Raw genomic sequence first — 54,722 nt, forward strand, 5'->3', positions numbered from 1 at the left:
CGAAACACCATCGCCGCAGCAGTTGCCGCCGCCATCGCGGTGTCCGGCGTAGGCGTCGCACACGCCGCCGACGAGATCGAGCTGGCACCGGTGCTGACCAACACCGCAACCCTCGTTGACTCCGACGGCGACGGCCTGCCCGACATCTGGGAAGAAGAAGGCGTCGTACTCGCTGACGGCACCGAAATCCCCCTGCCGGACTGGGGCGCTGACCCGAACCGTCCGGATGTCTTCCTCCAGCTGAACTGGATGGCCTCCGAATACGACACGCTCGGCTGCGACGCATCTGCTGCCCGCGAGTGCGCCAAGGCCAACCGCACCTCCTACGCCCCGTCGAAGCAGGGCCTGGATGATTTAGTGGACCTGTTTGCCGACCACGGCATTAGCTTGCACATCGACGCCGGCGAGTACTACACCAACATCGCCAACTACACCGAGCGCTTCGGCGGCGAGACCATCGAATACCGCGACGTGTACTTCGACCCGAGCCGCCACGAAGCATTCCAGCTCATCGACACCATCAACGAGCTTGGTGATCGCGCGAACATCTTCCGCCCCGGCGTGCTCGGCGACCGGATGCGTGCCGGTTCCAACGCCACGGGCCTGTCGCTGGTGGGCGATAACTCCTTCTACGTTGCCAACCCCGGCGGGCTCGCCACCGCCGAGCAGGTGCGCAACACCATCCTCCACGAGTTCGGCCACACCCTGGGGCTGCGCCACTGGGGTGGCGCAAAGTATGTCGAGGACATTGCAGAGGGCTCGCCGATGCAGGCCGGTTACCGCTCGGTGATGAACTACAACCACCAGTTCGACTACTTCAACTACTCCGAAAATGGCTACTTCGCCGACACCCCGGCAGGCAAGGTGTTCATCCCCGCCGACTGGGACGTCCTCGAGCTTGCCAACCCGCGTATCGGCGCCTACGCCGAATCCATCGGCGCCCGCGCCGACATCGCCGAGGTTGAGGTTGAAGAGGTCGAGCAGCCCGAAGAGATCATCGAGATTGAACAGCCCGAAGCTGTTGAGGTTGCCGAAGAGCACCCCATGGTCGCACTCGAGCCGGCCGAAGAGGTAGAAGCCCAGCCGGGTGAAGTCCCCGCCGAGCAGCCCAAGGCAGAGCCGAAGGCAGAGCCGAAGGCAGAAGCCAAAGTCCAGGCCGAGGTCGAAGACGCCAAGGAAGAGGTCAAGCCCGCCAAGGCAGAAGCCCCCAAGCAAGCAGAGGCACAAATCAACATCGCAGCCATCATCGGCGCTGTCGTCGCAGCCCTGGCAGCCCTGGGCATCGGCGCAGCACTCCTCGCAATGCGCTAAGTCGGAGGTTGGCTGGTAGGCAGAAACCAACAAGCGGGCCCTTCCTGAAATGGGAAGGGCCCGCTTGCTACTTCGTTTACCGCGCTTTAAGAGTTGGGGCGCTTACCGCGGTTAGCGCTCTTCTTGCGACGGTCCTTGCGCTTGCGACCACGCTTGCTCATGGGGGCCTCCTTCAATATGGGTACCGGTTACAGATGTTCTACTGTATCGCCCTGCACTACTGGCAAGGTAATCCGGCGGAGCTTTATGGTTTTATGCCGACAGGCGTGCGCGGTTGCGGGCGCGGGCCTTGTTGCGGCGCTTGAGTGCGCGACGCTCCTCCTCGGACAGGCCGCCCCACACGCCGGCATCCTGGCCGGTCTCCAGAGCCCACTTCAGGCACTGGGAGGTGACGGGGCAGCGGTGGCAAACCAGCTTGGCCTGTGCGATCTGGCTCAGGGCCGGGCCGGAGTTACCGACGGGGAAGAACAGTTCCGGGTCCTCGTCGCGGCAAATTGCTTCGTGGCGCCAATCCATGATGATGACTCTCCTTAGTAAGTCGGGTGTGTTGAATCCATGTGCAATTACGTGCGCACCACAAACACCCGCATTTGGCGGATGCGTTGCAAACGAAGTTTGATTCCTGGCACCGGGCGGAGCTTCCCGTTGGATGCGGGACCCGTCTTCCGGTTTACCGGGCGTTAACCCTGTGGTGGCTGAGGGTTAAGGGCTGTTTAACCAGCCCGTTGTTTTTGCTACCCGGAAATAATGGCATGTTCACTTACACCGCGCTAGGGGTGTAAGCCGAATTGTGATACGAATCATAGAATCTAACCCTGTTTTGGCTGGCAGGGGTTGGGTGCGCGGTGTGTCCTGAGGGCGTCGATAGGCAATGTGACCTGCTGAAAGGTTGTTCTTCTGCGAGATAGGTCACCGTCAAATCGCGCAACACGAATGGGAGCGTGGGGCGGCGGGGCCTAGACTGCTTCGATGTGGAAACCAACAACAACCCCGCTCAGCCCATGCCCGAAGTTGCGCCTGGAACCGTACCCGCAGTAATGCGGTTCAGCGCAGTGGTGGTACTGGTGCAGTGCGCCGCGATGTTCGTCTACGCGGCCTCCCTGATCGTCTCCCAGTTCACCGAGCACACCTCGACGTTGGAGTCGCAGTCTCCGGCCGCGAACTACATCAACATCGGTACCGCGACGTTCCTAGTGATCATCTTCGGTTACATCGCGTATGCCGCGGTGAGCACGTTGAAGGGGAACCCGCGCGCAACTGGCGCGATTGTGCTGGTGGAAGCGATCTTGGCCGGTGTTGCGGTGTACATGTTCCGTGGCGGCGTGCCGCTTCTCGGCGCTGCGACGCTGGCCTCTGCGGTGCTCGCACTCGTCGGTATCTTCCACCCGGCGACGCGCGAGTACAACGAAGCGCGCTACGCGCAACGCAAAGCGCGGCGCTCACAGTAAAAGCGCCGCGCTAGGGGGGGTAAAGCCGATTGCTTAGGTGTTGGCCTTCATCACCACAACTTCGTCCCCGCGCTTTTCCACGACAGTGGCGCCGGCGGACGAGATGTACACCGGACCGCTGTAGCCGCCGCGGTCGACCGGGATGATCTTGTCCACGGCATTTTTATCCCAATCCACCACGGCAATACCGCTGTCGGAGGCGTAGAGCAACTTCTCACCGGCGGAGAAACCAGTACCCAGCGCGCCCTGGAACACGCCCGTAACAGCAAGCGCGGAAGGCTCCATTAACAACAGGGAGTTGTTCTCCCAGTAGGTCATGTGGTGCGGCAGGTCGGCAACCGGCAGGTTCTTCACAATGCCGTCCGGGCCAAGTTCCGGGCTATCCATCTGCGGCACCGACGAGGAGCTGATGTTGGTGCCCTCCGTGTTGTAGCCGCGCACCTCGGAAGTAGTCGGATCGTAGACCGCGGCCGCATCCTGGGAGATGGACACCAGGTACGCGTCGGGGCTGATTTCCACGTTGGCGAGAACCTCGGGCTTGCGCGAATCCTCCGGCGTGGCCTCCTGCAGGCGCAAAAAGGCGCCGTCGTCGCAGATTTCAGTGACAGCCACGAGCTCCGTGCGGGTCAGGGCGGAAGTGATAGTGCACTCGTTGGGCTGCATGTCCGGCTCCTGCTTCGCCTCCACATGCCCGTACTCCACGGTGCGCACTAGATCGGAACGCCACACCTCGGCGCGCTCGGAGCTGGCGTAGCCCACCCGGTCGTTCGATGCCAGGCGCACCACGTTCTCCGGCGCGATAGCTGAGCGAGTGCCGGCGTACTTGCCGGTCTTCGCGTCAATGGCGACGACGTCGCCGCAACCGGCGTTGTCGCGGTAGGTCGCCACAACCTTGCCCCAGGCCTGGTCCACCAGGCACAGCTCGTTGGGGCGCTCGTACGTCCACACGGTTTCACCCTCCGGGGTAGTGGCGGTGAGCGTGTTGTCGTTGTACGTGATCACCATGCCGCTGGCCACCAATGGCTGGTCGCGTCCGGACGTGTCGGTCAGGGAAAACCCTTCGCTGAAGGACTTCGGCACCACGGCAAGCTGGCCGTAGTCCTGTTGCTCTTCTTCAGCGGCACTCAAGTGCGCGTCGCGCGCGGGAGCGGTGAAAAAGGCGGTGCCCAGCAGCAGCGCTGAGACGCCTGCGATCACTCCGGTAGCGATCAGGTCGCCGCGGGTGCGACGCAGGGGAGCATTCATCGCCGTTTCCTTCCTGGGGTTCGTGCTGGACGTGCCCCGAGCACTTTACGCGGGCGGCCCACTCGTGCTGTAGCCGAGCCCGGGATATCCAGCGCCTCGTGCAGCTCCGGCGAGGTGGAAAACCACTCGGGCAGCTCGCGGGCACCGAGCGACAGCTCGTCGTTAATCGCCTCCCACTTGCGCACCTCGTCGTAACCCACCAGCGTGACGGCAGTGCCCTTTTTCCCGGCGCGGCCAGTGCGGCCGATGCGGTGCACGTACGTCATCGGGTCGTCCGGTGTTTGGAAGTTGATCACGTGGGTGACGTCTTCGACGTCGATGCCCCGGGCGGCGACGTCGGTTGCGACGAGGATGTCGGCCGAGCTGCGTCGAAAAGCATCGAGCGCCGCCTCACGCGCACGCTGGCCAAGATCGCCGTGGACCGCGGCGACGGTAAAGCCGCGCTGCGCGAGATCCTCCGCCAGCTCTGCGGCGGAACGTTTCGTGCGGGCGAAAATGATGGTGCGCCCGCGGCCGCGGGCCTGGAGGATGCGCGCGACCACCTCGGGCTTGTCCATGCGGTGGGACTTCAGCGCAACCTGGCGGGTGGTGTCGTGGGTGCGCGGCGCATCGGCGGACTCGGCGCGGATGTGCACTGGTGTGTTCATCTTCGCGCGCGCAAGCGTAAGAATCGGGCCCGGCATGGTGGCGGAAAACAGCATCGTCTGCGCGTCCCCGCGCACCGCAGCCCACAACTTTTCAATGTCGGGCAAAAAGCCCATGTCCAGCATCTCGTCCGCTTCATCGAGTACCAGAATGGCGACGTGGGAAAGGGTGAGGTCCCCGCGCTCGTGCAGGTCGATCAGGCGCCCGGGCGTGCCGACGACAACGTCCACGCCCGCCTTCAGCGCGGCGATCTGGTCCTCGTACGGACGGCCGCCGTAGATCGTGGTCACGCGCACCGGTGTCTGGGAAGCGGCGAAGGCTAGATCGTCGCCCACCTGCACCGCCAACTCGCGGGTGGGCACCACCACGAGTGCGCGCGGCGTGCCGTCGAGCTCGTCGATGTCCGCGTCGTCAAAAACACGGTCGAGCAGCGGCACACCGAAGCCGAACGTCTTGCCCATGCCGGTGCGGGCCTGGCCGATGATGTCCCGGCCCACCAGTGCGCGGGGCAGAGTCAGTTCTTGGATGGAAAAGGGGCGAACAATGCCGCGCTGCGCCAGCGCATCGGCAATTTCGGCGGCAACGCCCAGCTGAGCAAACGTCGGCGGCAGCGACTTCTCGCCGGCCGGGGCGCCAGTTGAGGCGCGGTTGTGTTCACTCTCAGCTGAATAGGGCACGCGTTCATCTTAACTGCAGGCCGTTACAATGGGCACTCCGTGCGCGCGGGCTCAATGAGGTCCGCCGTCGCCTACAAACTAACCCAATAGATAATATCAAGCGTGAAGGACAGTGAGCGACACTATGGATATCAAGATTGGTCTTGCAGACAGCCCCCGCGAACTGACGATCAAGCTGCCGGAGGGGCAAGACGACATCATCGCCACCGTCGAACAGGCGATTGACGGCGGCCAGCCCACCTTGAAGGTGGAGGACGACAAGGGCCGCGTCTACCTCATCCGTACCGACCGCATCGTGTACGTGGAGCAGGGTACTGCCGCAGCCCGGTCCGTCGGGTTCATGCGCTAAATTACGCATTTATGGCACAACGGCACGGCGCACATGAACGGGACGCCCGCGGCGGTGGCCCCATCGGCGGCGACCCCGAGGCGCACCGCCGTTTAAGCGACGGCGAAATCGGCGCTAACGACGCCGCTGACGATGACTTCGGCGACTGGTTTGATAGCTGGGACCTTGAGGCCGAGGACACTGAGCCCGCGCGCCCGCGCCGGCGCCGTGCCGCAAAGCGCTCTCAAAAGAGCAGCAAGCTTGACGACGTCGCCCGGAGGCCCAAGTCCCGCGCCGCACACGCCGAAACTGGTGGGGGAGTATTCGGCGCATCCTCTGGCGGGGACAGTAGAATTGCCGTGTTCGCGCAGGATTACGGATGGCGCGCCTATGCCATCCCCGTGCTAGCCGTGATCACCGTTTTCGTGTTGATCAACATGTTCCAGAACCCGGAGGACCTCGCCGTAGGGGCCACTGGCCCCTCTGCTGAGGAGGACGCCTCGGCAGCGTCCTCGCCCGCGCAGCGCGGGGAGGACCCGGATGGCGGCGTGAAGCCGCTGGAGCCGGCGAAAATTGCGGAAGGGCAGTTCGATCCGCACGATCTGCCGCCAGGCGGTCCATACACCACCACCGGCGCCGGCACCTTCTACGAGGTGGGTGCGCCGGGCATGACCGCAGGCGAAGGCACCGAGCTTGTGGTGCGATTTGCTGTGGAGGTTGAGCACGGCATCGATACCTCTGGATACGGCGGCGACGAGGCGTTTGCGCACATGGTTGACGCGACGCTGAGCGACCCGCGTGGTTGGATTAATGATCCGCGTTTCCGCTTCGAGCATGTCAGCGCCGACGACAACCCGTCGCTGAAAATCCGTCTGACCTCCCTGGACACCACCGCGGAGCTGTGTGGGGTCCAGATTGGCACCGAAACCAGCTGCCGCACCCGCATCACGGGCGAGGACACGGTGCTGCTCAACGAGTCGCGCTGGGTGCGCGGCGCCGTCCCGTTCCAGGGTGATCTGGGCAGCTACCGCCAATACCTGATCAACCACGAGGTGGGCCATGCAGTGGGCTTTGCGGAGCACGTGCCGTGCCCGGAGCCGAACGCTCTGGCGCCGATCATGATGCAGCAGACCTTAAGCCTGAACAATGCGCAGCTGCGGGAAATGAGTCCGGAGGACAATTACCCGGACAACCCGGACACCTGCCGGCCGAACCCGTGGCCCTACCCGCGCCCAGCGGTGCTGTAGGAGGCTGAAAGTGGCAGAGCGCACAGCACGGCAGATCCCCGGGCACGTGTTATCCGCGTTTCAGCTCGACGGGCGCTCTGGCCTGCCCGTAGGGCCGGAGTGGGACAACGGTGTCCGCTTCGGCAGGGTGGTGGTCTCCGAGGCCAGCGATACGGCGGCGTGGTCCGGCAAGGCCCGCGATCATGCCGGGGAGTTCGGCACCGGCATTGCCGTCTCCCGTCCGGTGCGCGCTACCGACGGTCGCCTGGTGGTCGGCGGTTTCAAGGCCAGCGAGTTCGTTGAGGGGCGGGTGCTTGCGCGTATCGACGAAGCCGTGTCCGCCGCCCTGCACTATGACGAGGCGATGGCCGGGGTCGAGGCGCCGGCGGCGGACCGCGGCGACGCGTTCGCCACGGCAGAGCGCGCGGTGTGGCGCGACTACACGCCGCAGCCAGACGACGTTGTGGCGCACATGGACTTTGCGTCCTGCCTGCTCTTTTCCGGGGATATGGTGCCGACGTTGACGGACCTTGTGCCGTCTTCAAGCAAACGTCCCCGCGGTTTTACCGCGGCGCTGGTGATTGTGGACGGGCTGCTCGCTGAGGCCTGTGATGCGGCCGTGCTTGATCGGTGGGCGCACGTGCCGGGGCTGCGAGAGCTCGCGCGGCGGGCGCTGGAATACCGCGTGGCCTGCGCGAGAACGACCGGTTCGGACATACGTTCGATAGCTGAGGGGGTTGATCGGGCGCTCGTGTCGGAGTGAGTGACACAATCAACGGCATGACTTCCACCAGACCCTCACCCGTGCCCCCGACGGTACTCGAGCCGAAGGCTTACCTCGTGCCGCGCACGCGTCCGAACACACAGCGTGAATGGCCGGTAGAGCTGCCTCAAGAAGGCCTGTACAAAGTCACAGGCGAGCCAGGCTCCGGGGTGTCGAGCTTTCTGCTTGACACCGCCGCAGCCGCGATGCGCAGGCGCGCAGACAGCGAAGCTGAACACGGCCCGGGCGGGGTGTTGGTGCTCACAGATTCCAAGGAGACCGGCGCGCGGCTGCGCGCGGAGCTGGCGGACACACTGGCAGCCTCCGGCTTTGTCTCGGACGAGCCGGTGGTGCGCTCGGTGCACTCGCTCGCGTTCGCGCTGGTACGCCAGCAGACGGACGAAGAACTGCGGTTGATCTCCGGCGCGGAGCAGGACGCGGTGATCCGCCAACTGCTGCAGGGCCACGCCGAAGACGGCGGCGGCACCTGGCCCGCGGAGCTGCGCCCGGCGCTGCCCATGGTTGGTTTCGCGCGGCAGCTGAGGGACTTTTTGCTGCGCGCCATTGAGCGTGGTCTGGGCCCGGAGGACCTGGTGGAGCTGGGGCAGCGCCACGACATTGGCATCTGGTCCGCCTCGGGCGATTTCTTGCTCGAATACCAGCAGGTGATGGCGCTGTCCGGTGCGCACCGCCTGTCGGCCTCCGAGCTGATTGCCGCCGCCCTCGAGGTGGAGCTGCCGCGCACGTGGCACACCGTGATCGTGGACGACGCGCAGCACCTGGCGCCGGCATCCGCGGCGCTGGTGCAACGGCTGCTGGAGCAGGCGGACCTCGGGGTCGTCGGCGGGGATCTGGAGCAATCCGTATTCCACTTCCGCGGTGCCTCCCCGGCATTCTTTAAGGACTTGGGCGGGTTGGACCACGAGGTGATTGACCTCGGCGCCACCCGCAGGACACCTGCGAGGTCCGCGGCGATTGCAGATTCCAGCGCGGCGGAGCTGTCCCTGGTGGCGGACACGCTGCGCCGCGCACACCTGGAAGAGGGCGTGGCGTACCGCGACATGGCGGTGGTGGTGCGCTCCACGCCGCTTCTGGAGCCGATGCGGCGCGCGCTACTGCGCGCCGGGGTCCCAGTTTCGCTCAACCCCACTGACCTGGTGCTGGGGGAGCAGCGCATCGTCTCCGCGCTGCTGCTCGGCGTGCGCGCGCTGTACGAGGAACTTTCGGCCACCGAGTGGCGCGACCTGCTGCTGAGTCCCGTTGGCGGTGCGGACCCGGTCACACTGCGCAGGCTGTTGCGCGGCCTGCGCCGTTGGTCGCCAGAGACCCGCGCGGAGGAAAGCCTGCGCGAGCTTTTAGCCACCCCGGTTGGGCTGCCGGACTTCGGCACCGTGCTCACGGACCGCGAGCTGGACATCTTGCACCGCGTGCGCGACGTGCTCGACGCCGGGCGCAGTGTGCTTGCGGACGGCGGCACGGTGGAGGAAGTGCTGTGGGCGCTCTGGCACGCCACGGGCTTGTCCAACCGGCTGCTGGCGTCTGCGCTGCGAGGCGGGGCGACTGGTTCGCAGGCGGACAGGGACCTCGATGCCGTGATGGCGCTGTTCGACGCCGCCGGCGACCACACGGAACGCAGGCCCAGCGCGGGCATAGAATCCTTCGTCGCCTCGATCACCGAGCAGGAGCTGCCCACTGGCGTACGCGACCGCCGCAACGCCACCCCGGACGCGGCTGCCCTGCTTACCGCCCACGGCGCAGTAGGACGCGAATTCCGCCGCGTGGTCGTGGCGGGCGTGCAAGAGCTGACATGGCCGAGCCTGGGGGAGACCGGGTCGCTGTTCCGTCAGGAGGACCTGGTGGATCTCATCGACAAAGACGTCGACCCCGGCGTGCCTGTCTCCCACATCAACGAACGGCTGGTGGAGGAGCGCCGCCTGTTCACGGTGGCGACCAGCCGCGCTACGGAGCAGCTGTTGGTTACCGCCGTGGAAAGCGACGACGGCGAGGAAGTGGAGCAGCGTTCCAGGTTCGTGGAGGAGTTCTGCCGGGACTTCGACGTGCAGCCGCGCCCGGTGCGCATTGCGGGCTCGTCCGTGGACGCCACGCGGATCGCCGCACAGCCTGCTGTTGGGGCCGAGGTCGACAGCGCGGTGGTGCGCGTGCTCGCGCACGACGACCTGATCGCCGAGTTCCGCCGCGTGTTGGTGGACCCGGAATCCACCGAGGCTCAGCGCAGCCAGGCGTCCCGTCAACTCGCGCGTTTGGCGGCCGCAGGGGTGCTGGGCGCGGACCCAGAGCAGTGGTGGACGACCACGGAGCCGTCCACAAGCGAGGCGCTCGAGGTTTCGCCGGCGCTGTCCCCGTCACGGGTGGAAAAGTTGCTGGCATGCCCCATGCAGGCCGTGCTGGAGCGGATGTCCGGCCTGGACGAAACGCTGGACATGATTTACGGCTCCATGGCGCACGCCTACTTCGAAGCGCTTGGTAACGGCATGGACGACACCGAGGCGCTGGATGCGACCGTGGCGGCGCGCCGCGCGGCGGATAATGCCCCGGAGTGGAAGGTCGAGCGCGACATCGCGGGCTTTCAGGCCATGCTGGAGCGCGCCCACGGCTGGCTGCAGGCCAGCCGCGGGGCATTCGAGCAGGTTGCCGTGGAAGCGGATGTGAACGTCCAGGTCAGCGACAATGTGCGCATCCGCGGCAGGTTGGACCGCCTCGAGCGCGACAGCAGCGGTGCGGTGCACATCGTGGACCTGAAAACGGGCGCGTACCCGCCGACCGTCGACGCCACTGCGGACAACCCCCAGCTAGCCACCTACCAGTTGGCGCTGGCGCACGGCGAGCTCGCCGGCGGCAAGGTCGTCACCGCCCGCGACGGCGCTCATGCGCTTTCGGTGGGCGGGGCGGTGCTGGTGTACCCGAACGCCAACAAGACCACGCTGAGCACCCGCGAGCAGGCGGCGAAAACCGCGGAAGAGCTGGACGCGCTCGCCGCCGCGCTCGACGGGCTGCCCGAGGAAACCGCAGGACCGACGCTGCTCGCCGTGGTCGGCCCGCAGTGCGACCGTTGCGCTGTGCGAGCGCTGTGCCCAGTCCAGCCGGAAGGAGCGACGATCCACCATGTCTAACCCCACCCCGATGTCTCCCGTGCTGCTGTCGCGCTACCTGGGCCAGCAGTACCCGCCGACAGACCAGCAAGCCGCCGTGATCGGCGCCGAACCCGGCCCGCTGCTGGTGGTCGCCGGCGCCGGTGCAGGCAAAACCGAAACCATGGCCGCGCGCGTGGTGTGGCTGGTGGCCAACGGCTACGCCCGGCCGGACGAAGTTTTGGGCCTGACGTTTACCCGCAAGGCCGCCCAGGAGATGGGCAAACGCATTCGGGACCGTCTGGGCTCACTCGCGGCCAACACCGACCTGGTGCGGCGCCTGGACCCGTCCGGTGAGCTGGCGAAAAACCTGGAGGTGATTGCGCCTTCGGTGTCCACCTACGACTCGTACGCCGGCGAGCTGATCCGCGAATACGGCCTGCTGGTGCCGGTGGAGCCGGACGCCCGGTTGATCACCGACGCGGAGCTGCACGCCATCGCCACTGACGTGGTGGTCAACTACTCCGGCGGGCTAATCACAGAGCTGGGCTCCAACCCGTCGCTGTCAACCGTGGTGGAGGACCTGCTCGCGCTGACCACGGCGATGGGCAACGAGCTGGCCTCGCCCGAGTGGGTGCGCGGGCACGCGCACGACTTCCTCGCAGAAACCGAGTCCTATCCCATGGCCCCGCGCGCCCGCGTGGAGTTCACCAAGGTGCTCACGAATTGGCGCTCCAAGCAGGAAATGCGCGTGAACATGCTGCCGCTGGTGGAGGAGCTAGCGGCGGAGCTGCGACGCCGCGGCGTGGTCACGTTCAACGAGCAGATGTCCGTGGCAGCGAAGCTGGCGCGCGACCACCAGACAGTGGGGGAGTCGCAGCGTTCCCGCTACCGCGTGGTCATGCTGGACGAGTACCAGGACACCTCGCACGCGCAGCGCGTGCTTTTGCGCAGCCTGTTCGGCGAGGGTGCGGACCCGTCGCTGACGGTGACCGCAGTGGGCGATCCGATGCAGGCGATCTACGGCTGGCGCGGCGCGACCGCCGCCAACCTGGCGGCGTTCGTGGAGGACTTCCCGTCGCCCGAAGGCCCGGCGCCGAAGAAGCAGCTGACCACCTCCTGGCGCAATCCGCCCGAGGTGCTGGACCTGGCCAACGGCGTTTCCGACGCGGTGCTGGGCACCGCCGAGAACAGGGCGGTGGCTGCGCTGCAGGCGCGGCCGGCCGCGCCTGCCGGCGATGTGACCCTGGGCTTCTTCCCGGACCAGGACGCGGAGATCGCCTACGTGGTAGACGCGCTCGCGCAGGAATACCAGGCAGCAGCGCAGGAAGGACGCGCGCTTTCCGCGGCCGCGCTGGTGCGCAAGAACCGCCACTCGCCGCTTTTGGCTGCGGCGCTGGAGGAGCGCGGCGTGCCCTACGAGATTGTGGGCCTTGCAGGGCTTTTAGACGTCCCGGAGGTCGCCGACACCGTCGCCATCGCCACGATGCTGGTGCGCCCGGACGACACCGCCGCTGCGCTGCGCGTCCTCGGCGGACCTGCCGTGGGCCTGGGCCTGGCTGACCTGCAGGCGCTGGCGTCGCGCGCAAACAACCTGCACGGCTCGGGCGTTGACACCAAGCCGGAGGCCACCCCGGCGGACGCGGCGGAGCACCTGCACGCCCAGCTGGAGGAGCTGGTGGCCCGCGCCGAGGAGATCTCCGCCAGCTCGGACAAACCCGAAGGGCTCACGGACGCTTTGGCGGACCTGGGTGAGACGGAGCGCTACAGCGAGGAGGGCCTTGCGCGCATGCGGGATACTGCGGCGAAGCTGCGCTGGCTGCGCACCCACAGCCTGGGCAAGCGCTTAAGCGACCTGTTCGCCGACATCATCCACGTCTTCGGCATCCGCACCGAGGTGCTCGCCCGCGGATCCGCCACGGGTGCCGTGCACCTGGACCGGCTGCTCGAGGAAGTCGCCGCATATCCGGGCGCGGGCTTGGACGGGCTGCTGCACTTTTTCGAGCTCGCCCGCAGCTTCGAGGACGGCTTGGCTCCAGGCGCGGTGGCGGTAAAGGAGGACCGGGTGCAGATCCTCACCGCGCATAAGGCCAAGGGCCTGGAGTGGGACACCGTGGCGGTGCTGCACGCGGACGCGGCGACGTACAAGTCCAAAACGGAAACCTTCCTCACCTTCCCGCGCTTCCTGCCTCCGGAAACGTTCGGCGACCCGGACGTCTACCCGGTATTCGCGGACGTGGAGAACCGCTCGGACTTCGAAAAAGCGGGCAAGGCCTGGCTCAAGGAGGTCGCCGGGGATTTGGCCGAGGAGGCCGCCCGGTTGTTCTACGTGGCGGTGACCCGTTCCGGGAAGAAACTCATCGTCACCGGCTCGCGCCGCCGCGAGGGTGTTGCGCGGGAGGCGGAGCCTTACGAGCACTTCGCCGCCATGCGCGAGCGGGTGCCCGAGGAGTGCGTGGTGGTCTGGGACGACGGCGCCGCACCCGAGGCAGACACAGAAGAGACCACGCAGGAGGCAGCCGCGCCGGAGTCCGGCCGCTGGCCCCACTACGCGCCCGCGCCGCACGACATCGCGGCTGCCGAGGCGGTCCGCGCCGCCATGGACACGCTGCCGGATTACGCCGACGGCGAGCTGTTCTCGCTCTGGGAGCGCGACGCCACAGCCTTGATAGAGGAGCACGATGCCGCCCAGGCCGCGGACGTGCCGGTGGTCATGCCGGGCGAGCTCACCGCCTCCGACGTGGTGGCGCTGAAGGCGGACCCGGAGCAGTTCGCCCGCCGTGCCCGCCGCCCCGTGCCGTTCAAGCCGAACACCTACGCCAAGCGCGGCACCGCGTTCCACGAGTGGCTGGAGCAGTTCTACGGCGCCCGCCCGCTGCTGACAGAGGACGAGCTGCCGGGCAACGACGAGGCGGAGGTGGACCGTGCCGTCCTGGATCGGCTGAAGCGCAACTTCGAGGCCAGCGAGTGGGCCGGGCGCACGCCCGAGTACGTCGAGCACCCCTTCGAGCTGGCACTGGGCGATTCGGTCGTGCGCGGGCGCATGGACGCCGTCTTCGCCGACGATGACGGCTGGGTCGTGGTTGACTGGAAGACTGGCGAAAAGCCAGGCCGCGACGCGATGGAATCTGCCCAGCTGCAGCTTGCGGTCTACCGCGAGGCGTGGCGCCGGATCGCAGGTGACGGTAAACCGGTGCGGGCGGTATTTTTCTACGTGCGCACCGGTGAAACGTTCGCGCCGCGCGCCTTGCCGGATCTCGACCAGCTCGAGACAATGCTCGGAGGCGCGGGCACCGGCACGCCCGGCGAAAACATTGCACTAGAAAGCGAGGAGCGGCAGGGATGAAGCTTCGGAGCCTGTTGTCGCTGCGCGCAGACGCGACCGACCTCACCGAGATCCCGGTGCACAGCCTGCTCGATGTGGTGAACATCCCCACGGCGGAGCGCGCGACTCCGTGGTCGCTGATAGCGCGCCGCTTCGGCTACGCGCTGCTGCTCATCATTGTTGTCGCGTTCGTGGCGTATTTGGACAGGGACGGCTACTCCGAGCCGCTGACGTTCATCGACGCGCTGTATTACTCCGCGGTGACGCTGTCCACCACGGGCTACGGCGACATCACCCCGGTGACGCAGTCCGCCCGCCTGATTAACATCTTTCTGATCACCCCGGCCCGTGTGGCCTTCCTGATGGTCCTCGTCGGCACCACCTTGTCGGTGCTCACGGAGGATTCCCGTAAGACGCTCCAGATCCAACAGTGGAGGAATAGCGTGCGTAACCACACTATTGTCATCGGCTACGGCACCAAGGGCCGCTCGGCCATCGACGCGTTGATCGCGGGTGGCACCGCGCCGTCGTCGGTCGTGGTCATCGACCCGGACCCGGCCGCCCTCTCCGTCGCAGAAAAGCGCGGGTTGATCACCGTGCACGGCAACGGCACCAAGTCGGACGTGCTGCGCGTGGCCGCGGTCAGCCGCGCGCGCTCCGTGATCGTGGCGCCGTCGTCGGACGACACCGCCGTGCTGATCACCCTGTCGGTACGCGAGATGGCGCCGAGCGCGATGATCGTGGCCAGCGTGCGCGAGAGCGAAAACCAGCACCTGCTCATGCAGTCCGGTGCGGATTCGGTGATCGTCTCCTCCGAAACCGCGGGCCGCCTGCTCGGCATCGCCACCGTCACCCCGCCGGTGGTGGAGATGATGGAGGACCTGCTCAGCCCGGACGAAGGCTTCGCGGTGGCGGAGCGCCAGATTGCGGACGACGAGGTCGGCGCGAACCCCCGCCACCTCGCGGACATCGTGCTGGGTGTGGTGCGCTCCGGCGAGCTCTACCGCATCGATTCCCCCGAGGCGGAAACGGTCGAGCCGGGCGATCGCCTGCTGTACGTGCGCATGAACGGCGCGATCACCAACCGGGATTAGCCGGATGTTCTTGCTCATCGATGCTGCCGGGCGCTTCCCACTCGGTGCCGACGGGGAGCCAAAGCTTATTGACGCACCTCCGGCCGCCGCCGAAATCACCTCCCACGTGCACGTGACCCGGGAGGTCACCGCGGCCCGGGTGCACGGTGTCGATGCGGCAGATCTCGCCGGACCGGACGCGGCGACCGGGGACGCGCGCACCCACGCCAGCCACCCGCTGGCGGCGCGGGCAGTCGGTCTGGTCAACGCCCGCGAGCGCACCCGCTTCGACCCTGCGGACGGCTCCGAGGTGCGCTGGGGCGACGGCGGCATCGTCGCCCGCGGCGCCACCGGCCGGCCGATCTTCCCGCGGCTGGATCCGTGCGTGATTGGCCTGGTGGAGGACCCGGCGGGGGAGCGGATCCTGCTGGTGGAAAACGCCCGCCGCCCCGGCTACCTCACCCTTGTGGCGGGGTATGTGGACGTCGGCGAGACCCTCGAGGCCGCGTTTGCCCGCGAGGTGTGGGAGGAAACCGGCCGCCGCGTGCGCGATGTGCGCTACGTGCGCTCCCAGCCGTGGCCTCTCTCAGGCGCGCTCATGCTCGGCATGGCGGCGCGCACGGCGGACGTCGATGCGCAAGCGCCCACGGACGGGGAGCTGACACGCACCGTCTGGGCCAGCCGTGAGGAGCTAGGCGAACTTACGCTTGCCGCGGAGGGCACGATCGCCCGCGCACTCATCGACGACTGGGCGGGCTCCCCGCACACTCCACAAACGCACAACCCGGAAGGAGCACACCCATGGCGATAGACCTCAGCGTGCTGGACGACGACCAGCGTGTGGCGGCGGAAGCACCCCGCGGGCCGGTGTGCATCCTCGCCGGTGCAGGCACGGGCAAGACTCGCACGATCACCTACCGCATCGCCAACCTCATCGACCGCGGCCAGGTCGCCCCCAACCGCGTGCTGGCGGTGACGTTTACCAAGCGCGCCGCCGGCGAGATGCGCGACCGGCTTACCGCCATGGGCATCGGCGGGGTGCAGGCGCGCACGTTCCACTCCGCGGCGATGCGCCAGCTGCAGTACTTCTGGCCCCAGATCGCAGGCGATCTGCCGTGGCGGGTGCTGGACAACAAGTTCCCCATCGTCGCCCGCGCCACCCGCGCCGCAGGCCTGGACACGGGCAAGGAAATGGTGCGCGACTTGCTCAGCGAGATCGAGTGGGCGAAGTCCTCCGTCATCGGTCCGGAGGACTACGTGCAGCGCATCGCCGATTCCCCGCGAACACCGCCGGCAGACGCGCAGAAGGTCGCCCAGGTCTACCGCTTCTACGAGGAGGCGAAGACCAGCCCGGAAGGCATGCTGATCGACTATGACGACCTGCTCATCCACGTCGCTGGCGCCCTGGAGAACGCGCCGGCGGTGGCGGAGGAATTCCGCGCGCAGTACCAGTCGTTCGTGGTGGACGAGTACCAGGACGTCACCCCCTTGCAGCAGCGTGTGCTGGAGGCCTGGCTAGGCACCCGCGACGACCTGACGGTGGTCGGCGACGCCAACCAGACCATTTACTCCTTTACCGGCGCGACCCCGGATTACCTGTTGAACTTCTCGCGCACGTACGAGCACGCGACCGTGGTAAAGCTGCAGCGCGACTATCGCTCGACCGTGGAGATCACGGACCTGGCCAACACCGTCATCGGCAAGGCCACCGGCCGCATCGCCGGCACCCGCCTGGAGCTGCAAGGCATGCGCGGTCACGGCCCGGAGCCACAGTTCAACGGCTACGACGACGAGCCCGCAGAGGCGCGCGCGGTGGCGCAGAAGGTGCGCAAGTTGCTCAACGACGGCGTGCCCGCCCGCGAGATCGCCATCTTGTACCGCATCAACGCGCAGTCCGCCGCCTTTGAAGCGGCACTTGCGGACGAGGGGATTGTCTACCAAGTCCGCGGCGGCGAGGGCTTTTTCCAGCGCGCGGAGATCCGCGAGGCGTTCGCGCAGCTTCTGCGCGCCTCCAAGCGCACGGACCTGCCGGACGATCCGGTGCGCATCGCGCGTGCCGCGCTCGCCCCGCTGGGCCTGACCCCGGAAGAGCCGGAGGGCGCGAAGGCCCGCGAGCGCTGGCAGTCCTTGAACGCGCTTGTGGATCTGATCGAGGAGATCGTGCGCACCCGCGAGGCGTCCACCATGACGGAGGTGCTGGGCTCGCTGCGCCGCCGCGCGGAGGCGAAGCAGCCCCCGGCCGTGGACGGGGTGACCCTGGCCAGCCTGCACGCCGCGAAGGGCCTGGAGTGGGACGCGGTGTTCTTGGTCGGCCTGGTGGAAAAGACGCTGCCGATCTCGCACGCGCTGAAAGCCGGCGACGAGCAGATCGAGGAGGAGCGCCGCCTGTTCTACGTCGGCGTCACCCGTGCGCGCGAGCACCTGCACATGTCGTGGTCGCTGGCGCGCCAGGAGGGCGGGCACAAAAGCCGCACCCGCTCGCGCTTCTTGGACGGGCTGGTGCCGGATCTGGAGGTGGAAAAATCCCCGCAGCGGCTCAAGCGCGCGAAGCGCTGCCGGGTGTGCGGCAACCAGCTGGGCACGCCCGCGGAGAAGTCCTTGGGCAGGCACGAGGAATGCGAGCCGAGCTTTGACGAGGCCGTCTACGCCGCGCTGAAGCGCTGGCGCCTGGACGTCTCGCGCGCCGCTGGCCAGCCGGCGTTCGTGGTGTTCACCGACGCGACGCTGATGTCGATCGCGGAGGCCATGCCTGCAGACGAGCGCGAGCTGCTCGGCGTCTCCGGCGTGGGTCCGGTGAAGGTGGACAACTATGGCGCCGGGGTGCTCGAAGTGCTGGGGCAGTTCCGCTAGAAGCATCCCTAGAAACACATGGCGCAGTCCGGGTGCGGCGGCAGCGACGCCGTGGATACCGGCGTCGGCGCGAACGGGTCCACCACCGTGAGCAGCCCAGCCTCCGGCTTCGGCGCGGAGACCCCGGGCGGGTCCGGTAAGCCCGCCAAACGTCGCAGCGACACCGCGGCAAACGCAGCGCCAGCCGCCGCAGCTACAGGGTCTCCCTGCACGCTCAGCGGCGCGCGCTGCTCCACCACGGGCCAGTTCGGGTCCCGGTCCAAAAGATAGAGGCGCACGCACAACGGGCAGGGGCCGGGGCGGGCGCACACCGGGCCCACCACCACGCGCGCGTCCACCTGCGTCACCGGCAGCACCGCGCCCTGGCGCTGACGGGTCAGTGCGGCGAGCTCGCCGAGTAGGGCAGTGGTGTTCACCGCAGTCACCGGCACCCACGTGTCGCCGCGCAGGAGGAACTTCGACAGCGCCTCGTTGCGCGCTTGCGTGCGCACATCCAACCCGCACTCGCGCAGTCTTGCGGTCACCGCTGCGGCCAAACACCCGTGGCCGACGAGCAGCACCTCGGGTTCTACAGCCGGGACGAGCACCCGGTAGCTGAGTAGGTCGTCCACCAGGCTGCGGGCAGCCTCGGCGCCGATGAGCTCGGCGAGCTGCTCCAGCACCCAGCCCAGCCGCCGCGGCCGCATCAGCACGCCCAACAGTGCGGCGACGTCCTTGGCGTGCTCGGTGGTCACCAAACCTGTACGCGTGGCGTCGGTGCCGAACTGCATGACGTTGTCTGCGCGCAGAAACGGGTGCGCGCCCTGGGCGAGTTTCACCCGTGCGTTGTTGTTGATCATCCCTGCATCCACCCCCGATGCGGGATCCTACAATGCATTGCCATGGCTGGCAGGCAAACGCAGAACAATTCGACGCCGTACCGCGTGATCCGCTCGGCGCGCAGGACGCGCTCGGTGCAGGCGCGGCTTGTCGGCGGGGTGGCGGAGATCCGCATCCCCGCGCACTTCACTGACGCGCAGGAGCGCGAGGCGGTCACCGAGATGCTGGCCAAACTCGACCGCAAGACAAAGGCACGCCCGCGTGACGACGATTCCCTGCGCACGCGCGCCGACTCCCTGAACACGCACGTCCTGGACGGCCAAGCGCGCATCGGTTCAATCCGGTGGGTGTCTAACCAGCGCTCCAGGTGGGGCTCCTGCACGGTTGCCACCGGCGACATCCGCATCAGCGACCGGCTCAAGCAGGTGCCGGACTACGTGCTGGACGCGGTGATCGTGCACGAGCTGACGCACACGTTCATCCCGAACCACAGCGCCGAGTTCTACCAGTGGGCGGACAAGGTACCGTACGCGGAGCGCGCCCGCGGCTACCTGGAGGCCTACCAGCGCTTCGGCGGCTAGAGCTCAGGGGCCTAGAGCTCGGTGCCGTCCTCGCGGCCGTCGTCCTTGCCGTCGCCGTCCTCGCGCTTGAGCTCCGGGTTGTCGCGCAGCTCCTGCTCGAGCTTGGCAAATTCGTCGTCGAAGTCGGTGTCGGGCTGATCGTCGAGAAGCGTGTCGATGAACGCCGCCGGGTTGTCCAAGTGCTCCGCGGTCGGCAGGAAATCCGGGTGGTTCCACACTTGGTCGCGGCGCTCGGTGCCCACGGCGGTGTCGATGCGGCGCCACAGCTCCGCGGCGTCGCGGGTGCGCGGCGCACCCAGCTCGATGCCCACGATGTTGGCGAAGGCCTGCTCGGCGGAGCCGCCGGTGGCGCGTCGGCGCGCCCATGCCTCGGCCAGCTGCGGGGTGGACGGGATACGGTCGCCGAGTGCCTCAGCCACCACCACGTCGACCCAACCTTCCACGAGGGCGATGAGCGTCTCCAAGCGGGAGGTGGCGCCGGCGTTGCGGGTGCCCACGCGCGGGGAGAGGTCCTCGCCCTGCAGGTTCTGCAGCGCCTCCTGGATCTGCTGCGGGTCGCCGCCTTCCAGGTTGAGGTTGCGGGCGACTTCCTCGATGTGGGAGGTGTCGATCTCAAGACCTGCGGCGTATTCCTCCACGGAGGAGACGACGCGCTCCACCAGCCACGGCACGTGGCGGAACAGACGCTGGCGTGCGGCCTCACGGGCGGCGATGTAGACCATCACTTCCTGGCCGGCCAGCTCCAGGCCCTTGGAAATCTCGGCGATGTTTCGCGGCAGCACCGCGGCGGTGCCAGCGGGGGCCACGGGCAGGCCGAAGTCGGTGCCGGTCAGCGCCTGCTGCGCCAAATCGCCCAGCGCGTGGCCGAGCTTCATGCCGAACTGCATGGCGTTCATCTGGTTCATCATCCCGGCCATCGGGCCCATCATCTCCCGGGCCTGCTCCGGCATGGAGTCCAGCTGGGCGCGGTTCATGTGCTCCGCCACCGGGTTGACCAGGCGCTTCCACATGGGCATGGTCTGGTTCAGCCACTGCTCGGCGTTCCACGCCTGCGCCTGTGCGCCGCTTGCGGGCAGGTCCGTGGCCTCGTCCAGCCACAGCTCCACTAAGCGCAGGGATTCCTCCGCCGCGCGGGTGTCCGCATCGGAGACCGGGTTTGCACCCGAGATGCGCTGGCGTGCCATGCGCGCGGCCAGCTCGAAGTTCACCGCGTCGCCCGTCGCCTGGGCGTTCATGGACGAGCCCATGCCGGAGAGCATCTGGCCCAGCTGGTTAAACACGTCGCCTAAGCCGCCTCCGCCGGGCTGGCCCCCGCCGAAGCCGAATGCGGCAAACGGGTTGTTCGCGTCGCCGCGGCCGTTTCCGTCGCCGCCCCGATTGTTGCCGTCGTTTTCGCCGTCATCGTTCGAGTCGTTAGGAAAGGAAAAGCCGAATCCGTTAGTCATGCCAGCCAGAATACAGTCAGCCCGCGAGTGCATGGGTTCGCTGATAGCCAGCAACGGTCCAGCAACAGTACTTTGCTCCTCCTGCGCTAGAATCTGCGCCCATGTCCAAAGCACGCGAAGCACGAAACCGGCGGTGGTCGACCCTGGTCTGGGGGTCCATTCCCGTCGTGCTGCTTGCAGGTGCACTGACCGCGGACCACATCCCGGGCACCGACATCCGCCTGACGGTGCCGTACGCGGCGGAAGGGCCGGGGCCCACCTTTGACACGCTCGGCGAGGTCGGCGGCGAGCCCGTCGTGGACATCGAGGGTGCGGAGACGCTGGATACCGGCGGCAAGCTGAACATGACCACCGTGTCCGTGCGCACGAACATGACGCTCGGCCAGGCGCTGGGCCGCTGGATTGCCACGGACGACACCATCGTGCCGGTGGAGCAGATCATGCCGCCGGACTTGGACGAGGACCAGGTGCGCGAATTTAACCAGCAGGCGTTTGTCGCCTCCGAGGCCTCCGCGACGGTGGCGGCCATGCACTACTTAGAGCGCCCCACCACGGTGGTGGTGCACGACGTGATGGAAGGCAGCGCCTCCGAGGGGCTGCTGCAGCCCGAGGACCTAATCACCGCGGTTGCCGGCGAAAAGGTGGAAACACCAAAGCAAGTCCAGGATGCCGTGCGCGCCAAGGCACCCGGCGAGACGATCGAGGTCACCGTCGAGCGCGACGGCGAGGAACGCACCGAGACCGTGGAGCTGGGGGAGAACCCGCACGAGAAGGGCCAGCCCATGCTGGGCATCCTCATGACCTCCGAGCCGGCCGGCGGCATCAGTGTGAACTACAACCTCAACGACATCGGCGGGCCGAGCGCCGGCATGATGTTCTCCCTGGCCGTCATCGACAAACTCACCCCGGGCGCGCTCAACGGCGGCAAGTTTGTTGCGGGCACCGGCACGATCAACGAGGACGGCGAGGTCGGCCCCATCGGCGGCATCACCCACAAGATCCGCGCAGCCGAAGACGACGGCGCCGAGCTGTTTTTGGCGCCCGGCGGCAATTGCGACGCAGTGAAGCGCGTGGACACCGAACACATGACGGTGGCGAAGGTGGACAACCTCGCCGAGGCCGTCCAGGCGATGGAGGATTTCGCCGCGGGCCGCGATGTGCCCGCCTGCGACTAGCTACTGCTTGGCCAGCCCCAGGTCGTAGATGCGCTGGCGCGGATCGTCCTGGTCGGTGGAGATCAGCTGCTGCATCACCTGACCGGCTTCGTTGTCCACCACGGTGATGATCGCGGAGGTGCCGAGTGTGGACCAGCCCACCACGCGGTCGCCGTCGTCCTCCACCACGCGCGAGGAGCGCAGCTCCGTCAAAAGCTGCGTCGTCGAGGCGGCCTTGGAGTCGGAGTCGAAGAACTGGAACTGGCCGACGCCCTCGCCGGAGCAGTCGAAGGAGCCGCTCAAGCCGCCCGCCGCGCAGTCGTCGAACTGGTCGAAGAACTCTTCAGGGGCCAAGGTGGCAAAGCGCTCGCGCACTTCCTTCAGCGCGTCAGCCTCCTGCTTCTTTCCGCTTGTCGACGTCGCATCCGCCGTGCCCGCAGCAGTCTTCTTCGACGACGATTTCGTGGGCGTGCCAGAGGTGGCCGACGTGGAAGCGGTCTCGCTTCGCGTCGACGTCACCGTCGCGGTGTCAGTCTCGGTGCTCGCGTCTGTCTGCTCCGGCTCGCTCGGCGGTGTTTCCGTGGAGGTGATCTCCGGCGCGCGGGTATCGGGATCATCGGAGCCGGAATCGTTGGAGCACGCCGTAAGCGTCAGCGCTGCGGCGGTGGCGGCGGCGATGACGGAGACGGAAGGGGACCAGGCGCGGGAAGTAGGCACAACCGACATTCTAAACCAGCTCGTCCGGGTCCTGCTCGAGGCCGTAGCGCAGCGCCGCCACAACGCCCGGGGCCACGCCGGGTCCGCCGCGCAGCTCGATGTCGTCCTGGGCGAACGCGCCGCGCTCCTCAAGCTCCTCCTCGGTCAAGCGCAACTGCAAAAGCGTCTGCTCGATGTCCTCTTCGCGCAGCACGCCGGAGAACAGGCGCGCCGGGCGTGGCTCGGCGTCCTCGCCGGCGGAGGCGTCCTTGAACATGATCTCCTGGGCCAGGATTACGCCTTCGACTTCTCGCGGCCAGGCGATGCGGGAGACGTACTCGCCCAGTTCCTCGGAGCCGGGCAGGATGTGCTCTGGGAGGTCTTGGACCACCAGTGTTAACGGGGAAGAGTCGTCGAGGTGGCCCAGCTCGTCGACAAGCAACTGCGTCGGCACCAGGCCGAACAAGGTTGGGGGAGCGTCCCACCCCTCCGCGTGGACGAACTCGACGGCCTCCATCATGGCCTTATTTAATGCTTGCTGTTCGCGCACGGGAACCCTCCGGGCAAGTTTGACGTTGAATTATTTAAGCTTGAAGCTTAACTGCGTTGCACACACTAATTCCTAAGGAGCAGGCTTGGCTACCCGCCTCAATCGGCCACAACCACGCGCCAAGAAACCGAACAAGGGGTTGTTAACCACCATCGGTGTCTTGGGCATCATTCTTGTCCTCTTGCCAATGGCAGTCGGGCTGTACACCGACTTCCTGTGGTTCGGGGAGGTGGACTTTAGGGGCGTGTTCAACCGCGTGATCCTGGTCCGCGTGGTGCTGTTTATCATCTTCGCGCTGATCGGCGGCGCGATCACCTGGATTGCCGCCCGGCTTGCGTGGCGCGGCAGGCCCCAGGAGCAAGCCACGCCGTTCGACCAGGCCGCGCAGTACCGCCAACAGGTGCAGCAGAGCGTGCGCGGCATGCTGGTGTGGGTGCCGGTTGTCGTCGCCATCCTGTCCGGCCTGGCCGGCCAGCGCATGTGGCGCGTGTTCATGCTCTGGTTCAACGGCGGCGAGTTCGGCTCCACCGACGCCGAGTTTGGCAAGGACTTAGGCTTCTACGCGTTTACCCTGCCCGGCATCTCCGCGGTGGTGGACACGCTGTCCATGCTGCTGCTGGTGGCGTTTTTGGTCGCCGCAGTGGGCCACTACCTGCTGGGCGGCATCCGCATCGGCAACAAGGTCTCCGGCATCTCGGGTCACATCAGCAAGGACGCGCGCATTCAGCTCGCCGTCACCGCTGGCCTGTGGATGCTCCTGAAGGCCGTGAGCTACTGGCTGGAGCGCTACTACCTGCTCTACGGCCGCAACGACATCTTCACCGGTGCGTCCTACACCACTGTCAACGCGATGTTGCCGGCGAAGATCATCCTCACCGTCATCGCAGTATTGGTCGCGGCGGCGTTCTTCGCCTCCATCGTCTACCGCGACTTCCGCGTGCCGGTGTTGGCAACGGTGCTGATGCTGTTGTCCTCCCTGGTGGTGGGCAACGTCTGGCCGGCGCTGATGGAGCAGTTCTCCGTCAAGCCGAACCGCCAGGCCAAGGAGTACGAGTACATCGGCCGCAACATCGAGGCCACCCGCGAGGCGTACGGGCTTACCGACGACAACGTGACCTACCTGGAGGACTGGGGCGCAGGCAACACCTCCAACTCCGATGTCGCCTCCGACGCCGCCACGATTTCGAACCTGCGACTTCTGGACCCGGAGATCATCTCCCCGACGTTTACTCAGAACCAGCAGCTGCGTAACTTCTACGGCTTCCCGGACCAGCTGGCCATGGACCGCTACGAAGTGGACGGCGAGCTGCGCGACTTTGTGGTCGCCGCCCGCGAGATGGACCCGAACTCGCTGAGTGAGAACCAGCGTGACTGGATTAACCGCCACACCGTGTACACCCACGGCAACGGCTTCATCGCAGCCCAGGCCAACACTGTGGACGAGGCTGCGCAGGACGCCGGCTCCACCCGCGGCGGCCTGCCCATCTTCACGGTGTCCGACCTGCAGTCCAACGCCGCTGCCAAGGCTTCCGAGGATGCAGAAGAGCTGGGCATCAAGGTCGACGAGCCGCGCATCTACTATGGCCCGGTGATTGCCTCTGCCGAGGACGGCCTGGACTACGCGATTGTGGGCGAGACCGGCCAGGGCCCGGTGGAGTACGACACGGACAACTCCACCTACACCTACGACGGCAAGGGCGGCGTGGACATCGGCAACATGTTCAACCGCCTCGCCTACACGGTGAAGTACCAGGAACTGAACTTCCTGCTGTCCGACCGCGTCGGCGGCGACTCCAAGGTGCTCTACGACCGTGACCCGCGCACCCGCGTGGAGAAGGTCGCCCCGTGGCTGACCACGGACTCCAAGACCTACCCGGCCGTGGTGGATGGCCGCGTGAAGTGGATCGTGGACGGCTACACCACGCTGTCGCAGATGCCGTACTCCACGCGCACCTCCCTGCAGGACACCACCCAGGACGCGCTGAACCCGGACGGCACCACCCAGCGTCTGATCAGCGACAACGTCGGCTACATCCGCAACTCCGTCAAGGCCACCGTGGACGCCTACGACGGTTCCGTGGAGCTGTACGCGTTCGACGAATCCGACCCGGTGCTCAAGGCCTGGCAGGGTGTGTTCCCGGACACGGTGCGTCCGGCGTCCGACATCTCGGATTCGCTGCGCGAGCACCTGCGCTACCCGGAGGACCTGTTCAAGGTCCAGCGCGACCTGCTGGCGCGCTACCACGTGGATGACCCGGGCGTGTTCTTCAACAACGACGCCTTCTGGTCCGTGCCGAACGACCCGACCGCACCTGAGGGCCGCGGCCAGCTGAACCAGCCGCCGTACTACGTGGTGGCGGCCGACCCGGAGACCGACAAGGCCTCCTTCCAGCTGATCACCCCGTTCCGTGGCCTGAACCGCGAGTTCCTCTCCGCGCACATGGCGGTGGCCTCCGACCCGGAGAACTACGGCCAGATCACCGTGCGCGTACTGCCGACGAACACGCAGACCCAGGGCCCGAAGCAGGCGCAGGACGCCCTGATGTCCTCCGACCAGGTTGCCCGCGACCGCACGCTGTGGGAGGGCACCAACGACCTGAAGAACGGCAACCTGCTCACCTTGCCGGTGGGCGGCGGCGAGATTCTCTACGTGGAGCCGATCTACTCGCAGCGCAAGGACCAGGCCTCGGCCTTCCCGAAGCTGCTTCGCGTGCTGGTGTTCTACCGCGGCCAGGTGGGCTACGCGCCGACGATCTCCCAGGCACTTGACCAGGTTGGCATCCACTCGGAGGCTGCCCAGGACATCGACGTTGTGGACGAAAACCAGGACGCCAAGCCGGAGGGCGAGGGTCAGGAAGCGAAGCCGGAAGGCGAGGCTAAGCCGGAGGAGAACGGCGACGCTCCGCAGGTGAACAAGGACGAGGCGATGAACAACATCAACGACGCCCTGCGCAACCTGGAGAGCGCCCGCGACGGCTCCTTCGAGGAGTACGGCCGCGCCCTGGACCGCCTAGACCGCGCGGTGGAGGAGTACCAGCGGGCCCAGTAGTTCGCCAGTAAGCACGGCTCGCGCCAGCGCGCCACTCGAGCACTAAAACGATAGCGCCAAACCGTCTTTGAACAGGAGGTTTGGCGCTATTAGTTGGTGTATGTATAGTAATTCCACGTTGCCGGTTACGGCGACAGGCGATAATCACATAAACGCCCGACGCGGGGTGGAGCAGCTCGGTAGCTCGCTGGGCTCATAACCCAGAGGTCGTTGGTTCGAATCCAGCCCCCGCTACTAAGATAAGGCCCCTACCAGTGGAAACGCTGGTAGGGGCCTTCTTCATTTTGTGATCGGATCGCCATTTGGTGCACTAGCTGGTGCACTAGGGTCAAAATCCTGCACCAAACGGAACTGCGACGCTCCAACGACGCGGCGCAGGTTTTCGGTGCATTGCTTAGTGATTGCTAGGACGGCAGCAACGAAGGAACGCCACGGGAGTCGGCAGTTCGAGGAAAGCAACTGCGAACTGCTGTGCAAGTCTCACAACCGCGCCAAAGGTAACGCTTAACCAGCGGCGACGCGGGGATCTAACAATGCTGCGTCGCTAGCGCTCGCACCCAGCGAGCGAGCATCAGGCTGCGCTAGCGACGCCGAGCGCACAAAGGCACTGCACTGCGGGGATACGCCTGCGACCGGCAGAGCCGGACTGAATACGGGATTGACCACGTTCACCCCGTATTCGTGCAAAGGAGCACTGCCATGTCCACTCATTCCCACACGCTTGCATCTCACGGCGAGATCCTCGCGAACCTCCCCGGCATCCTCGGCTTCTACCCGAACAACTCGCTGATCCTCGCGTTCTTCGTCGACGACGAGGGCGTCGACACCGTCCGCCTCGGCCCGGTCGCGCGGTTCGATCTGGACGAGGCCGTGGAGAAGCTCACCGAGAGTCGCGAGCGGTTCGCAGCGTGGGTCCACCACCTCGAACTCGACGCTGTTATCGCGTACATGATCAGCGATGACATTGCGCAGCCGGTCTTTGACGAGACGGCCACGTGTCTCACTAGTGGGGCAGTGCACCTACCGCCGCTGCTCGGGGTGGTGCAAGTGCCCGAGATCGTCACCGGGGCTGCGTGGTGGTCTGTGTACCAGCATCCGCTCATCGACGAGCCGCGCCACGGCGTTGTCGGCGAGGTCGCCGCATCGGCGGCGCTGCGGCAGATGCTAGAGCACACCGGCGAGCTGCCGGAGCCGAGCAAAGACGACATCGAGGCACGCCTGAACAGCACCGATCACGGCATCGACGCTGCCGAGCACGCCGACATCATCGAAGACGCGCTGGCGTATATCCCGCCCATGTTCTCCGACGTGCTGCAGCGTGAATACGAGCAGGCGGCGGCAGGAATAACCCAGCCGAGCACGCGCGCTGTTCGATCGGCGCTGAAATGCTTCACCACGCCGCGCTTGCGAGACGCGCTGCTCGCGGCGCTGCTCGATGACCCGCAGGCGGGCCTACGGTTCGCGGAGCAGGTTATGCGTGCTGTCCCGACCAGCTGGCCAGGGATGCGCGCGCAGCTCACCACCACGGTTGCCGTGCTTGCGCACGCCACAGGCCAGCCGGGACTAGCTGGCGTGGCCGCGCACCGAGCCACCGAGATCGGGCCAGACGAGAACTTCCCGTCGTTGGTGGCGAAGCTGACCGACATCGGCCAAGGCGAGCGGATGGTCGAACTCGTCCGCGAGGGCGCCGAGAAGACCCGCACGATCTTGTTCACCGAGTAGCACCACACACCCCGTTGCAGCGATGCAACGGGGTTTCTTTTTTTCTCGTCGGCCGTGGCTTGCGACAGCAGACACTTCAACGAGGCAGGGGAGCGACCCCTAGACAGCAGAGCTGTCTCCAACAGACGGATTGACCACCAATCCGAACAAGGAGGCACGTGATGCGCGACATCACCCACACCGACCTGGAACTGCTCTACCAGCTCGCCGACGGCATCGACGGCGAGGACGCCGATCCGGGTGCAGCACAAGAACTGCGCGACCTAGAGGCGGCAGGCACGCCGCTGCCCTGGGCAGTGCTGTAACGACAGCGCAACCCCCCGCAGCAGCAAAGCAGCTGCTTCAACACCCACATTGCACGGCAATTCACACCCACCCACATAAGGAGAACCATCATGTCCAACCCCTTCAACAACGGCACCATCGTCGGCAACGCAGCTCGCGCACCGAAGCTGTTCGAGCACGCAAACGGCGGTGCGACGGTGAAGCTCAGCGTCTATGCGCGCAACACCTTCAAGAACAAGGCCACCGGCAAGGTGGAAAGCGAGATCGTGGAGCTGACCGGCTACGTCCAGGACGCGAAGAACCCCGGCGTGTTCGGCTGCATCGGGTCCGGCGACCGTGTCGCAGTGAGCTACTCGCTGAAGACCGACGTCTACACCGACAAGGACGGTGTGAAGCACTACCCGCTGGTCGCCCGTATCGACACCGTGCAGCTGATCGACTCCAAGAAAGAGTCCGCTGCGCGCGCAGCCCGTCGCGGAGGCGAGGCGGCGAACGCCGCCCTGGCTGGCGCTGACGCCGACAACGACGAAGCACCGTTCTAACAACGACACCCCGCAGGGAAACCTGCGGGGTTATTTTTTTCAACTATTTCACGGTGTTGATCCAGCTCTTTCACGGCCTTACCCAACTGAACAAAACCCAACAGCCCTAGCATCAGCTTGGCGATCGGGGTGGAGTCTTTTGAGTAGGTCTGTCCCTCCTTGAGGAACTTCACCGACACTCCTTTGCTGACTAGCTCGTCAACAATGGCGTACAGATCCGTCAGTGAACGCGCGCACCGATCCATCGACGTGACGACAAGCTGATCTCCTGCACGGACATATCGCATTGCTTCATCAAGTCCAGGGCGCTCACGCGATCCACCACTGGCCTTATCCGTGTAATAGGTGAAGACCTTCTCTGCCTTGAGTTGTTCAATCTGACGATCAAGGTTCTGATCTTTCGAACTCACCCGGGCATAGCCCACCTTTTGTCCTGAGATCGCCCCCAACTGTTCAGTGATCTCCAGAGGCAGTGACGGTTCTGTTCCGTTAGTCTTGGAACTAACCCTAGCGAACAGGAAGTTTTTTCATTCACAAATTGTTCGCTTGGGGTGTACCCCAGGTGCCCCTACCAGCGCCCGCAGTTGAAGGCTTCACCTACCAAATGGTAAAGTTAGCTATATGCGAACCAGTCAGCGCTCCGAGATCCTGGAAGCTGCCCTCCGCGTCATGAACGCAGCGGAGGGTGGCGACATTACCCTTGACGCAGTGGCCCACGAGGCCGGGCTCACCAAACCGGGATTGCTATATCACTTCCGCAACCGCGACGTACTGCTCGCCGCGATCGTCGACCACGCTGCGGCCAACGTCGAGAACGACATGACTGCCACCCTTGGCAAGCCCCTCGAGAACGCCAACGCCACCGAGCGGCTCCTGAGCTACGTTCACGTCGCCGCCCACGGGGCCGCCAAGCGCGCCGAGTTCATCATCTGGGGCCAAGCGACGTACCGGCCCGAACTCACCGAACCGTGGACTACGCGGATGGGCCGCTGGCTCGAACTCCCGGACGATCTCGACGCCGCCACCCGAGCCAGGCTGACCACCGCCCGACTCGCCGCCGACGGACTCTGGGGCGCCCAGGCCACAGGTGTGTCCACCCTCCACGGCGCGGATCTCGAAGCCGTCGTCTCCAGCATTCGCTCCCTGATCGAAGGAACAACCCCATGAAGCAGTGGTTCCTGCTCGCTGGTGCCATCACTACCGAAGTGGCGGCGACGCTGTCTCTCAAGGCGGCGCTCAATCACCCATCCTGGTACATCGTGGTTGCTGCCGGATACATCGGCACTTTCGTCTTCCTCACCTTCTGCCTGCGCGAAGGAATGCAGATCGGCGTCGCCTATGGCATCTGGGGAGCCAGCGGGGTCGTGCTCGCCGCTGTGCTATCCGCCGCGATTTTCGGTGAACCTCTGACTGCTGTGATGGGTCTTGGAATGGTTCTGATCATCAGCGGTGTCCTCACCGTCGAACTCGGCTCCCAGAAAGCTCAGCAAACCGCAGCCCAGGAAGCAGGAGTCAACTCATGAGATGGATCTTCCTCGCAGGCGCCATCTTGTCCGAAGTCGTCGCGACCATGTCGCTACGAGCCTCCGACGGTGGCCGGGTGAAGAAATGGTTCATCGGCGTCATCGCGGGGTATCTCGTGGCGTTCGTCGCCTTAAGTCTCGCCTTGGCCGACGGCATGGCCCTTGGCGTCGCCTACGGCATCTGGGCAGCATCCGGCGTAGCTCTCACCGCGATCCTCGCCCGGGTCATCTTCCACGAACCCCTCACCCGAACCATGGCCCTCGGCATCCTCTTCATCGCCGTCGGAGTTCTCACCGTTGAAATCGGCGCCAACTTGGCGAACTGACGCATTTCCGCAGGTAAACCAGGCAGATTGGTGTGCCCCAGGTGCACCACGAGGCGCACAGACAAAGGCTCCCCAATGAGCGCCTGTGGGCCTAGCGTTGTGGATGTGATCACCTGTGTCGTCCACTACACCATCGACCCCGACCAGATCGCGGCCTTTGAACAGTTCGCCCGCGCTTGGATGCGGCATGTCGACGAACACGGCGGCACCCACCACGGGTACTACCTACCCGCGGAAGGTGTGAGTGACCGTGCGGAATCCCTGTTCAGCTTCCCCAGCCTGGCTGCCTACGAGCAGTACCGCACCTTGTTCGGCACCCACCCGGACTTCATCGCCGCTGACCGGATTCGAGACGAGTCCGGGTGCGTCCTGCGGTACGAGCGCACCTTCATGCGGCCGCTCCTACCCCAGGGACACTGAAAGGGACTCCGGCAGCACGCTCGGCACAACCCACAACGCCGCAGGTCAGCGCGTACAGATGGGTGTACCCCAAAAGCCTCATGTCTCGATTATGCCTCACAAACCCCTACCGAGCACCACCCTGCGACAACTTAGGGCGAGACGCTTTAGTGAGACGGGGAGGAGGCCAATTGCCCCATGAAACGGTCTCACATTCCAGTTCCTGCCGGGTGTCTCATAAAACTTTAGGTTTTCAGGACGCTCCGCGACCGCTAGTGGGCCATATAAGCGAGTCGGGTGTGGTCATCGACAGCGGCATGGACGTGGTCGAACCCGATCGGGTCTTCCGGTCGCGGATCGGTCGTGGACTCGCCAACCGCCGCTGTCGGGGATGCGGCTGAGTTTCTTCACATCGATATGGATGAGCTTGCCTGGCCACCAGCAACGCTCTCGCATGCGTGGTCAAGCGGGCGTTACCGTTGGGCATAGAGGCCTCCGGCAGTGAAGAACTAGACAGCTCCACTAAGCCAGGAGGCCTAACTATTTCACAAGACCGAAAGTGCCACCAACGTCACGGTCGAGTACAACTAGTGGGTGTCACTGTGGCTTTCCGAAGTCCACCACACTGACGTTCCCGTCATTGCGGGGGCGGTACAGAGGGCTCCTGACGGATTGCCCGAAGTCCTCTGCACGAATTGACTTCCGGCCTGATGCCGCTGTACCAACCTGTCCTGATAGGCGGGCGCCTCGTTTGCCAGAAGATGGGGCACGGTTCCCTCTCCCCCTTGCTTTTTGGGAGTCCTCGGCCAGCTACGGGATCGTGCCTGGCCGGTCCTCGGTCGAGTTGTTGTCCGGAGTTGGTGCGCAGCAGTCGGGTTCCCCGCTTTGCCCGGGGCCCTCGCCTGTGGGCGGCGTTCCCTGTCTGATGCGCAGTCTCCTGCGCCGGTTGAGGGCGGCCAATGCCGATGCGAGCACCACGGCTGCGGCGAGGGCTGCGATCAGGGTGCTGTTGTCGCTGATCCAGGCGCTGGCGGCGGCTGACCATACGGCGAGGCTGTTGGCCTGTGCGGTTCCGCCGGTGGCGGCGGGATACCAATACCAGCTGAGGTAGGCGCCGGTTATGGTGAGGATGAAGGCGGCGATGCGGTTGCTGTGCTTGGCCAGGCCGGTGATTCTTCGCCCGAGGGCGGCCCCGGCGATGGACGTGCCTGCCGAAACGAGCACCAGGACAGTGGCCGAGCCTGCGGCGTAGGCGGCGAAGACCGCGAGCAGCCCGGCGTAGCTGGCGACGGCCTGGGCTTGGGCGATCACGGCCAGGAGCACCCCGAGGGTGCAGCCGAGGGATGCTGCGGCGTATCCGACCCCGAAGGCCACCATGCGCCCGGTTTTGTGCCCTGCCCCTGCGGCTTCTTGTGTGCGGGGTTTCGTGGCCCAGGCCGGCAGACGGAGCCGTGGTGTGAGTCCGGTGAGCATGGCCAGGCCCAGCAGGAGAAGGATCACCCCGGTGGCCATTCCCAGCCAGGGCGCTGCGCTGATCAGGGTCCTGGCGCCCGCGCTGACGATCAGCCCGAAGGCTGCCAGGGTCCCGGCGAAGCCGAGGCTGAGCGCGAGCCCGGCCCGGAGCCCGTGGGCCAGACGCAGCGCGAGCGGGCGCGTCCGGGCGTCCCCGATGGTCTGGGCTATCCAGGCGGGCAGGAGGGCGAAACCGCAGGGATTGACCGGGGCAATCATTCCAGCGGCGAAGGCCAGGGCAAGCAGGGCTGTCATTGGGCACCGGCCTTGGTGAGTTCTTCTTGGATCTTTTCCGCAGACGGGTCGGTGGCCCGGAAGGTAACGTCACCCTTCGCGTCGACCACCACCAGGGTGCTCATGGAGGTGACCTTGTACCGGGTGGTCAGTGTGGCCCCGGTGTCGATGACGGCAGGGAGCTCAGGGGCCTTGATGTAATCGCGGAATCCGTTGATGGTCTCCTTCGGTTCTCGGGGGTCCACGTCCACCAGGAGGTAGTCGGCCGAGCTTCCCAGGGCCGTGGAGGCCTTGTTCAGGGAATCGGCCCCTTCCACACACTCACCGCATCCGACAGAGAAGAAGAACAGTGCTGCGGGCTTACCGTCCGGGATGGTCCGGGTAGTGCCGTCAATGTCGGAGACCGTAACAGCAACGGCACCGGCCGCGTCGGGCGACGAACCGCCTGGCGCGGCCGACGGGCCGCTCGGTGAGCTGGCGCAGGCGGTTGTCAGTGCCATGACCGCTGTCAGAAACAGGGCGGAGGCGAGGTGCCTGGGCCGGGGAACGGACAGAGAACGGCGGGATCTCGGGTATGTCATGGTGTCTGGTGGTTCCTTCCAGGAATGGGGATGGGGACTCAGGCGGTGCCGTGGTCGGTGCGGTGGTGCTCGGGGGATGCGGGAGGGCAGCAGTCGTCGGTCCTGCGGCGTTTTCGCTGCCTGGTGACGGCGATGATCCCGGCCAGGAGCACCGTGGCGGCCGCGAGTAACACGAGGGGATTTGAGAAGAATCCGGCGATCGCGCCGAGGGCTCCGGCGGCGATGAGGACGGGTCCTGCGCAGCACAGGATCATGGCCGCTGCTATGCCGATTCCTGCGGCCAGTGTGTGGTATCGCCCGGGGCGACCGGTCTGCCGGACGGGTTGATGGCCGGTGTCTGGCTGTTCTGGGTGCTGGGTCATGTCATGTCCTTTTAAAGCTCAGCAGCAGGAGTCCTGCGCCGCGGGGGCCCGCGTGGCGGCCGCGGCGAGGAGGGCGGCGGCCATGGCAGCACCGGCCCGGTGTGCCGCCTCGATGTCCAGGACTTCGCCGTCGGGATGGGAATCCAACCACGGCTGGGCGTCCTCGCGGGAGGCGAAGTAGTGGACCTGGTTGCAGAACGATGACCGCACCGGCCCCGTGCCCGGGTGGCTGATGATGGACACGACGGCGGTGGCCGGCTGCACGGAGGTCACCGTGCCGTCCGCGCCCGTCATCACCCGGATGAGGGTCCCGCTACCCGGGGAGGTCGACCCAATGGTTGCGGCCTTCCCGATCAGGGCCGGGAAGAAGAGGGTGTCCAGGGCGCACCAGGTGTAGAGCTGTTCCCCGGCCAGGGTGAAGCGATGCGGGGTGGGCCGCATCGTCAGGGCCAGGCCGATGATGCGGCCCTCGTCGTCGTACTCGGTGTCCGGGACGGCGGCCAGTCCCTGCCGGACCGTGTCTTCGCTCCGGCCACTGGCGGTGGCCAGTTCGGCGACCGTGACGGGCTCGCCCTCGGCCAGGAGCCGCAGCAGCGGCACGAACAATTCCGGGTCTATTCCGGAGCGCGCGGGGGACAACAGATAGGTGAGGGCCTGGTCGGTGGCGGTCATGGCATTCCTTTGCTTCGGTAGTGGGGGCTGCAGCTCAGGCGCAGCAGGAGAGCTCGGAGACGTCGGTGGTGAAGGCCTTGGCGGCGATCCTGATGCCCTCGGCCATCGTCAGGTAGGGGCTCCAGGCGGCGGCGACCTGCGCGGTGGTCATGCCCGCTTCGAGGATGTAGACGCCGGCGGCGGCGATTTCCCCGGCGTCCTTGGCCACCGCGGAGAGGCCCAGGATCCGTCCGGTGTCGCGGTCCGCGACAACCTTGATGAAGCCGCGGGTGTCGCGGTTGACCACGGCTCGCGGCACGTACTCCAGGGGGAGGACCCGGCACTCGCAGCTGATCCCGGCGGCGACAGCTTCCTTTTCCGTCATCCCGACCGCCCCGATGGCGGGACTGGTGAAGGTGACCCGGGGCAGGTGCCGGTAGTCGACCTCGGCCAGGGCATCGGTGAATGCATTGTCCACGGCCAGGGCGCCGTGGGCCGCTGCGACGTAAACGAACTCCCGATGGCCGGTCGCGTCCCCGGCGGCCCAAACCCGCGGGTTGGACGTGGCCAGGCGGGAATCGACCACGATCTCGCCGGATGCGCCGGTCTTCACCCCGACGGCGTCAAGGTCTAGTCCCTCGGTCACCGGGCGGCGGCCCAGTGCCACGAGGATGCGGGAAGCGCGGAACACCTCCTCGCCCCCGGCCACGTTTGCCGTCACCGAGACCCCGTCCGGGCCGGAGGTCACGGAGTCGGCCATGGCCCGCCGGACCACCCGGATCCCCTCGTCGGCGAACACCCCCGCCAACGCCTTGGATGCCTCCGGTTCCTCCTGCGACGCCAACCGGGAACGGACCAGCATGGTCACCCGGGAGCCCAGCCGGGAGAAAAGCTGTGCCATCTCCAGGGCAACGTAGCCTCCGCCCAGGATCAGCATTGATTCGGGCACCTCGTCCAGTTCCATCGCCGTCGTCGAGGTCAGGTACCCGGCCTCGGCCAGTCCGGGAACGGGCGGCACGTAGGGTGCGGAGCCAGTGGCCACGAGGTAGTGCCCGGCCTCGATCGTTCTCACTGCACCATCCGGGGAGATCACCCGGAGCAGCGGTGCGTCCTGGGTTCCGGTGAACGACGCGTCCCCCGAGATCATCGTCCACCCGTAGTCCGCGGCCAGATCGACGTACTTCTCCGTGCGCATGCTTTCAACCAGCGCGGCCTTGCCCTGAATCAGGGCCGGCATGTCCACCGGGCCCGCCGAGGCCGCCACCCCAGGGAAGCGGGCCGAATCCAACGCCACGTGGCGGGCCTCCGCGGCAGCCAGGAGCGCCTTCGACGGGACGCAGCCCGTGTTCACGCATGTCCCGCCCACGGTGCCGCGCTCCACCATCACGACGCGCTTGCCCAGTCCGGTGGCCCGGATCGCGGCCGCAAACGCTCCGCCGCCGGAACCAATAATCGCCAGATCGAACTTTTCGTTTGTCATTCCAGATGTCTCTTCCCTGTGGTTCAAAAGTTCCTATGGAACCATTGTGAACCTTCCAGTACAATGGAAGGTCAAGTGTGGTGGCCATTGGAAGGGGAATCGGCGAACATGAGGATCGGACAGCTTGCGGAAGCAACCGGAACCACGACCAAGACCCTGCGGTTCTACGAGGAGTCGGGGCTGCTCCCTCCGGCCGAGCGATTGGCCTCCGGCTATCGGGACTACGCCGAGGATGCCGTGGGTCGGGTCGGGTTCATCCACCGGGGCCAGGCCGCCGGGCTGACCCTCGCCCAGATCCGCCAGATCCTCGACATCCGCGACGGCGGCCAGGCGCCCTGCGAGCACGTGCGCGACCTGCTTGACGTGCGCCTCGCTGAGATCGAGCAGCAGATCGCGCAGCTCTCCGTGCTGCGCGACACTATCGCGGACCTCAGACAGGACGCCGCACACCCGGACCCTGAAACGTGCAGCACCGATCAAGTGTGTAGGTACTTGTAATCCAATTGGGCACACCTCCTGGACGGTGCTGTTGCAAAGTTCGGGCGACAGGAAGACCTGCGTGAAATAATCACAGCCATGGGCATCTTCTCCGGTCGTCATTTCCCCCCCGTGAAATCATCCTGTGGGCGGTCCGGTGGTACTGCCGCTACGGGCTCAGCTACCGCGATCTGGAAGAATTGATGACCGAACGCGGCGTACCGGTCGATCACAGCACCATCTACCGCTGGGTCCAGAAATATGCTCCTGAGCTGGACAAGCAGACCCGGTGGTACCGACAAGTCCCGGATTGGCAGGCCCGGTCCTGGCGGGTGGGCGAGACCTATATCCGGGTCGGGGGAAAGTGGTGCTACCTCTATCGGGCCATCACCGCGGGTGGGCATACCCTGGATTTTTACCTGTCCCCAAAGCGTAATGTCGCCGCAGCGAAGCGTTTCCTGGCCAAGACCCTGAGGTCGAACACGATAACCGGGTTCCCGCGGGTGATCAACACCGATAAAGCACCCTCCCTGGCCAGGGCAATCGCCGAGTTGAAGTCAGAGGGAATCTGCCCGCAGACCGTGGAACACCGGCAGGTGAAATACCTCAATAACGTCATTGAAGGAGATCATGGGCGGCTGAAATGGATCCTCGGACCGAAGGGGGCGTTCAAAAACCGGACCTCGGCGTACCGGACGTTGAAGGGGATGGAAGCGATGCACTCATTACGGAAAGGCCAGGGCGCGATGTTTGCCTACGAGCAACCGAACCCGGATGCGGTGATCGTCAGCCGGGTGTTCGAGGCTGCCTGAGAACGCCGACCCGCAGCCAGCATCAGAGGATGAAGACTGGGTCGTCACGGCTCTCCGCCTGAAGTTTGCAACAGCACCGCTGCAATGGAAGATAAAGCGCGCGGGATTGTGCTACCGGACAATGCTCTTGCAGGCGACACGGAGGAGACGTCTGATGCGTCCCCGGTTGAACGTCGAATCCAGGATTTACTTGATGTGATGCTGATGCATGCAGGTAGCTCCCCGGTTGAAGATCGTTTTGCACGCTCGCTCGATCACGCACTTGCTGCCCGTGGATCGTCCAACGTCTTTGAAGTAGTGCGTTCGGAGTTTGTGGCGCACTCTCTCCCGGTTGATGGTGACTTGTACCAGGGCGTGGTGATGTACGCGGTAGAACACTATTAGAGAGGGGCGTGCGTGCTCGATTGAAGGTAAGCAACCGATTGCGCTGGCGTGTCAGTAGGGCGCACATCGAAGACGATGGATAGCGAACGAGCCGTAGGGTTCACTTATCGCTACTGTGGAATGGTGCCAGCGTCTTTAAACTCGGGCACATGAGTGAGCGACATGATTTTGAGACACGCCCGGTCGTCGATGCGGAACCAACCATTGCGTATGCGCTATTGGATGAGCAGGGGCGGTTATCAAATTCGCGTTTGGCGCACAGGACTTTTTACGCAGCGAGCACCATAAAGCTTCACGTGATGATCGCAGTGTTACATGCCATCGATAGGGGAGAGCTCGATCTGCAAGATCCGTTGAGTTCGACGCGAACATTCAAAGGAAGCGATGGAAAACCGTTTGACCTGAGGGGCGATCACGTGGATCCGCAGTTCCCTGGTGCTGGTTCGCAAATCTCTTTGGAAGAAGTGCTGACAGCCATGATCGTAAGATCGAGTAACGAAGCCACCAACATGTGTTTGTCACTTCTTGGCGACTACAAGGCTGCCGTTGAGAAAGTTTGTGACAAGGTTGAGGTCAATCGAACAAAGGTTGAGCGCCTCATCGGGGATGCTATGGCTGTCCGCAAAGGTCGCGCCAACGAGACGAGTGCCTTCGACCTTGCAAAAACAATGCACAAGTTGGTTTCGGGCAAGTTGCTTAGCGTGGAGTCAACCCAATTCGCGGTGGAAACACTGCGTGCGCAGGAGAAGCGATTGATCCTTTCCGTTCTGAAAGACGGCGTTGACGCAGGGTCAAAATCGGGCGAGATTGAAAAAATCCAGCACGATGTGGCATTCGTTGGGACGCCGCCCTGCTCTTTGGCAATCATGTCGGAGGGCATGACAGCGGACAACGCCTCGGAGACAATCAGGGCGCTTTCCCACGCTCTTCTTTCAGCGCAGTACGTGGTGAACCACTAAAGTGGATCGGTCTCGGGCTCTAACCGTTTTAGAGCCAAACCTGGCCCGGGCGTTAGCGCGATAAACCCGTTGTTCTCCATATAACCGCCTTCCGGCACGTCATTGGCAAACCACGCTGGAGGATCTAGATCGATCATTGTTACGGCCGGATGCACTGCTGCCAGGTGCGCGCCTGCTGTGATCGAGATCCGCGGTTCCATCATGGCTCCGACCATGCACTCCATTCCTGCTGTTCGCGCCTTTTCGGCGATTTGCAGCGCCGGTTGAAGCCCCCCAGTCTTCGCCAGTTTGATATTCAAAAGGTTTGCCGCGTTAAGCTCAATAATTCGGTCGGCATCCTTGGGACTCCACAGAGCTTCGTCAGCCATGATTGGAATCGGGGAATTCTGTGTTACGTACGCCAAACCATCGAGGTCATCGCGTGGAACAGGTTGCTCGATGAGATCGATGGGCAGGTTATCGTTGGTGAACTTGTCGATCAGCTGGATTGCCTCTGCGGGGGACCAGCCTTGATTCGCGTCGAGCCGCAACGTGGCGTTGGGGGCTGCCTCCATGACTGCGGCCAGCCTCGTCCGGTCTTCCTCGGGATCAGATCCGAGCTTAATCTTCAGAATTGAGTAACCATCGGCCGCCGCTTCACTCGCTTTTTCTGCCATCGCGGTTGGGGCATCAAGGCTAACCGTCATGTCGTTTTGAATTCGAGCCTCCAGTGTCTCTGGAGCGAAAGAAGCGCCGGGATAGCCGGAGAGAAGTAAACCTAGAGGCAGCTCGAGCGACCGCGAAACCGCATCGTGTAGCGCGACATCTACCGCTGCTCGAGCACTGGTTGCTTTCGGCGTGCACTCTCGTACTAGAGCGTAGAGCTCTTCCAAGGTTCCGTGTGCTCCGGTCAAACGATCGCGCACTGTGTCATTGATTATGGTCAGGATTGTCTGGGCACTTTCGCCGGTGACCTTCACTGTCTCGGCAGCGGAGCCTTGTCCCGTGAATTGTCCTGTAGCTGTGTCAATTTCGACATCCACAACCACGTAATCAACACCGTCAGTCCGTCGTGCGGCTGTGATGAATGGACGCTTTAACGGAGACCTATGGCCGTGCGCTTTGACCGCGGTGACCTTGACTGGCCTTTGCCATGCTTGCCAAAGAAGATTCTCCATGCTTACAACCCTGCCATTACTTGAGCACCGGCGAGGCCGATCCAAGTGCCTAGGAGTGCGCCGATGAGCCCGTACAACACGCCGATAGGTGCCAACGCCTTGTTGTAAGCAGCAGCGACAACAGGAGCGGATGCGACTCCGCCGATATTTGCAGTCGAAGCAACCGCTAGCGAGAAGAGCTCGGTGCGGGTTAGTTTCGCGTACACCACCATCAGCAGGGCGTGGATCACTAGCACAAGTAGACCAGAAATGATGTAAATCGGCGCCTGGGCGATAGCGGAGAAGTCAGATCCGGATGCAATTTGGCCGATGACCAGGAAAAGCATCAGGGTTGCAATTTCTTCTGCGCCTGCGAGGTTGCCCCATTTTGTTTGGGCTACAACGAGACCGAGGATCGAAACGATAATGATCGTCCAAGCAGAGGAGTTGATGACATCGCCGATTTGGGGCAATAGTCCTCCGAGCCAAATGGAGAAGCAGGATACGGCGATCGCTCCAAAAGACACGATCGCAAGCGATTCGAGGGAGATGGGCTTTTTCTCAGTGTGGATATCGCCCGTGTCGGTGGTGAGGTAAGTGTCGCCGGCCTTCGTGAATTGGTTAAACCGGTCAGAGAAGGCCACAGAAGAGAACATTGCCAGGAGCCAGACGGAGTAAACCAGCGTATCCGTGATGAGAGCGTAACCGAAAAGTGTTTCGGGGCCCTGGAGGATGTCCTGCACTGCCACCATATTCGCGCTTCCGCCGGTCCACGAAGCAAGCATGGCGCCGAAGACCTTCCAGGATCCCTCACCTAGGGAAGATTGGAAAATCCAATACACTGCGCAAACGGCAACGAATAGGGATGCGCTAGCTACCGCCATTGTCAGTAGAAGCTTGGGCCCGAGCTTGACGATCTTCCGCAAGTCGCAGCCAAAAAGGAAAAGGAAGATCATTGCAGGGAGTGCGACCTTCTTGACCTCGCTCAGGGGAGCAGTGACTTCGTCAGCGCTCCCGAAAACTCCAACAGAATTCATCAGAGCGCACGTGAGGTACATCAACACCATGCCGGGGACGTACTTGAAGAATTTCCACCCGGTGGTTCGCTCTAGGACAATGATCACAGCCGCTAGCAGCATGATCACGCCCAGCATAACTAAGCCATCGTTAATCATCGTTCTCCCCGTCTTACTTAGATGCTCTGAGTGTGTAATTCCGGTCACAGACCAATCTATACTGTGCTGTGCATCTCTAGGTGGGTTTTGGGGAGAAAAATGAAAATGCAGCTGCCGAATAGCGGAACTACCCCAGCACCTCCAGCACCGCCTCGCCGACACCCGCCGCCGATGTCGGGTTTTGCCCGGTGATGAGCTTGCCGTCAACCACGACGTGCTTGGTCATCGGGATCTTGGCGGTGGTGTACTCGCCGGCTTGGTTGCGTAGTTTCTCCTCCAGGCTGAAGGGGACTTCCTCGGTGCGGCGGGCAAGTTTTTCTTCGGTCCAGGAGTAGCCGGTGACGTGGCGGCCGTCGAGAAGCTTGGCGCCGTTGGCGAGAGTGACGTCGAGCAGACCGCACGGGCCGTGGCAGACGGCGGCGACGACCTTGTCTGCGTCGGCGAAGTGGGCGACGGCCTTTTTCACCTCGTCATTGGCGAAGTCGAACATGGTGCCGTGGCCGCCGATGAGGTAGATGCCGTCGTAATCGTCGAGGTTCACATCCGCGATCGCGGGGGTGTCGTCGAGCTGGTCCATGAACTCGGGGTCCTCGTAGCGTTTGTTCGTGCCGCCGAGCTGGATCACCGGGGTTTTCAGGCTCACCGGGTCGATGGATACGGCGCCGCCGTCGACGCTGGCGAGGGTGACCTCGTGGCCGGCTTCGGTGAGCACGTCGTAGAAGTGCGTGTACTCGCCGAGCCACATGCCGGTGTGGATGCCGGAGTCGGTGTAGCGGTGGACGCTGGTGGAAAGCGCAAGAAATTTCATAAGACCATTATGCGGGCTTGGCCGCCACGTATAGTCCATGTATGTCACACAGCATACCCACAGCGAATAGTGCGCCAGTAGTAGAAACCCTGGGCATCGACATCGTTCCCGAATCCGAGCGCACCGCGAAACCCTCTGACCTGTTCTGGCCGTGGTTCGCCGCCAACATCTCAGTCTTCGGTATCTCCTACGGCTCGTTCGTGCTCTGGTTCGGGCTGTCATTCTGGCAGGGCGCGCTGGTCACCGCACTCGGGGTGACCTTCTCGTTCTTCCTCTGCGGGCTCATCGCCGTGGCCGGCAAGCGCGGGTCCGCGCCGACGATGGTGCTCTCGCGCGCCGCGTTCGGCGTGGAAGGGCAGAAGGTGCCGGGCATCGTCTCGTGGCTGACATCCATCGGCTGGGAGACGTTCCTTTCCATCATGGCGGTGCTGGCCACCACCACGGTGATCCGCGAGCTCGGCGGTAACCCCGGCACCGCCACCAAGGTCACCGCGACCGTGATCGTGGCCGGGCTGATCGTGGCGGCATCAGTGCTTGGCTACCACACGATTATGAAGCTGCAGTCGGTGCTGACCTGGATCACCGGCGCGGTGACCGTGCTGTACATGGCGCTGACCATCCCGCGCATCGACTGGGCCGCGGTCCAGGCCATCCCCGCCGGCTCTATGGGCAGCGTGGTGGGCGCGCTGGTGATGGTGATGACGGGCTTCGGCCTGGGCTGGATCAACATCGCGGCGGACTGGTCGCGCTACCAGCGCCGCGACACCCCGGATTCCGCCATCATCTTCTGGAACACCTTCGGCGGCGCCATCGCGCCCGCCATCCTGGTGGTGTTCGGGCTGCTGCTCGCCGCGTCCGACGAGGCGCTGGCGGAGGCGATCGCGGACGACCCGATCGGCGCGCTCGCCGTCGTGCTGCCCACCTGGGTGCTCGTGCCGTTTTTGATCACCGCGGTGCTCGCGCTGGTCTCCGGCGCGGTGCTGGGCATCTACTCCTCGGGCCTGACGCTGCTGACCCTGGGCATCAACATCCCGCGCCCCGCTGCCGCCGCCATCGACGGCGTTATTCTTACCCTCGGCACCATCTGGGTGGTCTTCTTCGCCGAAAGCTTCCTCGGGCCGTTCCAGTCCTTCCTGATCACCCTCGGCGTGCCCCTGGCCAGCTGGGCGGGCATCCTCATCGCGGACATCTACTCCCGCACGCAGGACTACGATGAGCCTTCGCTCTATCGCGCCAAAGGCCGCTACGGCGCCATCGACTGGACCTCCATCGGCATCCTGGTTGTAGCCTCCGTGATCGGGTGGGGCCTGGTGGCGAACATGTTTGCCGAGGAAGCGGCCTGGAACAACTGGCAGGGCTACCTCCTGCCGCTAGTCGGCGAGCACTGGGCGGACGCGAACCTCGGTGTCCTCGTCGCGCTCGTGCTCTCTTTCGTGGCCGCGTGGTTTGCGCGCCGGGGTCGCATCCGCCGCCAGGAGGGGAGCGCGGCTTAGCGCTCCCGCCGGGAAGCGGGGCTACGTGGCCGGGTTGCGGACCAGCAGCCGGTCCACCTGCTCCGCCAGGTCCGGGGCCTGCCCGTCGAAGTCGCCGGGAAGCTCCCGGTCGGCTTCCGCGATTGCGTGCGCGTCTGGCTGGCCGGTGGCCATGGCGGCCTCCGTGGCGTCGAGAAGCCTCTGCAGCCTCGCCACGTTGAGCTGGTACGCGCCGTCGTGCTCCGGGCCCTCCACCGGTGCGAGCCAGCCGGTGGCGGTGAAGACGAACAGACGGGACTCCAGCAAGTTCGCCTTCAGGCCAAGTTTGTCCTTCGGGTCTCCCAGGCGTTGCACGTAGCCCCTGCGCGCCTGGCGCACGGTGCCGGCGGTGTCCAGAACAGGCCCAGTGTGATCGTCGGCGAATCGTGCGATGTCGGCCAACATATGCAGTTCTCGGGGGGAGAGCGATGGCGGCTGCGTGCAGCGGACGGCGGCTCTCAATATCTCGCCCAAGGGCGCCTCCTTTTATGCGGTTGTGGTGGAACAAGCGGACATTATAAAAACCCGCTCGACGTGCGAAGCTTCTGCGTCGAACGGGCGTTCGGCTTTATGGCTTAGAGCTTGAACAGCACCTGGTTGGTGGCGCCAGCGCGCACAACTGCGCGGTGCGCGACGTCCAGCACATACAGGTTGCCGGAGAAATCCGGGGCGATGTACGCGGAGCCGAACTGCTTGACCTGCAGCGGGTTCAGCTTCTGCGGCACGCCGGTAAAGCCCTGGTTCCAGCAGTGGGTTTCGGTGGAGCCGGGGCCGATGCTCACAGCCGGGATGAGCTGCCCCGGCGGATTGCACTCCGGCTGCGTCTGGCGAGCGGTGTCGGACACGCAGATGGTCTTCGTGGTGCCCTGGACCTGGTAGATCTCGCAGCGGACGTCGCCCGAGGTGTTGGAGTAGGTGGCGGTATTGGCGGATGCGGCCGGTGTGAGCGTGGCAGCGGCGGCGATGAGGGTGGCGGCGGTAACAATGGGGGCGGTCTTTGTGATCTGCATGACAGTAGTATTGCAGTTTATGTCCAGCGCTGCACGCCTCCGGGCAGAGATCGCAAAGACATCCCCAATGTTTCGGCAAGCGCCCCGTACTCGCTGACAAACCGATCTGAGCGCACACCACCAGCGCAATACACCACCACCTCGTCGCCGGGGGAGAATTGCGCAAGCGCCCTCGACACCGCCTCCGGGTCGCGTTCCACCTCGCTGAACGGGAGGTTTATCCCCGGCACGGGCAGATCCGCGATCGCCTTCTCGTGCGGTTCGCGGACGTCGAGGGAGGGGAGGTGGTGGGCCGTGAGGGCGTCGAAAAGCTCTTGTCCTTCGGTGCTTGTCGCGCACGCCTCGGCGTAGGTGCCCAGAGTGGTGGCGAGCTCGCGCGCCGGGTCGCGGCTGACGGTAAAGCGACGGATGGTGGCGGACAGCGCGTCGTACATGTGCAGACGGCCGATCTGCACTTCGCCGATGCCGGCGAGGAACTTCACCGCCTCGGTGGACATCAGCGAGCCGACCGCGGACGTGGTCACGCCGAGCACGCCGGCGGTGGCGCAGTCCGGCACAGAATCCGCGTCGGGCTGGGTGGGGTAGAGGTCGCGCAGGCCCACCCCGTCCGCGGGCGCGCCGGGGCCGGAGTGCCACAGCGCGATGTCGCCGCGGTAGCGCAGCACCGACCCCCATAGCAGCGGCGTGCCGGTGATCTCGGCGGCGTCGGCGGCGAGGAATTTGGTGGCAAACGTGTCGGAGCCGTCGATGAGCAGGTCTACGCCCTCGAGCGCCTCGATGAAGTTGTCGGGCGTGAGGCGGTCGAAGAAGGTGGTCACTTCGATGTCCGGCTGCAGCGCGCGCAACTTTTCGGCGGCCACGTCGACCTTCCTGCGTCCCACGTCGTCCGCGCCGAAGAGGATCTGGCGGTGGATGTTGGTCAGATCCACCGTGTCGTCGTCCCACACCGTAATGTGACCGACGCCGGTGGCCGCCAGCGTCTGCATGATCGGGCAGCCCAACCCACCTGCGCCGATGACCAGCACGTGCGCGTTGTGGAGGCGCTGTTGTTGCTCCGGTCCGAAGCCGGGCAGGTTCATCTGGCGCGCGGTGCGCTTGAGTTCTTGCTCGGGTAGCACCTACAGCACCTCGTCGGCCCAGCTGGCCAGGCCGTCGAAGGTGGAGGACGCCACGGCGTGCTCGCGCTTCGGAATCCGCCCGGCGGCGCGCGCCAGGCGACCAGCTTCCACCGCGTGACGCATGGCCTGCGCCATCGCCACCGGGTCCTGGCAGCGGTTCACCGCGCTGGCTAACAGCACACCGGAGCAGCCCAGCTCCATGGCCAGCGACGCGTCGGAGGCGGTGCCCACGCCGGCGTCGATAAGCACTGGCACCTCCGCGCGCGAGCAGATCAGCTCGATGTTGTGCGGGTTCAAGATGCCAAGGCCTGTGCCAATCGGCGAGCCCAGCGGCATCACCGCCGCAGCCCCAAGGTCCTCCAAGCGCTTGGCGGCCACCGGGTCGTCGGAGGTGTAGGCGAGCACGGTAAAGCCTTCGTCGATGAGCATCTCGCAGGCGTCCACGGTCTCCACCACATCGGGCAGCAGCGTGCGGTCGTCCGCGATGACCTCCAGTTTTACCCAGTCGGTGCCCAGCGCCTCGCGCGCCAGCTTCGCGGTAATCACCGCGTCGCGCGCGGTGCGGCAACCGGCCGTGTTCGGCAGCGGCGCGATGTCCAGGCGTTTCAGCAGGTCAAACACGCTCTCCCCGCCGCCGGTTTTCGCGCTGTGGCGGCGCATCGCCACCGTGGTCAGCTCCGTGCCGGAGGCCCTCAAGGCCTGCTCCAGCATGTCAAACGAGCTCGCCCCGCCCGTGCCCATGATCAGGTGCGAGCCGAACTGCTTTCCGGCGATCTCCAGCACGTTTAGCCTCCTTGCACTGCGGTGAGGATGTCGGCGGAGCAGCCGTCGATAAGCTTTTGTGTCCACTGCGATCGCGGCACGACTTCGCCGTCGATGGCCACTGCGGTGCCGTCGGCGGGTGCGCCGACCTCCGCCACGAGTTCCTCCACCGTCGCGGCGGCGGTGGTGGCCGCTTCTCCGTTGAGCGTGATGTTCATGAATGCCTCCTCGGGTCGCACGCGGTCAAGTCTATTGAGGGCTCATGCCTATCGACGAGCTCCGCCCCGCACCGCGCCCCCAACCCCGCAAGCAGAATCCCGTGTCGGAAGTACCCGGTGGACACGACCGTGCGCTCGTCGACGCGGCCGAGGTAGGGCAGGTCGTCCGGCGTGCCGGGGCGCGCGCCCGCGGTGGCCTCGACGAAGTCGCACTCCTCCAGCGCCGGGACGAGCTCGATGGCGTCGCGCAACAGCTGGTGGATGCCCTGGATCTGCGGCTGGTCGCGGCCGTCCTCGCGGGTGGTCGCGCCGATGGTCAGCGTGCCGTCCTCGCGCGGGATGAGGTAGACGGGGCGGTCCTCCACGAAACCGCGGACCACGCGTGTGAGCAGCGGGTACTGGTGCTTGGGCACGCGCACGTGCAGCACGTCGCCGTACACCGGGCGCAGTTCCAGGCCCTCGACGAGGTGTTGGGCGCCGAGGCCGTTGGCGACGACCACCTGGTCGGCCTTGTCGAGTTGGTCGAGGCTGTCGATGCGGTCGGTTTCGAAGGTGACGTTGGCTCGGCGGCAGGCGTCGAGAAGCGCGCGCGTGAACAGGCGGGGCTGCACCTGGTGGTCGCCGTCGATGCGCACCGCGCCGTTGATGGCGGGGGAAAGCGCCGGCTCGAGCTTGCGGGCTTCGCGGGTGGTGAGCTTGTCCACCGCCATGCCGTGGCGGGACTGGTACTCGGTGAGCTCTGCGAGGTGGGTCTTGTCCGCCTTGTCCCGCGCGACCACGAGCGTGCCGTCCGTGCGGTAGCCCGTGGGCAGGTCCGAGTACTTGGCGGTGAGGTTGATGAGGTTGGGGTACCACTCGGCAGACGCTCGCATCAGCGGGAAGAGCGGATCCTGTTTGTACACCACCTCCGCAGTCGGGGCGAGCATCCCGCCCGCGTGGTGGGAGGCGCCGGAGGCGGGCTTTGGGTCGTGGACTGTGACCTGGTGGCCGCGGTCCGCGAGCGTAAGAGCCGTGGTCAAACCGATAATTCCTGCGCCGACGACCGAGATGTTCACGCTTGACAGGGTAGCGCGTTCGCGGTCTTGCGGCGTCGAGTTTCGTTGTGGCTCAGCCAGACCTCCGCGGCGCCCGTGTGCACAGACCCTGAGGAACAAAGCAGGAGTTTGCCCAAATTTCGGCCTTACTCCGGGGTGCTTCCTCTGGGTTTGTGCGTGTGGCTAGCTCGTGGCGCGTGCGCAGTCCTGCGCGCCGCGGTCGAACTCGGCGATGACGCGCTCGCAGTACGCCTTCGCGTCGTCGGCGTGCATGATGCCGCGCACGATGGCCAGCCCGTCCACGCCTTGCCGCGCCAGGTCGTAGGCGTCGTCTGCGGTGACGTCGCCGATGGCCACCAGCGGCAGCTCGGAGGCGGCCACCAGCTCCGGGTAGCCGTCCAGCCCGATCGGAGCGCGTCCGGAATCCTTCGTCGGGGTGGCGCGGAACGGCCCGCAGCCGATGTAATCAATCACGTCCTTGTGCTCGTTGGCGGCTTTGACCAGCTCTAACGTGCCGGTGGTCAGGCCGATGATCGCGTCCGGCCCGAGCAGCTCGCGGACCACACGTACGTCCAGGTCGTCCTGGCCGACGTGGACGCCGGCGATGCCTTCGTGGCGGAGGGCGGCGGCGACGTCGGCGCGGTCGTCGATAAGTACATGTGTCTGGGGGTTGACGGAGTGGACCGCCTCGGCGACGGCGCGGGAGAGCGAGTAGAGCTCGCGCGCGGAGATCGGCTTCGAGCGCACCTGGATCACACCCGCGCCGCCGGCTGCGGCCTGGCGGGCGCGCTCCACCACGTCCGGACCCTGGCCAGTGACGAAGTAACAGCGCAGGTCAAGCGGCTTAGTCACGCAGCGCCTCGATGAGCTCGTCTTTGGTCATCTCGGAGCGGCCTTCGATGTCGAGCTCCTGGGCGCGTTCATACAGCTCGTCTTTGGTCCAGTCCTCGTAGGAGCCGGACTCGCCGCCGCGCTCGCCGACAGCCGAGCGGCCGTCGCGCGCCGCCGCATTCGCGATGGCAGCCGCCTTGGACTTGGAGTTGCCCTCGCGCAGCAGGGCCTCGTAGAGCTCGGGATCCTTGATCGAATCAGCCATGGGGACAGCCTATGCGTTTTCGGGCTGGGGCGGGCTGCGGATCTGCTAGTTGCCCAAAAACAGAACTAGCAGATGACGCTGTTGCTGAAATCGGGTTCCAGTATCACCTGGGCAAACGAAAAGTTGGACACTTGATTTGCTAGTTGCCCTGAGGTGCTTACTAGCACATCAGCTCGGGGTTGCTACTTCGACGTGCGATGTGCGATCCAGCGGTCGATGCCCCACCACATCAACGGCGTGAACGCCACAGCGATGAGCCAATACAGCAGCCAGAAACTTCCGGCCATGCCGGTGACCACGATGAGCCCGACCAGGACAAGCGCAGTGATGACACTGGCGAGCACGCACTTGCCCAAGCTGGCTGTTGTCTCCGGCTTGGTGTTGGCCCCGGAGAACTTCCGGTCCATCGTGGCGATGAGATCCCGCCCAAACACGACGGAAAACACCACGTAGAACGCGGCAAAGCCGTGGAAGAAGTCGGCTTGGCCCGTGTTGTGCAAGTCGTAGGCTGCGTAGATGAGTAGTAGCAAGTCGATTGCCGGTGTCGCCGCGAGCAGCCACAAGCCGAGCCGCGGTTGGTGGAAGGTGTAGCGCATGAGCAGGCCGAGAAAGAGGCACCCCCAAAACGCGACCTCGGCGATGAGCAATGCTGCAAACATGCCCGCGAGACTAACAGCGCGAAACTACACCGACATCGGGCCGGTGCGGGTGGGATGGCCCAGCGGCTCCACGTGCACGATGGTTTCCGCGCCGCCGAGGGCTTCGGCCACGCCGACCTCGACCTCGTCGGCGTGGTCGTGGGCGTGCGCGACGGTCCAGTCGCCGGGGACCTGCATGACCAGGTTGACCATGCGCTCGCGGCCGGCGGCGGTGGTGCGTACCGAGGTGAACTTCACGCCGTTAGCGGCGCCGTACTCGTCCAGGTAGGCGTGGACGATCTGGTTTTCTTCCTTCGGCAGCGACTCGGAAAGCAGGCCCAGGATCGCGCCCTTGAGCAGCTTGTAGCCGGTGAACATGATGTTCGCGCCCACCACTAAAGCGACGATTGGGTCGAGTGGCTGCCAGCCGGTCAGCCACACCAAGGCCATGCCGACGATGACGCCGACGGTGGTCCAGACGTCGGTGAGCAAGTGGTGCCCGTCGGCGTCGAGGGTGGTGGAGCGGTACTTCTTGCCCGCGCGGATCAGCACCACGCCAACGGCGCCGTTGATGGCGGTGGCCACGACGGAAAAGGCCAGGCCGATGCCGAGCTGCTCCACCGGCACGGGGTGGATCAGCCTGTCCACGGCGGTGACCATGATGGCCACAGAGGCCAAGAGAATCAGTGAGCCTTCCACCTGCGCGGAGAAGTATTCGGCGCGGGCGTGGCCGAAGTGGTGGTTCGCGTCCGCGGGCTTGGCCGACAGCTTCAGCGCCCACAGGCCCACCGCGGCGGCGATGAGGTTGATGCCGGATTCGATGGCGTCTGAAAGAAAGCCCACCGAGCCCGTCACCCAGGCGGCGGTGGCCTTCAACACAATGGTCAGCACCGCTGCGGCGATGGAAAGCCACATGAATCGTTCGAGGAGTTTTTGCTCGTTATCAGCCACGGTTGTCGTCCCTCTCAAGCCCGCGTTGCAGAGGCTGAGCCTAGCAAATCGGTACCGTGGTTCGAACACACCGCAAATTAAAGCTCAGGAAGGTTTTCACTATGGGACGTTGGGTCGTCGCAATCGCGGGTGCCGTTATTGGCGCGCTGTTTTTCGGTTGGCTGCTGCAGATGCTGGGGGTGACCGGCATCCTCTACACCGTCGGCGTGCTGGTGGGCTCCGCCGTCACGTCGTCTCTTGCCGGCACGCTGATCAAGCCCGGACGCTAACACCACCAAAAATCTAGATAGGACCACGCATGGCGCGCACACGCCGTTTGCAAACTGACCCCCTTATTTTCTTCTCCGCGCTGGGTTTCATCCTGGTGTTCGTCGCCGCCACGCTGGCGTTCGGCGACCGGGCCCGCGAAACCTACGCGGACATCTCCGGCTGGCTTATGGACCACTTCACGTGGCTCTACGTCGGCGGCGTCTCTGCCACGCTGATCTTCCTGATCGTGGTGTTCATCTCCCGCTACGGCAACCTGCGCTTGGGCGATGACGACGACGAGCCGGAGTATTCCTACCCCGTCTGGTTCGCGATGCTCTTCGCCGCAGGCATGGGCGCGACGCTGATGTTCTGGGGTGCGGCCGAGCCGCTGAACCACGCCTACAACCCGCCGCGCGGCGGCTACGACTCCATGAGCCGCGACGCGATTATCCAGGCGTTCCAGTTCACCTACTACCACTTCGGCATCCACATGTGGGTCATCTTCACGTTGCCGGGTCTGGCCGTGGGGTACTTCGTCTATAAGCGAAAAATGCCCGCGCGTATGTCGTCGATGTTCTCGCCGCTGCTCGGCGGCAAGGTGTACGACACCCCGGGCAAGTTGCTCGATGCGCTGGGCATCATCGGCACCGTCTTCGGCCTCGCCGTGTCCGTGGGCCTGGGTGTGCTGCAGATTTCTGCGGGCATGAACATTCTTTGGGACGTCCCGCTGGTCACCCCCGTACAAATCGGCATCATCTGCGCGATCACCCTCGCCGCGTCAATTTCCGTGGCCACGGGCCTGGACAAGGGTGTGAAGATCCTGTCCAACCTGAATATCGCCGGCACGATCCTGCTGATGATCTTCGTGCTGTTCACCGGCCCCACGCTGAAGCTGCTCGGCCAGATCACCGAGTCCTTCGGCATCTACGCCCAGTCGCTGCCGGAGCTGATGTTCTGGGTGGACTCCTACAACGACAACCCGGGCTGGCACGCCACCTGGACCGCCTTCTACTGGGCGTGGACGATCTGCTGGTCGCCGTTTGTGGGCATGTTCTTCGCCCGCATCTCCCGCGGCCGCACGGTGCGCGAGTTCATCGGCGGCACCCTGCTTCTGCCCACGACCTTCGACCTGATCTGGTTTTCCATCTTCGGCCGCGCGGCCATTGACATGGAGGAGCAGGACCCGGGCGTGCTCACCACCCCGGTGGTGGAGGAGGGAGACACCCCGCAGGCGCTGTTCACCCTGCTCGCGGATTACCCGCTGTACGCCGTCACCGGCACCGTGGCGTTGGTGGTGATCGTGTTCTACTTTGTCACCTCGATGGACTCCGCTGCCCTGGTGATGGACATGTTCGCCTCCGGCGAGGAGAACAAGTCGCCCACCTTCTACCGCGTGGGCTGGGTCGTGGCCGTCGGCTTGGTCACCGGCGCGCTGCTGTTTATCAATGACTCCGGCATCGAAGCCCTGCAGCAAGTGGTGATCATCATCGCGCTGCCGTTCTTCTTCATGTACTTCGTCATGATGTACTCGCTGATGAAGGCGATGAACGACGACTCCGCCGCGGCGCGCAAGACCCGCTCCCGCACCTGGGAGAAGACCGACACCGCGGAAAAGCTCGAGGAGGGCGAAAACAAGCCGGCGCCGGGCTACGACTCGGAGGGAAACGAGGTCGAGCGCCCCGAGCTCGAGTACGACGCGGAGGACGACTCCTGGAAGTTCCCCGAGGGCTTCAGGTTGGATCGCAGCGGCGAGAACGACACGCTTGTCGACGACCGCAGGTCCGACACGTAGCAGCGCTAGCGGGCCAGCCGCATTTTCCTGTGCGGGATGCCGGTGTCCAGGAACTCCTCGCCCTCGGCGAAGAGCCCGAACTGCTCGTAGTAGCCGACCAGGCCGGACTGCGCCTCCACGATGAGGTCGCCGGGGAAGCGCTCGGTGTACGCGATGCCGGTGCGCACGATCTCCGGGCCGAGGCCGGATCCGCGGTGGTCGGGGTGGACCACAAACCGGCCGAAGCGGGAGCCGTCCGCGGTGGGGAAGACCCGGGCGCAGCCGGCCAACGTCTCACCGTCGAAGGCGAGGATGTGGCGGGTGTCAGGGCTTGCGTCCTGGTCGTCGATCTCGTTGAAGGGGCAGTGCTGCTCTGCCACGAAGACGTCCACACGCAGCTTGTACAGCTGGTGAACCTCGAGCGGCGTCATCTCACGCAGTGATTTGAGGCTGATCATATTTCGGCTCAATCCTTCCCGTCTTTCCGTAGGAGAGGTGGCGGTGCGCCCACTCGAACGGGCCCTGCTTGCCCGCCCGGTCCAGCGCAACCGCTAGCAGCAGGGTAATCAACCACACCACGAAGCCGATGATGAGCTTGCCGGTGACCGAGGCGTCCAGGCCGATGCCCAAAAACGCCGGGGTGCAGATCGCGATGAAGAGGAACGACTGCGCGAGATACCCCGACATCGAGCGCTTGCCCAGCGCCACGAACGCCCGGGCCCAGCCGGGAACCTGGTTGTTCAGCTCGTCGGTGGCCAGCGCGAGCAGCGCCAGGATGCCCGGGCCGGTGAGGTAGCCCAGCGCCTGGTTGAGCACGAACAGCGGCAGCTCCCACTCGTCCGGAAGCACACCCGCGGCCGCGAGACCCCAGGGCAGGCCGACACAGAGGACGACCAGTCCGGTGATGATGCTCCAGGTGATGAGGGTGCGGCGGTGCGCGTGGACGTCGATAAGCACTTGCTCCCGCGCCCACACGTAGCCGATGATGGCGAGCGACAACAGTTGCACCGCAGAGAACGGCTGCGCGACCAGCAGCCCAAGCGCCATGTCCAGGTTGGACGAGAAATACTCCCCGAAGGTGTCGAAGGTGACGGTGGGGTCGGTCTGGTTGAAGCCGCCGGACGCGTCGAAGTAGAACGAAGCGATGCCGCCGGCGACGCCGAAGGCTGTGAACAGGCCGAGGATGGTGTAGGCGATGATGCGCAGCGTTTTTGAACTCAGCGTGAGCATCGCGGCGAGCAGTATGCCCACCAGCCCGTAGTTGAACATGATGTCGCCGTAGAACAGCAGGAACATGTGCGCCACGCCGAACAGCGCGAGCGCGCCGTAGCGGCGGTACAGCACGCGCCTGGCCTGCTTGGCGGGGTAGTGCTTGCGGTACAGGCTGGCCGCCACCAGGCCGAAGCCGAAGCCCAGCAGCGTGGAGAACATCGGCAGGCCACGCACGTGGATGAACATCGCGGCGAACACGGCGCTGATTTGGTCGATCATGCTGTCCGGGCGCACGCCGCCGACGGACCAGCCGACGCGGGACTGGTCCTCCGACCAGTCGTTGATCACCCAGGCCTGGGCGGCGTTCGCCATCGCGATGCCCAGAAGGGCGGTGCCGCGCGCCAGATCTGGGACGATCAGACGGGTGCGTTGCTGCTGGGGTTCGTGCTGTTCGGCGTTGACGGCTTCGTGCATGCGCTCAAGGTACCGCCTCAGCCGCGCATCAGCCACGGCGAGATGCCGGCGATGATCGCGCGGGTGGACAGGTCCAGCACAGGGTCGAGGTCGGGCGCGAACTTGGGGGAGTGGTTGTAGGGGGCGTCCGGGTCGGCGTTGCTGCCCACGACCCAGTAGAAATACGGCACACCCCACGCGTTGGCGATGGTGGGGAAGTCCTCCGAGCCGGACAGGCGCCCGAAGTCGCGCGCCTGGTCGCCGAACTGCTCCGTAAACGCCGCCATGACCGTTTCGGTGGTGTCCTCGTCATTCCAGAACTCCGGTGCGGAACCGACGATCTCGAATGCCGGCTCGCGCTCGCAGCCGGCGATCTCGCACTCGCCGCGCACGATGCGCTCGATGTCCGCGTTGATCTTTTGGGACATCGCTTCGGTGTAGGTGCGGGTGGAGACCTTCAGCTCCACCGAATCCGGAATCGTGTTCGGAGAGTCGCCGCCGTGCACCGCACCGACGGTGAGCACCGCCATCTCCTGGGGGTCCACGTCGCGGGAGATGATGGTCTGCAGGCTCAGGATGATCTTGGCCGCAATCACTACCGGATCAATGCCGGTGTGGGGCATGGAACCGTGGGAGCCGGAGCCGTAGATCGTGATTTTCGTCTGCACGCACGTGGCCAGCACCGGGCCAGACAGAGCACCCACGCCGTAGCCGTCCATCATGGTGCCCACGTGCTGGCCCAGCACCACGTCGGGTGTCTGGATCTTGTCGGCCAGGCCGCTGTCCTTCATGTCTCGAGCTCCGGCGCCAGTTTCTTCGCCGGGCTGGAACAGCGCGATGAAGGTCCCGGACCACGCATCGCGGTGCTGCGCCAGCACCTCCGCCGCGCCCAAGAGTGCGGCGGTGTGCATGTCGTGCCCGCAGGCGTGCATGCGGCCTATCGACGGGTCCGCAGAGTAGTCCAGGCCCGTGGCCTCGGCAATCGGCAGCGCGTCGAAGTCCGCGCGGAAGCACAGTGTCGGGCCGTCGCCGTTTTCCAGCACGCCGACCTGGCCGG

At 65.3% G+C, this 54,722-nt stretch carries 55 protein-coding genes, 1 tRNA gene and 3 pseudogenes (1 of these 59 running past the window's edge); 28 read left to right on the plus strand and 31 right to left on the minus strand.

Going from position 1 to position 54,722, the window contains the following annotated elements:
* Nucleotides 1-1,311: pseudogene (locus HMPREF2791_RS06660) on the plus strand (hypothetical protein); the annotation flags it as partial.
* Nucleotides 1,312-1,397: 86 nt separating this feature from the next.
* Here HMPREF2791_RS06660 and HMPREF2791_RS12370 read toward each other — a convergent pair.
* Both HMPREF2791_RS12370 and HMPREF2791_RS06665 read right to left on the minus strand, forming a co-directional pair.
* On the minus strand, nt 1,398-1,472 hold the full coding sequence (locus tag HMPREF2791_RS12370) for a 50S ribosomal protein bL37 (protein ID WP_095066802.1): 75 nt from the start codon (nt 1,470-1,472) through the stop codon (nt 1,398-1,400).
* A gap of 91 nt (nt 1,473-1,563) precedes the next feature.
* Nucleotides 1,564-1,827, minus strand: coding sequence for a WhiB family transcriptional regulator (locus HMPREF2791_RS06665; RefSeq protein WP_034997533.1), 264 nt, complete (start codon nt 1,825-1,827; stop codon nt 1,564-1,566).
* 521 nt (nt 1,828-2,348) lie between these two features.
* Between HMPREF2791_RS06665 and HMPREF2791_RS06670 the strand changes: the two genes are divergently transcribed.
* Nucleotides 2,349-2,759, plus strand: a complete 411-nt coding sequence (locus tag HMPREF2791_RS06670) for a hypothetical protein (protein ID WP_246815235.1) — start codon at nt 2,349-2,351, stop codon at nt 2,757-2,759.
* Nucleotides 2,760-2,792: 33 nt separating this feature from the next.
* On the opposite strand, the gene HMPREF2791_RS06675 is transcribed toward HMPREF2791_RS06670, so the two are convergent.
* Nucleotides 2,793-4,004, minus strand: coding sequence for an Rv3212 family protein (locus tag HMPREF2791_RS06675; protein ID WP_070844815.1), 1,212 nt, complete (start codon nt 4,002-4,004; stop codon nt 2,793-2,795).
* Nucleotides 4,001-5,260 (minus strand): DEAD/DEAH box helicase, encoded by a 1,260-nt coding sequence (locus HMPREF2791_RS06680; RefSeq protein ID WP_246825480.1) that lies wholly within the window; start codon nt 5,258-5,260, stop codon nt 4,001-4,003. The genes HMPREF2791_RS06675 and HMPREF2791_RS06680 overlap by 4 nt, the downstream gene beginning before the upstream one ends.
* 190 nt (nt 5,261-5,450) lie before the next feature.
* On the opposite strand from HMPREF2791_RS06680, the gene HMPREF2791_RS06685 reads away from it, so the two are divergent.
* From HMPREF2791_RS06685 to HMPREF2791_RS06720, 8 genes are read left to right on the plus strand one after another with little or no spacing between them, the layout of a single operon-like run.
* The gene (locus tag HMPREF2791_RS06685; RefSeq protein ID WP_070844817.1) at nt 5,451-5,675 is read left to right on the plus strand and encodes a DUF3107 domain-containing protein; all 225 of its coding nucleotides are present in this window, start codon (nt 5,451-5,453) and stop codon (nt 5,673-5,675) included.
* Between the two features lie 11 nt (nt 5,676-5,686).
* Nucleotides 5,687-6,901, plus strand: coding sequence for a DUF3152 domain-containing protein (locus HMPREF2791_RS06690; RefSeq protein ID WP_083327922.1), 1,215 nt, complete (start codon nt 5,687-5,689; stop codon nt 6,899-6,901).
* Nucleotides 6,902-6,911: 10 nt separating this feature from the next.
* Nucleotides 6,912-7,643 carry a hypothetical protein gene (locus HMPREF2791_RS06695; protein WP_141764941.1) on the plus strand — a complete coding sequence of 244 codons (732 nt, stop codon included), beginning with the start codon at nt 6,912-6,914 and terminating at the stop codon, nt 7,641-7,643.
* 17 nt (nt 7,644-7,660) lie between these two features.
* Entirely contained in the window at nt 7,661-10,774 is a 3,114-nt protein-coding gene (locus HMPREF2791_RS06700) for an ATP-dependent DNA helicase (RefSeq protein WP_070844818.1), read from the plus strand.
* On the plus strand, nt 10,767-14,078 hold the full coding sequence (locus HMPREF2791_RS06705; protein ID WP_246825477.1) for an ATP-dependent helicase: 3,312 nt from the start codon (nt 10,767-10,769) through the stop codon (nt 14,076-14,078). The genes HMPREF2791_RS06700 and HMPREF2791_RS06705 overlap by 8 nt, the downstream gene beginning before the upstream one ends.
* Nucleotides 14,075-15,151 (plus strand): potassium channel family protein, encoded by a 1,077-nt coding sequence (locus tag HMPREF2791_RS06710; RefSeq protein WP_070844820.1) that lies wholly within the window; start codon nt 14,075-14,077, stop codon nt 15,149-15,151. The genes HMPREF2791_RS06705 and HMPREF2791_RS06710 overlap by 4 nt, the downstream gene beginning before the upstream one ends.
* A 4-nt stretch (nt 15,152-15,155) precedes the next feature.
* Nucleotides 15,156-15,941, plus strand: coding sequence for an NUDIX domain-containing protein (locus HMPREF2791_RS06715; RefSeq protein ID WP_070844821.1), 786 nt, complete (start codon nt 15,156-15,158; stop codon nt 15,939-15,941).
* Entirely contained in the window at nt 15,932-17,980 is a 2,049-nt protein-coding gene (locus tag HMPREF2791_RS06720) for an ATP-dependent DNA helicase UvrD2 (protein ID WP_070474936.1), read from the plus strand. The genes HMPREF2791_RS06715 and HMPREF2791_RS06720 overlap by 10 nt, the downstream gene beginning before the upstream one ends.
* Nucleotides 17,981-17,988: 8 nt before the next feature.
* Here the strand turns inward: HMPREF2791_RS06720 and HMPREF2791_RS06725 are convergent, their stop codons facing one another.
* Entirely contained in the window at nt 17,989-18,819 is an 831-nt protein-coding gene (locus tag HMPREF2791_RS06725; RefSeq protein WP_070844822.1) for a hypothetical protein, read from the minus strand.
* A gap of 42 nt (nt 18,820-18,861) precedes the next feature.
* Here HMPREF2791_RS06725 and HMPREF2791_RS06730 point away from each other — a divergent pair, with 42 nt between their 5' ends.
* Entirely contained in the window at nt 18,862-19,380 is a 519-nt protein-coding gene (locus tag HMPREF2791_RS06730) for a M48 family metallopeptidase (protein WP_070844823.1), read from the plus strand.
* Between the two features lie 11 nt (nt 19,381-19,391).
* Here HMPREF2791_RS06730 and HMPREF2791_RS06735 read toward each other — a convergent pair whose 3' ends face one another.
* Nucleotides 19,392-20,825, minus strand: coding sequence for a zinc-dependent metalloprotease (locus HMPREF2791_RS06735; protein WP_070844824.1), 1,434 nt, complete (start codon nt 20,823-20,825; stop codon nt 19,392-19,394).
* Between the two features lie 101 nt (nt 20,826-20,926).
* Between HMPREF2791_RS06735 and HMPREF2791_RS06740 the strand changes: the two genes are divergently transcribed.
* The gene (locus HMPREF2791_RS06740) at nt 20,927-22,000 is read left to right on the plus strand and encodes a YlbL family protein (protein ID WP_070844825.1); all 1,074 of its coding nucleotides are present in this window, start codon (nt 20,927-20,929) and stop codon (nt 21,998-22,000) included.
* Here the strand turns inward: HMPREF2791_RS06740 and HMPREF2791_RS06745 are convergent, their stop codons facing one another.
* Nucleotides 22,001-22,705, minus strand: coding sequence for a hypothetical protein (locus tag HMPREF2791_RS06745; RefSeq protein WP_070844826.1), 705 nt, complete (start codon nt 22,703-22,705; stop codon nt 22,001-22,003).
* Nucleotide 22,706: 1 nt separating this feature from the next.
* On the minus strand, nt 22,707-23,195 hold the full coding sequence (locus tag HMPREF2791_RS06750) for a PPA1309 family protein (RefSeq protein WP_070844827.1): 489 nt from the start codon (nt 23,193-23,195) through the stop codon (nt 22,707-22,709).
* Between the two features lie 169 nt (nt 23,196-23,364).
* Between HMPREF2791_RS06750 and HMPREF2791_RS06755 the strand changes: the two genes are divergently transcribed.
* From HMPREF2791_RS06755 to HMPREF2791_RS06770, 5 genes are all read left to right on the plus strand, one after another.
* The gene (locus HMPREF2791_RS06755; protein WP_246825481.1) at nt 23,365-26,274 is read left to right on the plus strand and encodes a UPF0182 family protein; all 2,910 of its coding nucleotides are present in this window, start codon (nt 23,365-23,367) and stop codon (nt 26,272-26,274) included.
* A gap of 160 nt (nt 26,275-26,434) precedes the next feature.
* Nucleotides 26,435-26,508: transfer RNA gene (locus tag HMPREF2791_RS06760), tRNA-Met, on the plus strand.
* Nucleotides 26,509-26,973: 465 nt separating this feature from the next.
* The gene (locus HMPREF2791_RS06765; protein ID WP_070844829.1) at nt 26,974-27,996 is read left to right on the plus strand and encodes a DUF4192 domain-containing protein; all 1,023 of its coding nucleotides are present in this window, start codon (nt 26,974-26,976) and stop codon (nt 27,994-27,996) included.
* 161 nt (nt 27,997-28,157) lie between these two features.
* Nucleotides 28,158-28,301, plus strand: coding sequence for a hypothetical protein (locus HMPREF2791_RS12070; RefSeq protein WP_016456431.1), 144 nt, complete (start codon nt 28,158-28,160; stop codon nt 28,299-28,301).
* A 90-nt stretch (nt 28,302-28,391) separates the two neighbouring features.
* A complete protein-coding gene (locus HMPREF2791_RS06770; protein WP_034997554.1) occupies nt 28,392-28,823 on the plus strand; it encodes a single-stranded DNA-binding protein in 432 nt (143 codons plus the stop codon).
* Here the strand turns inward: HMPREF2791_RS06770 and HMPREF2791_RS06775 are convergent.
* Entirely contained in the window at nt 28,820-29,248 is a 429-nt protein-coding gene (locus HMPREF2791_RS06775; protein ID WP_256008564.1) for a recombinase family protein, read from the minus strand. The genes HMPREF2791_RS06770 and HMPREF2791_RS06775 overlap by 4 nt on opposite strands.
* A gap of 196 nt (nt 29,249-29,444) precedes the next feature.
* Between HMPREF2791_RS06775 and HMPREF2791_RS06780 the strand changes: the two genes are divergently transcribed.
* The 4 genes from HMPREF2791_RS06780 (at nt 29,445) to HMPREF2791_RS06795 (ending at nt 31,092) form a co-directional block, all read left to right on the plus strand.
* The gene (locus tag HMPREF2791_RS06780) at nt 29,445-29,990 is read left to right on the plus strand and encodes a TetR/AcrR family transcriptional regulator (protein WP_034666346.1); all 546 of its coding nucleotides are present in this window, start codon (nt 29,445-29,447) and stop codon (nt 29,988-29,990) included.
* Nucleotides 29,987-30,346 carry a DMT family transporter gene (locus tag HMPREF2791_RS06785; protein WP_034666344.1) on the plus strand — a complete coding sequence of 120 codons (360 nt, stop codon included), beginning with the start codon at nt 29,987-29,989 and terminating at the stop codon, nt 30,344-30,346. Before HMPREF2791_RS06780 ends, HMPREF2791_RS06785 begins: the two co-directional genes overlap by 4 nt.
* A complete protein-coding gene (locus tag HMPREF2791_RS06790; protein WP_034666342.1) occupies nt 30,343-30,672 on the plus strand; it encodes a DMT family transporter in 330 nt (109 codons plus the stop codon). Before HMPREF2791_RS06785 ends, HMPREF2791_RS06790 begins: the two co-directional genes overlap by 4 nt.
* 105 nt (nt 30,673-30,777) lie before the next feature.
* Nucleotides 30,778-31,092, plus strand: coding sequence for an NIPSNAP family protein (locus HMPREF2791_RS06795; protein ID WP_230208643.1), 315 nt, complete (start codon nt 30,778-30,780; stop codon nt 31,090-31,092).
* A gap of 263 nt (nt 31,093-31,355) precedes the next feature.
* Here the strand turns inward: HMPREF2791_RS06795 and HMPREF2791_RS12275 are convergent.
* From HMPREF2791_RS12275 to merA, 6 genes and pseudogenes are all read right to left on the minus strand, one after another.
* Nucleotides 31,356-31,506, minus strand: a pseudogene (locus HMPREF2791_RS12275) (IS481 family transposase); the annotation flags it as partial.
* Nucleotides 31,507-31,881: 375 nt separating this feature from the next.
* Nucleotides 31,882-32,838: a cytochrome c biogenesis CcdA family protein gene (locus HMPREF2791_RS06800; RefSeq protein WP_034666335.1), complete on the minus strand. Its 957-nt coding sequence runs from the start codon at nt 32,836-32,838 to the stop codon at nt 31,882-31,884.
* A complete protein-coding gene (locus tag HMPREF2791_RS12280; protein WP_141745922.1) occupies nt 32,835-33,317 on the minus strand; it encodes a TlpA family protein disulfide reductase in 483 nt (160 codons plus the stop codon). Before HMPREF2791_RS12280 ends, HMPREF2791_RS06800 begins: the two co-directional genes overlap by 4 nt.
* Before the next feature lie 119 nt (nt 33,318-33,436).
* Complete coding sequence (locus HMPREF2791_RS06810) at nt 33,437-33,652, minus strand: hypothetical protein (RefSeq protein WP_070844863.1); 216 nt, start codon at nt 33,650-33,652, stop codon at nt 33,437-33,439.
* A 126-nt stretch (nt 33,653-33,778) separates the two neighbouring features.
* Nucleotides 33,779-34,432: an organomercurial lyase MerB gene (gene merB / locus HMPREF2791_RS06815; RefSeq protein WP_070844831.1), complete on the minus strand. Its 654-nt coding sequence runs from the start codon at nt 34,430-34,432 to the stop codon at nt 33,779-33,781.
* 34 nt (nt 34,433-34,466) lie between these two features.
* Nucleotides 34,467-35,891: a mercury(II) reductase gene (gene merA, locus HMPREF2791_RS06820; RefSeq protein WP_070844832.1), complete on the minus strand. Its 1,425-nt coding sequence runs from the start codon at nt 35,889-35,891 to the stop codon at nt 34,467-34,469.
* A 108-nt stretch (nt 35,892-35,999) separates the two neighbouring features.
* Between merA and HMPREF2791_RS06825 the strand changes: the two genes are divergently transcribed.
* The 4 genes and pseudogenes from HMPREF2791_RS06825 to HMPREF2791_RS06835 all read left to right on the plus strand — a co-directional run bounded on the left by HMPREF2791_RS06825 (nt 36,000) and on the right by HMPREF2791_RS06835 (nt 38,523).
* The gene (locus HMPREF2791_RS06825; protein ID WP_004601215.1) at nt 36,000-36,389 is read left to right on the plus strand and encodes a heavy metal-responsive transcriptional regulator; all 390 of its coding nucleotides are present in this window, start codon (nt 36,000-36,002) and stop codon (nt 36,387-36,389) included.
* Between the two features lie 78 nt (nt 36,390-36,467).
* Nucleotides 36,468-37,180 (plus strand): annotated as a pseudogene (locus HMPREF2791_RS06830) (IS6 family transposase).
* A gap of 84 nt (nt 37,181-37,264) precedes the next feature.
* On the plus strand, nt 37,265-37,564 hold the full coding sequence (locus HMPREF2791_RS11865; protein WP_141764942.1) for a hypothetical protein: 300 nt from the start codon (nt 37,265-37,267) through the stop codon (nt 37,562-37,564).
* Nucleotides 37,565-37,713: 149 nt separating this feature from the next.
* Complete coding sequence (locus HMPREF2791_RS06835; protein WP_070844834.1) at nt 37,714-38,523, plus strand: serine hydrolase; 810 nt, start codon at nt 37,714-37,716, stop codon at nt 38,521-38,523.
* Here the strand turns inward: HMPREF2791_RS06835 and HMPREF2791_RS06840 are convergent.
* The 3 genes from HMPREF2791_RS06840 to HMPREF2791_RS06850 all read right to left on the minus strand — a co-directional run bounded on the left by HMPREF2791_RS06840 (nt 38,520) and on the right by HMPREF2791_RS06850 (nt 41,642).
* Nucleotides 38,520-39,680: a dipeptide epimerase gene (locus HMPREF2791_RS06840; RefSeq protein WP_070844835.1), complete on the minus strand. Its 1,161-nt coding sequence runs from the start codon at nt 39,678-39,680 to the stop codon at nt 38,520-38,522. The two genes, HMPREF2791_RS06835 and HMPREF2791_RS06840, sit on opposite strands and share 4 nt — an antisense overlap.
* A 2-nt stretch (nt 39,681-39,682) precedes the next feature.
* Nucleotides 39,683-40,834, minus strand: a complete 1,152-nt coding sequence (locus HMPREF2791_RS06845) for a DUF819 family protein (RefSeq protein ID WP_070844836.1) — start codon at nt 40,832-40,834, stop codon at nt 39,683-39,685.
* Nucleotides 40,835-40,961: 127 nt separating this feature from the next.
* A complete protein-coding gene (locus tag HMPREF2791_RS06850; RefSeq protein WP_083327924.1) occupies nt 40,962-41,642 on the minus strand; it encodes a type 1 glutamine amidotransferase domain-containing protein in 681 nt (226 codons plus the stop codon).
* 41 nt (nt 41,643-41,683) lie between these two features.
* Here HMPREF2791_RS06850 and HMPREF2791_RS06855 point away from each other — a divergent pair, with 41 nt between their 5' ends.
* Nucleotides 41,684-43,135 (plus strand): purine-cytosine permease family protein, encoded by a 1,452-nt coding sequence (locus tag HMPREF2791_RS06855; protein WP_070844838.1) that lies wholly within the window; start codon nt 41,684-41,686, stop codon nt 43,133-43,135.
* 21 nt (nt 43,136-43,156) lie between these two features.
* On the opposite strand, the gene HMPREF2791_RS06860 is transcribed toward HMPREF2791_RS06855, so the two are convergent.
* From HMPREF2791_RS06860 to HMPREF2791_RS06905, 10 genes are all read right to left on the minus strand, one after another.
* Nucleotides 43,157-43,558, minus strand: coding sequence for a hypothetical protein (locus tag HMPREF2791_RS06860; protein ID WP_070844839.1), 402 nt, complete (start codon nt 43,556-43,558; stop codon nt 43,157-43,159).
* 170 nt (nt 43,559-43,728) lie between these two features.
* Nucleotides 43,729-44,163 (minus strand): hypothetical protein, encoded by a 435-nt coding sequence (locus HMPREF2791_RS06865; protein ID WP_070844840.1) that lies wholly within the window; start codon nt 44,161-44,163, stop codon nt 43,729-43,731.
* A 17-nt stretch (nt 44,164-44,180) separates the two neighbouring features.
* Nucleotides 44,181-45,281 carry a ThiF family adenylyltransferase gene (locus HMPREF2791_RS06870; protein ID WP_070844841.1) on the minus strand — a complete coding sequence of 367 codons (1,101 nt, stop codon included), beginning with the start codon at nt 45,279-45,281 and terminating at the stop codon, nt 44,181-44,183.
* Entirely contained in the window at nt 45,282-46,064 is a 783-nt protein-coding gene (locus HMPREF2791_RS06875; RefSeq protein WP_070844842.1) for a thiazole synthase, read from the minus strand.
* Nucleotides 46,065-46,066: 2 nt separating this feature from the next.
* On the minus strand, nt 46,067-46,261 hold the full coding sequence (gene thiS, locus HMPREF2791_RS06880) for a sulfur carrier protein ThiS (protein WP_070844843.1): 195 nt from the start codon (nt 46,259-46,261) through the stop codon (nt 46,067-46,069).
* Nucleotides 46,258-47,325 (minus strand): glycine oxidase ThiO, encoded by a 1,068-nt coding sequence (gene thiO, locus HMPREF2791_RS06885; RefSeq protein ID WP_070844864.1) that lies wholly within the window; start codon nt 47,323-47,325, stop codon nt 46,258-46,260. Before thiO ends, thiS begins: the two co-directional genes overlap by 4 nt.
* A 153-nt stretch (nt 47,326-47,478) precedes the next feature.
* On the minus strand, nt 47,479-48,147 hold the full coding sequence (locus HMPREF2791_RS06890; protein WP_070844844.1) for a thiamine phosphate synthase: 669 nt from the start codon (nt 48,145-48,147) through the stop codon (nt 47,479-47,481).
* On the minus strand, nt 48,140-48,391 hold the full coding sequence (locus HMPREF2791_RS06895; RefSeq protein WP_070473252.1) for a DUF7218 family protein: 252 nt from the start codon (nt 48,389-48,391) through the stop codon (nt 48,140-48,142). Before HMPREF2791_RS06895 ends, HMPREF2791_RS06890 begins: the two co-directional genes overlap by 8 nt.
* Before the next feature lie 182 nt (nt 48,392-48,573).
* The gene (locus HMPREF2791_RS06900; RefSeq protein ID WP_070473255.1) at nt 48,574-49,050 is read right to left on the minus strand and encodes a hypothetical protein; all 477 of its coding nucleotides are present in this window, start codon (nt 49,048-49,050) and stop codon (nt 48,574-48,576) included.
* A gap of 24 nt (nt 49,051-49,074) precedes the next feature.
* Nucleotides 49,075-49,944, minus strand: a complete 870-nt coding sequence (locus HMPREF2791_RS06905; protein ID WP_070473258.1) for a cation diffusion facilitator family transporter — start codon at nt 49,942-49,944, stop codon at nt 49,075-49,077.
* Nucleotides 49,945-50,081: 137 nt separating this feature from the next.
* Between HMPREF2791_RS06905 and HMPREF2791_RS06910 the strand changes: the two genes are divergently transcribed.
* Together HMPREF2791_RS06910 and HMPREF2791_RS06915 are read left to right on the plus strand one after the other, a co-directional pair.
* Nucleotides 50,082-50,249: a glycerol dehydrogenase gene (locus HMPREF2791_RS06910; protein ID WP_070473261.1), complete on the plus strand. Its 168-nt coding sequence runs from the start codon at nt 50,082-50,084 to the stop codon at nt 50,247-50,249.
* Between the two features lie 29 nt (nt 50,250-50,278).
* On the plus strand, nt 50,279-52,021 hold the full coding sequence (locus tag HMPREF2791_RS06915; RefSeq protein ID WP_083327925.1) for a BCCT family transporter: 1,743 nt from the start codon (nt 50,279-50,281) through the stop codon (nt 52,019-52,021).
* A gap of 5 nt (nt 52,022-52,026) precedes the next feature.
* Here the strand turns inward: HMPREF2791_RS06915 and HMPREF2791_RS06920 are convergent, their stop codons facing one another.
* The 3 genes in view from HMPREF2791_RS06920 to HMPREF2791_RS06930 are tightly spaced (at most 17 nt apart) and all read right to left on the minus strand, a layout consistent with a single transcriptional unit that may run on beyond the window.
* Nucleotides 52,027-52,458 (minus strand): GNAT family N-acetyltransferase, encoded by a 432-nt coding sequence (locus HMPREF2791_RS06920; protein WP_070844845.1) that lies wholly within the window; start codon nt 52,456-52,458, stop codon nt 52,027-52,029.
* Nucleotides 52,433-53,686, minus strand: a complete 1,254-nt coding sequence (locus HMPREF2791_RS06925; RefSeq protein WP_070844846.1) for a DUF418 domain-containing protein — start codon at nt 53,684-53,686, stop codon at nt 52,433-52,435. The genes HMPREF2791_RS06920 and HMPREF2791_RS06925 overlap by 26 nt, the downstream gene beginning before the upstream one ends.
* Nucleotides 53,687-53,703: 17 nt before the next feature.
* Nucleotides 53,704-54,722, minus strand: the 3' portion of a protein-coding gene (locus HMPREF2791_RS06930) for an amidohydrolase (RefSeq protein WP_070844847.1). Its footprint extends 196 nt past the window's final position; the window shows 1,019 of its 1,215 coding nt (coding positions 197-1,215); the start codon falls outside the window, past its right edge; the stop codon is at nt 53,704-53,706.

Source organism: Corynebacterium sp. HMSC034A01, assembly GCF_001838175.1.
Taxonomy (GTDB): domain Bacteria; phylum Actinomycetota; class Actinomycetes; order Mycobacteriales; family Mycobacteriaceae; genus Corynebacterium.

What these genes read in the sequence shown, in the direction of transcription:
- HMPREF2791_RS06665 (WP_034997533.1), bottom strand. Translation starts at nt 1,827, where the DNA reads ATGGATTGGCGCCACGAAGCAATTTGCCGCGACGAGGACCCGGAACTG.
- HMPREF2791_RS06670 (WP_246815235.1), top strand. Translation starts at nt 2,349, where the DNA reads ATGCGGTTCAGCGCAGTGGTGGTACTGGTGCAGTGCGCCGCGATGTTC.
- HMPREF2791_RS06675 (WP_070844815.1), bottom strand. Translation starts at nt 4,004, where the DNA reads ATGAATGCTCCCCTGCGTCGCACCCGCGGCGACCTGATCGCTACCGGA.
- HMPREF2791_RS06685 (WP_070844817.1), top strand. Translation starts at nt 5,451, where the DNA reads ATGGATATCAAGATTGGTCTTGCAGACAGCCCCCGCGAACTGACGATC.
- HMPREF2791_RS06690 (WP_083327922.1), top strand. Translation starts at nt 5,687, where the DNA reads ATGGCACAACGGCACGGCGCACATGAACGGGACGCCCGCGGCGGTGGC.
- HMPREF2791_RS06700 (WP_070844818.1), top strand. Translation starts at nt 7,661, where the DNA reads ATGACTTCCACCAGACCCTCACCCGTGCCCCCGACGGTACTCGAGCCG.
- HMPREF2791_RS06705 (WP_246825477.1), top strand. Translation starts at nt 10,767, where the DNA reads ATGTCTAACCCCACCCCGATGTCTCCCGTGCTGCTGTCGCGCTACCTG.
- HMPREF2791_RS06710 (WP_070844820.1), top strand. Translation starts at nt 14,075, where the DNA reads ATGAAGCTTCGGAGCCTGTTGTCGCTGCGCGCAGACGCGACCGACCTC.
- HMPREF2791_RS06715 (WP_070844821.1), top strand. Translation starts at nt 15,156, where the DNA reads ATGTTCTTGCTCATCGATGCTGCCGGGCGCTTCCCACTCGGTGCCGAC.
- HMPREF2791_RS06720 (WP_070474936.1), top strand. Translation starts at nt 15,932, where the DNA reads ATGGCGATAGACCTCAGCGTGCTGGACGACGACCAGCGTGTGGCGGCG.
- HMPREF2791_RS06725 (WP_070844822.1), bottom strand. Translation starts at nt 18,819, where the DNA reads ATGATCAACAACAACGCACGGGTGAAACTCGCCCAGGGCGCGCACCCG.
- HMPREF2791_RS06730 (WP_070844823.1), top strand. Translation starts at nt 18,862, where the DNA reads ATGGCTGGCAGGCAAACGCAGAACAATTCGACGCCGTACCGCGTGATC.
- HMPREF2791_RS06735 (WP_070844824.1), bottom strand. Translation starts at nt 20,825, where the DNA reads ATGACTAACGGATTCGGCTTTTCCTTTCCTAACGACTCGAACGATGAC.
- HMPREF2791_RS06740 (WP_070844825.1), top strand. Translation starts at nt 20,927, where the DNA reads ATGTCCAAAGCACGCGAAGCACGAAACCGGCGGTGGTCGACCCTGGTC.
- HMPREF2791_RS06745 (WP_070844826.1), bottom strand. Translation starts at nt 22,705, where the DNA reads ATGTCGGTTGTGCCTACTTCCCGCGCCTGGTCCCCTTCCGTCTCCGTC.
- HMPREF2791_RS06750 (WP_070844827.1), bottom strand. Translation starts at nt 23,195, where the DNA reads ATGATGGAGGCCGTCGAGTTCGTCCACGCGGAGGGGTGGGACGCTCCC.
- HMPREF2791_RS06765 (WP_070844829.1), top strand. Translation starts at nt 26,974, where the DNA reads ATGTCCACTCATTCCCACACGCTTGCATCTCACGGCGAGATCCTCGCG.
- HMPREF2791_RS12070 (WP_016456431.1), top strand. Translation starts at nt 28,158, where the DNA reads ATGCGCGACATCACCCACACCGACCTGGAACTGCTCTACCAGCTCGCC.
- HMPREF2791_RS06770 (WP_034997554.1), top strand. Translation starts at nt 28,392, where the DNA reads ATGTCCAACCCCTTCAACAACGGCACCATCGTCGGCAACGCAGCTCGC.
- HMPREF2791_RS06780 (WP_034666346.1), top strand. Translation starts at nt 29,445, where the DNA reads ATGCGAACCAGTCAGCGCTCCGAGATCCTGGAAGCTGCCCTCCGCGTC.
- HMPREF2791_RS06785 (WP_034666344.1), top strand. Translation starts at nt 29,987, where the DNA reads ATGAAGCAGTGGTTCCTGCTCGCTGGTGCCATCACTACCGAAGTGGCG.
- HMPREF2791_RS06790 (WP_034666342.1), top strand. Translation starts at nt 30,343, where the DNA reads ATGAGATGGATCTTCCTCGCAGGCGCCATCTTGTCCGAAGTCGTCGCG.
- HMPREF2791_RS06800 (WP_034666335.1), bottom strand. Translation starts at nt 32,838, where the DNA reads ATGACAGCCCTGCTTGCCCTGGCCTTCGCCGCTGGAATGATTGCCCCG.
- HMPREF2791_RS12280 (WP_141745922.1), bottom strand. Translation starts at nt 33,317, where the DNA reads ATGGCACTGACAACCGCCTGCGCCAGCTCACCGAGCGGCCCGTCGGCC.
- HMPREF2791_RS06810 (WP_070844863.1), bottom strand. Translation starts at nt 33,652, where the DNA reads ATGATCCTGTGCTGCGCAGGACCCGTCCTCATCGCCGCCGGAGCCCTC.
- merB (WP_070844831.1), bottom strand. Translation starts at nt 34,432, where the DNA reads ATGACCGCCACCGACCAGGCCCTCACCTATCTGTTGTCCCCCGCGCGC.
- merA (WP_070844832.1), bottom strand. Translation starts at nt 35,891, where the DNA reads ATGACAAACGAAAAGTTCGATCTGGCGATTATTGGTTCCGGCGGCGGA.
- HMPREF2791_RS06825 (WP_004601215.1), top strand. Translation starts at nt 36,000, where the DNA reads ATGAGGATCGGACAGCTTGCGGAAGCAACCGGAACCACGACCAAGACC.
- HMPREF2791_RS11865 (WP_141764942.1), top strand. Translation starts at nt 37,265, where the DNA reads ATGGAAGATAAAGCGCGCGGGATTGTGCTACCGGACAATGCTCTTGCA.
- HMPREF2791_RS06835 (WP_070844834.1), top strand. Translation starts at nt 37,714, where the DNA reads ATGAGTGAGCGACATGATTTTGAGACACGCCCGGTCGTCGATGCGGAA.
- HMPREF2791_RS06840 (WP_070844835.1), bottom strand. Translation starts at nt 39,680, where the DNA reads ATGGAGAATCTTCTTTGGCAAGCATGGCAAAGGCCAGTCAAGGTCACC.
- HMPREF2791_RS06845 (WP_070844836.1), bottom strand. Translation starts at nt 40,834, where the DNA reads ATGATTAACGATGGCTTAGTTATGCTGGGCGTGATCATGCTGCTAGCG.
- HMPREF2791_RS06850 (WP_083327924.1), bottom strand. Translation starts at nt 41,642, where the DNA reads ATGAAATTTCTTGCGCTTTCCACCAGCGTCCACCGCTACACCGACTCC.
- HMPREF2791_RS06855 (WP_070844838.1), top strand. Translation starts at nt 41,684, where the DNA reads ATGTCACACAGCATACCCACAGCGAATAGTGCGCCAGTAGTAGAAACC.
- HMPREF2791_RS06860 (WP_070844839.1), bottom strand. Translation starts at nt 43,558, where the DNA reads ATGTTGGCCGACATCGCACGATTCGCCGACGATCACACTGGGCCTGTT.
- HMPREF2791_RS06865 (WP_070844840.1), bottom strand. Translation starts at nt 44,163, where the DNA reads ATGCAGATCACAAAGACCGCCCCCATTGTTACCGCCGCCACCCTCATC.
- thiS (WP_070844843.1), bottom strand. Translation starts at nt 46,261, where the DNA reads ATGAACATCACGCTCAACGGAGAAGCGGCCACCACCGCCGCCGCGACG.
- HMPREF2791_RS06895 (WP_070473252.1), bottom strand. Translation starts at nt 48,391, where the DNA reads ATGGCTGATTCGATCAAGGATCCCGAGCTCTACGAGGCCCTGCTGCGC.
- HMPREF2791_RS06900 (WP_070473255.1), bottom strand. Translation starts at nt 49,050, where the DNA reads ATGTTTGCAGCATTGCTCATCGCCGAGGTCGCGTTTTGGGGGTGCCTC.
- HMPREF2791_RS06905 (WP_070473258.1), bottom strand. Translation starts at nt 49,944, where the DNA reads ATGTGGCTTTCCATCGCCGCAGCGGTGCTGACCATTGTGTTGAAGGCC.
- HMPREF2791_RS06910 (WP_070473261.1), top strand. Translation starts at nt 50,082, where the DNA reads ATGGGACGTTGGGTCGTCGCAATCGCGGGTGCCGTTATTGGCGCGCTG.
- HMPREF2791_RS06915 (WP_083327925.1), top strand. Translation starts at nt 50,279, where the DNA reads ATGGCGCGCACACGCCGTTTGCAAACTGACCCCCTTATTTTCTTCTCC.
- HMPREF2791_RS06920 (WP_070844845.1), bottom strand. Translation starts at nt 52,458, where the DNA reads ATGATCAGCCTCAAATCACTGCGTGAGATGACGCCGCTCGAGGTTCAC.
- HMPREF2791_RS06925 (WP_070844846.1), bottom strand. Translation starts at nt 53,686, where the DNA reads ATGCACGAAGCCGTCAACGCCGAACAGCACGAACCCCAGCAGCAACGC.